The organism is Arcticibacter sp. (assembly GCF_045629565.1).
Lineage (GTDB): Bacteria > Bacteroidota > Bacteroidia > Sphingobacteriales > Sphingobacteriaceae > Arcticibacter.
Genome location: NZ_JAZQRL010000081.1, coordinates 1 through 57,671 on the forward strand (window position 1 = coordinate 1; position 57,671 = coordinate 57,671).

At 44.9% G+C, this 57,671-nt stretch carries 45 protein-coding genes (1 of these 45 running past the window's edge); 32 read left to right on the forward strand and 13 right to left on the reverse strand.

Going from position 1 to position 57,671, the window contains the following annotated elements:
• The 3 genes from ACKI5J_RS10110 to ACKI5J_RS10120 all read left to right on the forward strand — a co-directional run.
• Positions 1-278 (forward strand): hypothetical protein (locus ACKI5J_RS10110; RefSeq protein ID WP_407429088.1); only part of this gene is annotated, 278 nt, incomplete at its 5' end.
• Positions 279-487: 209 nt separating this feature from the next.
• Positions 488-1,630 (forward strand): radical SAM family heme chaperone HemW, encoded by a 1,143-nt coding sequence (gene hemW / locus ACKI5J_RS10115; RefSeq protein ID WP_407429090.1) that lies wholly within the window; start codon positions 488-490, stop codon positions 1,628-1,630.
• 58 nt (positions 1,631-1,688) lie between these two features.
• A complete protein-coding gene (locus ACKI5J_RS10120) occupies positions 1,689-2,120 on the forward strand; it encodes a nuclear transport factor 2 family protein (RefSeq protein WP_407429092.1) in 432 nt (143 codons plus the stop codon).
• A gap of 15 nt (positions 2,121-2,135) precedes the next feature.
• Here ACKI5J_RS10120 and treY read toward each other — a convergent pair whose 3' ends face one another.
• Genes treY through glgX form a run of 3 tightly spaced genes read right to left on the reverse strand, consistent with a single transcriptional unit; the run spans position 2,136 to position 10,193 of the window.
• Positions 2,136-6,212, reverse strand: a complete 4,077-nt coding sequence (gene treY / locus ACKI5J_RS10125) for a malto-oligosyltrehalose synthase (protein ID WP_407429094.1) — start codon at positions 6,210-6,212, stop codon at positions 2,136-2,138.
• Positions 6,213-6,228: 16 nt separating this feature from the next.
• The gene (gene treZ, locus ACKI5J_RS10130; protein WP_407429096.1) at positions 6,229-8,055 is read right to left on the reverse strand and encodes a malto-oligosyltrehalose trehalohydrolase; all 1,827 of its coding nucleotides are present in this window, start codon (positions 8,053-8,055) and stop codon (positions 6,229-6,231) included.
• A gap of 8 nt (positions 8,056-8,063) precedes the next feature.
• The gene (gene glgX / locus ACKI5J_RS10135; protein WP_407429098.1) at positions 8,064-10,193 is read right to left on the reverse strand and encodes a glycogen debranching protein GlgX; all 2,130 of its coding nucleotides are present in this window, start codon (positions 10,191-10,193) and stop codon (positions 8,064-8,066) included.
• 158 nt (positions 10,194-10,351) lie between these two features.
• Here glgX and ACKI5J_RS10140 point away from each other — a divergent pair, with 158 nt between their 5' ends.
• Complete coding sequence (locus ACKI5J_RS10140) at positions 10,352-12,151, forward strand: hypothetical protein (protein WP_407429100.1); 1,800 nt, start codon at positions 10,352-10,354, stop codon at positions 12,149-12,151.
• A gap of 2 nt (positions 12,152-12,153) precedes the next feature.
• Here the strand turns inward: ACKI5J_RS10140 and ACKI5J_RS10145 are convergent, their stop codons facing one another.
• Entirely contained in the window at positions 12,154-12,285 is a 132-nt protein-coding gene (locus ACKI5J_RS10145) for a hypothetical protein (RefSeq protein WP_407429102.1), read from the reverse strand.
• 161 nt (positions 12,286-12,446) lie between these two features.
• Positions 12,447-12,923 carry an RNA polymerase sigma factor gene (locus ACKI5J_RS10150; protein WP_407429104.1) on the reverse strand — a complete coding sequence of 159 codons (477 nt, stop codon included), beginning with the start codon at positions 12,921-12,923 and terminating at the stop codon, positions 12,447-12,449.
• A 72-nt stretch (positions 12,924-12,995) separates the two neighbouring features.
• Here ACKI5J_RS10150 and ACKI5J_RS10155 point away from each other — a divergent pair, with 72 nt between their 5' ends.
• Together ACKI5J_RS10155 and ccoS are read left to right on the forward strand one after the other, a co-directional pair.
• Complete coding sequence (locus ACKI5J_RS10155; RefSeq protein WP_407429106.1) at positions 12,996-15,473, forward strand: heavy metal translocating P-type ATPase; 2,478 nt, start codon at positions 12,996-12,998, stop codon at positions 15,471-15,473.
• Positions 15,470-15,628, forward strand: a complete 159-nt coding sequence (ccoS, locus tag ACKI5J_RS10160; RefSeq protein WP_407429108.1) for a cbb3-type cytochrome oxidase assembly protein CcoS — start codon at positions 15,470-15,472, stop codon at positions 15,626-15,628. Before ACKI5J_RS10155 ends, ccoS begins: the two co-directional genes overlap by 4 nt.
• 15 nt (positions 15,629-15,643) lie before the next feature.
• Here the strand turns inward: ccoS and ACKI5J_RS10165 are convergent, their stop codons facing one another.
• Positions 15,644-16,045: a DoxX family protein gene (locus tag ACKI5J_RS10165; protein WP_407429110.1), complete on the reverse strand. Its 402-nt coding sequence runs from the start codon at positions 16,043-16,045 to the stop codon at positions 15,644-15,646.
• Positions 16,046-16,200: 155 nt separating this feature from the next.
• Between ACKI5J_RS10165 and ccoN the strand changes: the two genes are divergently transcribed.
• The 6 genes from ccoN to ACKI5J_RS10195 are packed head-to-tail and all read left to right on the forward strand — an operon-like array spanning position 16,201 to position 21,971.
• Entirely contained in the window at positions 16,201-18,330 is a 2,130-nt protein-coding gene (gene ccoN / locus ACKI5J_RS10170; RefSeq protein ID WP_407429112.1) for a cytochrome-c oxidase, cbb3-type subunit I, read from the forward strand.
• A 24-nt stretch (positions 18,331-18,354) separates the two neighbouring features.
• Positions 18,355-18,519 carry a hypothetical protein gene (locus ACKI5J_RS10175; RefSeq protein ID WP_407429114.1) on the forward strand — a complete coding sequence of 55 codons (165 nt, stop codon included), beginning with the start codon at positions 18,355-18,357 and terminating at the stop codon, positions 18,517-18,519.
• Positions 18,520-18,542: 23 nt separating this feature from the next.
• Positions 18,543-19,436, forward strand: coding sequence for a cbb3-type cytochrome c oxidase N-terminal domain-containing protein (locus tag ACKI5J_RS10180; protein WP_407429116.1), 894 nt, complete (start codon positions 18,543-18,545; stop codon positions 19,434-19,436).
• A gap of 37 nt (positions 19,437-19,473) precedes the next feature.
• Complete coding sequence (gene ccoG / locus ACKI5J_RS10185; RefSeq protein WP_407429118.1) at positions 19,474-20,859, forward strand: cytochrome c oxidase accessory protein CcoG; 1,386 nt, start codon at positions 19,474-19,476, stop codon at positions 20,857-20,859.
• A 6-nt stretch (positions 20,860-20,865) separates the two neighbouring features.
• Positions 20,866-21,294, forward strand: coding sequence for a FixH family protein (locus ACKI5J_RS10190; RefSeq protein WP_407429120.1), 429 nt, complete (start codon positions 20,866-20,868; stop codon positions 21,292-21,294).
• The gene (locus ACKI5J_RS10195) at positions 21,291-21,971 is read left to right on the forward strand and encodes a sulfite exporter TauE/SafE family protein (RefSeq protein ID WP_407429122.1); all 681 of its coding nucleotides are present in this window, start codon (positions 21,291-21,293) and stop codon (positions 21,969-21,971) included. The genes ACKI5J_RS10190 and ACKI5J_RS10195 overlap by 4 nt, the downstream gene beginning before the upstream one ends.
• A 4-nt stretch (positions 21,972-21,975) precedes the next feature.
• On the opposite strand, the gene hemN is transcribed toward ACKI5J_RS10195, so the two are convergent.
• From hemN to ACKI5J_RS10215, 4 genes are all read right to left on the reverse strand, one after another.
• A complete protein-coding gene (gene hemN / locus ACKI5J_RS10200; protein ID WP_407429124.1) occupies positions 21,976-23,340 on the reverse strand; it encodes an oxygen-independent coproporphyrinogen III oxidase in 1,365 nt (454 codons plus the stop codon).
• 3 nt (positions 23,341-23,343) lie between these two features.
• Entirely contained in the window at positions 23,344-23,820 is a 477-nt protein-coding gene (locus ACKI5J_RS10205) for a lactate dehydrogenase (RefSeq protein WP_407429126.1), read from the reverse strand.
• A gap of 84 nt (positions 23,821-23,904) precedes the next feature.
• Entirely contained in the window at positions 23,905-24,957 is a 1,053-nt protein-coding gene (locus ACKI5J_RS10210) for a response regulator (RefSeq protein ID WP_407429128.1), read from the reverse strand.
• Positions 24,929-26,143 carry a PAS domain S-box protein gene (locus ACKI5J_RS10215; RefSeq protein ID WP_407429130.1) on the reverse strand — a complete coding sequence of 405 codons (1,215 nt, stop codon included), beginning with the start codon at positions 26,141-26,143 and terminating at the stop codon, positions 24,929-24,931. Before ACKI5J_RS10215 ends, ACKI5J_RS10210 begins: the two co-directional genes overlap by 29 nt.
• Positions 26,144-26,320: 177 nt before the next feature.
• Between ACKI5J_RS10215 and ACKI5J_RS10220 the strand changes: the two genes are divergently transcribed.
• The 18 genes from ACKI5J_RS10220 to ACKI5J_RS10305 all read left to right on the forward strand — a co-directional run bounded on the left by ACKI5J_RS10220 (position 26,321) and on the right by ACKI5J_RS10305 (position 51,717).
• Complete coding sequence (locus ACKI5J_RS10220) at positions 26,321-26,719, forward strand: HYC_CC_PP family protein (RefSeq protein WP_407429132.1); 399 nt, start codon at positions 26,321-26,323, stop codon at positions 26,717-26,719.
• 94 nt (positions 26,720-26,813) lie between these two features.
• Positions 26,814-28,118 carry an efflux RND transporter permease subunit gene (locus ACKI5J_RS10225; protein WP_407429134.1) on the forward strand — a complete coding sequence of 435 codons (1,305 nt, stop codon included), beginning with the start codon at positions 26,814-26,816 and terminating at the stop codon, positions 28,116-28,118.
• Positions 28,108-30,057, forward strand: a complete 1,950-nt coding sequence (locus ACKI5J_RS10230; RefSeq protein WP_407429136.1) for an efflux RND transporter permease subunit — start codon at positions 28,108-28,110, stop codon at positions 30,055-30,057. Before ACKI5J_RS10225 ends, ACKI5J_RS10230 begins: the two co-directional genes overlap by 11 nt.
• Positions 30,008-31,291, forward strand: a complete 1,284-nt coding sequence (locus ACKI5J_RS10235) for a TolC family protein (RefSeq protein WP_407429138.1) — start codon at positions 30,008-30,010, stop codon at positions 31,289-31,291. The genes ACKI5J_RS10230 and ACKI5J_RS10235 overlap by 50 nt, the downstream gene beginning before the upstream one ends.
• Complete coding sequence (locus tag ACKI5J_RS10240; protein ID WP_407429140.1) at positions 31,269-32,501, forward strand: efflux RND transporter periplasmic adaptor subunit; 1,233 nt, start codon at positions 31,269-31,271, stop codon at positions 32,499-32,501. Before ACKI5J_RS10235 ends, ACKI5J_RS10240 begins: the two co-directional genes overlap by 23 nt.
• Before the next feature lie 12 nt (positions 32,502-32,513).
• A complete protein-coding gene (locus ACKI5J_RS10245) occupies positions 32,514-33,701 on the forward strand; it encodes an efflux RND transporter periplasmic adaptor subunit (protein ID WP_407429142.1) in 1,188 nt (395 codons plus the stop codon).
• 36 nt (positions 33,702-33,737) lie between these two features.
• Positions 33,738-34,286 carry a DUF3347 domain-containing protein gene (locus ACKI5J_RS10250; RefSeq protein ID WP_407429144.1) on the forward strand — a complete coding sequence of 183 codons (549 nt, stop codon included), beginning with the start codon at positions 33,738-33,740 and terminating at the stop codon, positions 34,284-34,286.
• Positions 34,287-34,377: 91 nt separating this feature from the next.
• Complete coding sequence (gene rhaT, locus ACKI5J_RS10255) at positions 34,378-35,454, forward strand: L-rhamnose/proton symporter RhaT (protein ID WP_407429146.1); 1,077 nt, start codon at positions 34,378-34,380, stop codon at positions 35,452-35,454.
• A gap of 16 nt (positions 35,455-35,470) precedes the next feature.
• On the forward strand, positions 35,471-37,588 hold the full coding sequence (locus tag ACKI5J_RS10260) for a bifunctional aldolase/short-chain dehydrogenase (RefSeq protein WP_407429148.1): 2,118 nt from the start codon (positions 35,471-35,473) through the stop codon (positions 37,586-37,588).
• A gap of 72 nt (positions 37,589-37,660) precedes the next feature.
• Positions 37,661-38,935, forward strand: coding sequence for a sugar isomerase (locus ACKI5J_RS10265; protein ID WP_407429150.1), 1,275 nt, complete (start codon positions 37,661-37,663; stop codon positions 38,933-38,935).
• Between the two features lie 79 nt (positions 38,936-39,014).
• A complete protein-coding gene (locus tag ACKI5J_RS10270) occupies positions 39,015-40,400 on the forward strand; it encodes an FGGY-family carbohydrate kinase (protein ID WP_407429152.1) in 1,386 nt (461 codons plus the stop codon).
• Positions 40,397-41,131 (forward strand): (Fe-S)-binding protein, encoded by a 735-nt coding sequence (locus tag ACKI5J_RS10275; RefSeq protein ID WP_407429154.1) that lies wholly within the window; start codon positions 40,397-40,399, stop codon positions 41,129-41,131. Before ACKI5J_RS10270 ends, ACKI5J_RS10275 begins: the two co-directional genes overlap by 4 nt.
• Positions 41,128-42,495 carry a lactate utilization protein B gene (locus tag ACKI5J_RS10280; RefSeq protein ID WP_407429156.1) on the forward strand — a complete coding sequence of 456 codons (1,368 nt, stop codon included), beginning with the start codon at positions 41,128-41,130 and terminating at the stop codon, positions 42,493-42,495. The genes ACKI5J_RS10275 and ACKI5J_RS10280 overlap by 4 nt, the downstream gene beginning before the upstream one ends.
• 19 nt (positions 42,496-42,514) lie before the next feature.
• Positions 42,515-43,108, forward strand: coding sequence for a lactate utilization protein C (locus ACKI5J_RS10285; RefSeq protein WP_407429158.1), 594 nt, complete (start codon positions 42,515-42,517; stop codon positions 43,106-43,108).
• Between the two features lie 264 nt (positions 43,109-43,372).
• Entirely contained in the window at positions 43,373-44,443 is a 1,071-nt protein-coding gene (locus ACKI5J_RS10290) for a glycoside hydrolase family protein (RefSeq protein ID WP_407429160.1), read from the forward strand.
• An 18-nt stretch (positions 44,444-44,461) separates the two neighbouring features.
• Complete coding sequence (locus ACKI5J_RS10295) at positions 44,462-45,892, forward strand: glycoside hydrolase family 28 protein (RefSeq protein ID WP_407429162.1); 1,431 nt, start codon at positions 44,462-44,464, stop codon at positions 45,890-45,892.
• A gap of 24 nt (positions 45,893-45,916) precedes the next feature.
• The gene (locus ACKI5J_RS10300; RefSeq protein ID WP_407429164.1) at positions 45,917-49,543 is read left to right on the forward strand and encodes a DUF4450 domain-containing protein; all 3,627 of its coding nucleotides are present in this window, start codon (positions 45,917-45,919) and stop codon (positions 49,541-49,543) included.
• A gap of 32 nt (positions 49,544-49,575) precedes the next feature.
• Positions 49,576-51,717: a hypothetical protein gene (locus tag ACKI5J_RS10305; protein ID WP_407429166.1), complete on the forward strand. Its 2,142-nt coding sequence runs from the start codon at positions 49,576-49,578 to the stop codon at positions 51,715-51,717.
• Between the two features lie 94 nt (positions 51,718-51,811).
• Here the strand turns inward: ACKI5J_RS10305 and pflA are convergent, their stop codons facing one another.
• From pflA to ACKI5J_RS10320, 3 genes are all read right to left on the reverse strand, one after another.
• Complete coding sequence (gene pflA, locus ACKI5J_RS10310; protein WP_407429168.1) at positions 51,812-52,594, reverse strand: pyruvate formate-lyase-activating protein; 783 nt, start codon at positions 52,592-52,594, stop codon at positions 51,812-51,814.
• 83 nt (positions 52,595-52,677) lie between these two features.
• Entirely contained in the window at positions 52,678-54,912 is a 2,235-nt protein-coding gene (gene pflB / locus ACKI5J_RS10315) for a formate C-acetyltransferase (RefSeq protein ID WP_407429170.1), read from the reverse strand.
• Positions 54,913-55,048: 136 nt separating this feature from the next.
• Entirely contained in the window at positions 55,049-56,284 is a 1,236-nt protein-coding gene (locus ACKI5J_RS10320; protein WP_407429172.1) for an OFA family MFS transporter, read from the reverse strand.
• 162 nt (positions 56,285-56,446) lie between these two features.
• On the opposite strand from ACKI5J_RS10320, the gene ACKI5J_RS10325 reads away from it, so the two are divergent.
• Together ACKI5J_RS10325 and ACKI5J_RS10330 are read left to right on the forward strand one after the other, a co-directional pair.
• A complete protein-coding gene (locus ACKI5J_RS10325) occupies positions 56,447-57,478 on the forward strand; it encodes a substrate-binding domain-containing protein (RefSeq protein WP_407429174.1) in 1,032 nt (343 codons plus the stop codon).
• A gap of 41 nt (positions 57,479-57,519) precedes the next feature.
• On the forward strand, positions 57,520-57,671 hold the 5' portion of the coding sequence (locus ACKI5J_RS10330) for a glycoside hydrolase family 15 protein (RefSeq protein WP_407429176.1). Its footprint extends 1,630 nt past the window's final position; the window shows 152 of its 1,782 coding nt (coding positions 1-152); the start codon lies at positions 57,520-57,522; its stop codon lies beyond the right edge, outside the window.

Genomic DNA, 57,671 nt, shown 5'->3' on the forward strand with positions numbered 1-57,671 from the left:
CTTCGGGGCCGGTGAATATGGAACTTAACGAAGAACAGCAAACACGGGCAGCGTCCTTTAGTATAATGTGTTATGAAGGCAACAGGCTGCTACGAGATCAGGGACAACGGAAAGAGAAACTCACCACGAAAATGGCGGCAACAGAAAAACGGGCAGCAACAGAGGCAACAACAAAAACGCAGGTAAAAGCGACGAAGCAACGAACGGCAGATGACAGGGATAGAGCAGATTTCCCGGTAGGGAAGCGCGTATCGTTTTCTTCTAAATACCAGGTTTGATGTCCAATTTTCTGGTAAAAAAAAACACGTGGTTGATTGTGTTCATTTTCTGCTGGGTGTATGTGTTAAATCTTTATTAAACTTGCAGTATGTTCAATTTTATGTTTGAAAGTGAACATATCATGATGGCTTACGATAGATCCCGACTTTTTTTAATTCTATTCGTTTCTATATAGTGGTGATCACCAGATTTTTTCAAAACAAACAATATGGCCGGCATTTATTTTCATATCCCTTTTTGTAAGCAGGCTTGCCATTACTGCGACTTTCATTTCTCTACGTCTGCGAAATACAAAGACGAGATCCTGCTATCCATGCTGAAAGAGCTGGAGATGCAAAGGGATTATCTTGGCACAGAAACGATAGGAACCATATATTTTGGTGGTGGTACACCTTCGGTTATCGCACCTGCAGAAATACAGCGATTTATTGATCAGGTGGTTAAGCAGCATCACGTTTCCGCTGATGCTGAAATAACCATAGAGGCGAACCCCGACGATTTGAGTCCTCAGCGGGTAAAGGAACTACGGCAGACAAATATTAACCGTTTCAGCATCGGCATCCAGTCTTTTTTTGAAGAAGACCTGCGCTGGATGAACAGGGCTCATAACGCAAAGGAAGCAGACGCAGCTATTAAGCGTGTTCAGGATGCCGGATTTGAGAATATTACCGCCGATCTGATCTACGGCTATCCGCTGCTCACGGATGAAAAGTGGAAGACGAACCTGGGGAAGATACATGAACTGAATATCCCGCATGTGTCGGCCTATTCAATGACCGTGGAAGCTAAAACAGCTTTAGCTCATTTTATAGCGAAGGGCAAGCAGCCGGAAATGAACGACTCGCAGAGTGCCGATCAATTTACTTATATGATCAGTCAGCTCAGGGAGTGGGGATTTGAGCATTACGAGACGTCTAACTTTGCGAAACCGGGACATTACTCCCGGCATAATACGAATTACTGGAGAGGGGTTTCTTATCTCGGCATCGGACCTTCAGCCCATTCTTTTAACGGAGAAACGCGGAAATGGAATATCGCAAATAATGCCAAGTATCTGGAAGCGTTGTTAGCGGACAAAATTCCTGCGGAGATTGAGGTCTTAACTCCTGAAGACCGGGTGAATGAATATATCATGACTTCCCTGCGCACGATGTGGGGAATGGATCTGAGGCGGGTGGACGAGCAGTTCGGCTCGGGATATAGCGGAGAGATTGAGAAGAATGCAGAGGAGTTTTTTGATAAGGGCTGGTTGGAGCGGAAAGACAATCATACTGTCGCGTTAACAGATGCTGGTAAGCTCTTTAGCGACCACATCGCTTCTGAGCTGTTCATCGATCAGGAAAGTAAATAATTGTCTGCTTTTTTGCGTTTAATCCTTAGTTTAGCAACGACCTATTTTATTAATCAGAATGAAGCGAATTATTTATTTTCTGGCAGTCCTGATGTTTGCGAACATCACGGTTTATGCACAATCAAAGAGTGAAAAACAAGTAGCTGCTGCTGTCGAATTTTTAAAGAAGGCCATGATCGATGGCTCAAGAGAATCTCTCGAAGCTATCGCCGGCGACAAATTATCATATGGTCATTCGGGAGGTAAGGTTGAAAACAAGGCCGAATTTGTAGAAGCAATAGCGAGTGGTAATTCCGACTTTGTCTCTATTGACCTAAGTGATCAGACCATTCAAATTTCTGGCAAAACAGCCATTGTTCGTCATACGCTTGTAGCAAAGACAAACGACCGCGGTGTGCCGGGGAACGTCAAACTGCATATCCTGACTGTTTGGCAAAAGTCTCATGGTAAGTGGGTAATGATCGCAAGACAGGCCGTTAAAAAGCCATAAAAAATGATGGAAGGGCTAAGCCCTTCCATAAATGATGGTCCAGTTCCGTAACAGACACACATGAGAACTGGTTAACTGTGCCGGGAGCATTCTCCAATCCCAATTTCCCTTTATCGTTGCAGGGCTGTTCATCCTGGCATCTGAATCTAACCCGATGATATCCTGGACGGGCAAGATGACCGTCTGTGCTACGCTTGAGTAGGCAAGACGGGCTAGCTCCAGGTGTATATTTCTGTCGTTGACCGTTCGTCCTAAATAATCTTGCAGGTTCTGTTTGTTCGTCTCATCAGCATCATGGTTGAACCAGCCTACCGTCGTATTATTGTCATGAGTGCCGGTATATACGAAAAAGTTCTCCTGATAGAGGTGCGGAATATTCAATGAAGACGGCATGTCATCTCCGAAGGCAAATTGCAGCACTTTCATTCCGGGAAGTTGGAATGTATCCCGAAGCTCATAAACCGGCTGATCAATATCACCCAGGTCTTCGGCAACGAAGGGGATCTGGCCAAGTGTCCGTTCAACCGTTTCAAAGAAATGCTTCCCGGGACCCGGCTTCCACTGTCCGTTGCGGGCGGTATCCTCTCCTGCGGGGACTTCCCAGTAAGATGAAAACGCTCTGAAATGATCAAAACGGAGTATGTCGAATAGCTCGGCATTTTTGCGTATACGGTCGATCCACCACTTGTACTCCTGTTCTTTCAGTACGTCCCAGCAAAAGACCGGCATTCCCCATAGCTGGCCATCGGCATTGAAGTAGTCAGGAGGAACCCCTGCTACACCTGTCATCTTGCCGGCGTCATCCAGACTAAATATTTCGCGGTGTGCCCAGACGTCTGCTGAATCATAGCTGATATAGAAAGGCATATCGCCAAACAGGCTGATGTTTAATCCGTTGCAATAGTCTTTAAGCGAATGCCACTGCTTGCTGAATATATACTGTATCCATTTTACCTCTTGCAGATCGGTTTCTTTAGCATCGGCGAACTTTTGCAGTGCTTCATCGTTGCGGAGCTTATACTCCTCCGGCCATTTGTACCAGGGGAGGTTACCGAATTCCTTCTTTAAAGTGGTATATAGGGCAAAGTCGTTTAGCCACTCTTCTTCGGCTGCGCAGAATGCTTCAAAATCGGAATTGTTTAATCCCTGCCGGATACACCTGAGGAAGGCTTTATGAAGCAGGTTATTTTTCAATTTCTGGACAGCCGGGAAGTCTACCTTGCTTTTCGCTTTAAGTGCTTTTGGCTTCAGGTCCTCTTCGTCAAGCAATCCCTCTTTCGCCAGGAGGTCAGGACTGATAAGGAGCGGGTTGCCCGCCATGCTGGAGCAGGAGCTGTAAGGCGAGTGCATACTGGCTTCTTCTGTTGGATTTAAAGGCAGGATCTGCCAATACTTCTGTTTAGCATCTGCAAGCAGATCGGCGAACCTGAATGCTTCGGCACCAAAGTCTCCAATACCGTACGCTGATGGGAGGGAGCTAATATGTAACAGCACACCGGCAGATCGTGGGTTCTGTGGCTGGGAAAGCCTGATAACGGCAAATGGCACCGTATGAAACAGGTCGTTGACCAGGACTTCTCCCTCCGCTTTTCCGCTGATGTTACGGAAAGGATCTTTCCATTCTGCAGGTACGGACGGGGGAAGGATAATGCGGGTCTTCCGCCAGTCTATCGCCGTTGGCGGACATTTTTGTTGTTCACAAATGGATGCTATATGCAGCGGGACGACAGTAATCACCCATTCATCCTTGTACCTGCGGGCATAGGCGAGGATGTTGTCTTTATATTTGCCTTTAACGGTCAGCGGCGTATAGGCACCACTTTCGAACAGCTCCTGATTTGCACTTCTTAACTGCAATAGCTGATGTGTTAGCCACAGCTTGATCTCGGCGGAATAACGTGTACTCCATAGCTGTTGGAGCTGATCTGTTCCTCCTTTAAGTACTTCGTCGAGAATTTTGGCTCGTGCACTGAAGTCGACCGGGCGACGGTTATCGGGGTCGACCAGACTCAGGTCCCATAGCTCGCAGCCCTGATAAATATCGGGCACGCCGGGACAAGTGAACTTCAGGATCACTTGCGAAAGCGAGTTGATAATGCCGAGATCGGCTATTTCCGTATGGAATTTTTTAAAGGTTTTCCAAAATTCGCCTTCCTGATGCAGGAGTGCGACAGCAAAGGAGCGGGTGGCCTCCTCATACTGTTCATTCGGTTCAGACCAGCTGGTTTGCACTTTAGCTTCCCGCAGTGCCTTTGTCAGGTATTCCTTCAACCGCTCAGGGAAGTTGTCTTGATCCTGACCTGGCATAGGATACGCGCCCAGAATGGTTTGATAGATCAGGTATTCGTCATTGGTGTCAGGCCTTGAGGAAACTTTTAGTCCCTCGTTTACCTTCATCCATTTACGAACCTTCTTCATCCATCGTTCAGGAATATTGGTCAGGACATTGAGGCGGGCTCTTACGTCTTCGCCTCTCTTGGTGTCATGTGTTGAAGTGCCGTTAATAGAAAGAGGCCATTGGGACTGACGCTCGCGCATAGCAGCATGAAAGTCATCTTTCGAGATTCCGAATGCACCCGGATAGTCGCCTACCTCATTGTGGCCGATGAAGCGATTGTAGGTGTACATCAAGGTATCTTCTACGCCCTTGGCCATGAGCGGGCCGGTAAACTGCATGCAGCGTTGATAGAAGTAAAGTGCGCGATCATTATATGCCTGGTCTCTGCTTTTGGGGTCTCCTGTAAAAATCTCTTCGAGTACATTGGCTTCAGTGATCAATTGCGGTTTCTTCACGCGAATCCGGTTGAAAATGCTCTTCAGCTCATCTGTCTCGGTTTCTTTCAATGGCATGCTGTTGCCATAGTAGCGGTATACTGGGGTATATATCAGCAAATAGGCGATAGCCGATTTGAAATCCTGCTGATTTAATTCGTTAGCAGGAAGCAGTGCTGAGCTGATAAAAAGCTGGTAGAGGTTTTCGAGCTCACCACCCATGTGCTGAAAAAGAATTGCGGCCTTTTTTTCGTGCACCTGATCTTCTACAGGTTCTGAATGAGCGCTGAGCTCCTGATAAAAGGAGCTGAATTTCTTTTCGTTTGCAGATTCACTGAAGACATTATTGACCAGACCCAGAAAGTCATAACCGGAATTGCCCTGCAGGGACCAGTCGGCTGGAATGGCTTCTCCTTCTTCGAGAATCTTCTCTGCAACGATGTAAGTGTCCGGGCTGGTGAGCTTTCGGAGGCGGTCGACGTAAGTACCCGGATCAAAAAGGCCGTCTATATGGTCAATGCGCAGACCCCGGAAGATACCCTCCCTACAAAGGTTGGCGATATACTCATGATACTTATCGAATACTGCCTGATCCTGAATGTTAAGGCAAATAAGCCCGTTAACAGTGAAAAATCTCCGGAAGTTAATGCGGCTGTCGGTTTCTCTCCAGTCGCAGAGCTCGTAAAATTGCTGGTCTACAATATTCTGAAGCAGTTCGGGTTGGCTGTTTATATGATCTACCCTGGCGTGGATGGAATCGTCTGCGGCGTTGTCGGCATTTTCTCCGTTGAATATGAGCGAATAGGACGCCGAATTTACGGGATAGGCAGCATCGTAATAGGTAAGCAGGAACTTTTCGTCGCGATACGCTAATTTTATCTCTCCATCTTCAAGAACTTTGGCGAGAGGAGCGCCGAGAAAGGGAACCATGATTTTGCCCTTATAGAAATGGGAGCTGAAGCTGGAGTCGAAAAAGGCGGCGTATTCGGAGTCGGGACCTTTCTCCAGAAGGTCCATAAGCCAGGGATTGCGATGATCAAACGCCATGTGGTTGGGCACTATATCCTGCAGCCACTGAATGTTGCTTTGGGCAAGTTCACTGCTGATCTTTCGAAGCTCCTCTTCGGTTCCGATCTCCGGATTGATGAGGTGGGGGTTCAGCCCGTCATAGCCATGCGTACTCCCGGGTGTTGACTGGAAAATGGGCGACGCATAGATGGTGTTGACGCCGAGTTTTTTCAGATAGGGGATTATTTGCTCAAATTGCTCAAAGCTAAACTCCTTCTGAAACTGGATGCGGTAGGTAGATATAGGGTTCATGAGATGTTTTCTAGGTTTAGTCGATGATCAGAATGGATTGTGCAGGAACCGGAATCGCTGTTCCCGCCGCAAAGCTTTCGGCAATTTCTGCCTTCCCGTTCCACTTTTTATCGCCGGAGAAGAGGAGGGTCGTCCATGACCTTTCGAGGTCGGGTAAGCTGATCTGCCGGATGCTGTCCGAAAAGTTCAAAAGGCAGACCGCGTGCTCGTTTTCCTGCCAGCGATGCAGCATGAGTGTGTTCTGTTCCTCATGGAACGTTACCTCCAGATTTTTTCTGTCGGCTTTTTTAAATACGGGGTGCTGTTTCCGGAGGTCTATCAGGGCTTTGTAATACATGAACATGGCTTGATGCGCAGGTTCGTTCAGCAGGTTCCATTGCAGCCGGGAATTTTCAAATGTGTCGGTAGACATAGGGTCAGGGGCTTCACCTGATGCATGGAAGTCTGCGAACTCGGCTTTGCGGCCTTTTCGTACGGCTTCAGCGAGCTGCGGATCGGTGTGGCTAACGAAATAAAGGAAGGGGTTGGTTTCACTCCACTCTTCGCCCATGAACAACATGGGGATGTAGGGAGCGACCATGACGGCTCCGGCCAGTAGCTTCTGCATTTCGAATCCGTGTATTTGACTGGTTCGTTCTCCCAGCATCCGGTTTCCTGTCTGGTCATGGTTTTGCGAAAAAACGATGAACTGTTTGCCGGGATTCTCTTCCGCTTTCAAGCCGAAGAATTTCTTTCTATGAGGCGAATACTGCCCATCATAAACGTAAGCGTCCTGATAGGACTTGGCGAGGTGCGAGATCCCTTTGAAATCTGAGTAGTATCCTGTTGCCGGTTCGCCTGCTGTTGTGCGAAGTGCGTGATGAAACTCGTCTATCCATTGTGCATCCATTCCGAAACCTTGCTTTTCGATGGGATTGATAAATTTGGGATCATTAAGATCCACTTCGGCGATCAGGTAATGTTGTTTACCCGTCTGCTTTGTCAGCCGATCGGTTGCCATCTTGAGCTCTCTCAGCAGGTGAACCGGGCTGAGATCTTTTATGGCATGAACGGCGTCCAGACGAAGCGCGTCGATGTGGAAGTCATTGAACCACATGAGTGCATTTTGAATGAAATACGTCCTGACGGCATCGCAATGAGCGTCGTCAAAGTTTAGCGCATCGCCCCATGGTGTGTTGTACTTGGAGGTGAAGTAGTGTCCGAAATCGTTCAGATAGTTTCCTTCCGGCCCTATGTGGTTGTATACAACATCCAGTATGACGGCAATACCTTTGTTATGACAAGCATCAACAAGCTGCTGCAAACCGTGTGCCCCTCCATAGGAATTTTGGACGGCATAGGGTCCGACGCCATCATAACCCCAGTTTCGGTTTCCCGGAAACTGGGCTACAGGCATAACTTCAATAGCTGTCACCCCCAGGTCGAGAAGGTGATCCAGCTTTCTTTCGATGCCCTCAAAAGTGCCTTCAGGAGAGAATGTTCCGGTATGGAGCTCGTATATGATGTAGTCTTCCATCGCCGGATTTTTCCAGTCATGATCTGTCCAATTGAAACTGGACAGATCAATGGCCTCTGATACGCCATGCACACCTTCTGGTTGAGAGAGGGAGGCTGGGTCAGGCCGTTCTGTTTTTTTATCCAGAACAACCTGATAGCGGTCTCCTTCTTTTAACTGATTGGTTTGAATGGTCCAGTGTCCGAAGTCATCTTGTGTTAATGGCAACCTTAAGGTCTTATCCGGTATGTTGATTTCTGCAAATTTAGCTTTCGGAGCCCATAATGTAAATTCAGCCACTCCCTCCCCGTTAATTCTCAGTCCTGGTCTCTTTTCAAATAGCTTCATTTTATGTGTTATTTTTTAGTCTGCTTTAATACAACAACACTCCGGCTTTCTACGATGATTGACTCGGCGGCTGCAAAGTGGTCCCCTTTTTCTTCCACAAAGTTTTCGTGTGTGTCCAGCACTTTAACCCATTCCTTTCCATACCGTTCTTGTGGCAAAATAAAGTTTAGCGGTTCGTAATGGGCATTGAAAATAATGTAAAAGCTGTCATCGATGATCTTTTCACCTTTAGGCCCGACGGAGCGGATCGCGTTTCCGTTTAAAAACACTCCGAGCGACTTAGCAAAATCGTGACTCCAGTTTTCGTCGGGCATTTCTTGTCCTTCAGGCAGGAACCAGGCGATATCCTCTAAGCCAATTCCTTTTATAGGCTGACCCGTAAACCAGCGTCTGCGACGGAATACGGGATGTTTTTTTCTTAGGTGGATGACTTTGCGGGTGAAGTTGAGCAGGTCGAGGTCGGCTTCCGTCCAGTTCAGCCATGAGATCTCGTTATCCTGGCAATACGCGTTGTTATTTCCGCCCTGAGTCCGGCTGATTTCATCTCCCGAGACTAGCATAGGTACTCCCTGTGAAAGAAAGAGCGAGGTAAGGAAATTGCGTTTTTGTTTCTCCCTTAGCGCGTTTATAACTTCATCTGATGTAGGGCCTTCTGCTCCACAATTCCAGGAACGGTTATGACTGTCGCCGTCATTGTTGTCTTCGCCATTATCTTCGTTATGCTTCTCGTTGTAAGAAACGAGGTCGTTCAGGGTAAAGCCATCATGTGCTGTAATGAAGTTGATGCTGGCTGTTGGTCTTCTGTAGTCGTCTTTGTACAGGTCTGAACTGCCGGTAAACCGCTCAGCAAATTCTCCCAGCATGCTATCTGCACCTCTCCAGTAGTCGCGCAAACAGTCGCGATACTTGCCGTTCCATTCAGCCCATCCGGGAGGGAATTTCCCTACCTGATAGCCGCCCTCACCGATATCCCAGGGTTCGGCAATTAATTTTACCTGCGAGATAATGGGGTCCTGGTGGATAATATCGAAGAATGAACCCAGGCGGTCGACTTCATGAAGCTCCCTGGCGAGGGTAGAGGCAAGGTCGAAACGGAACCCGTCAATATGCATTTCTGTGATCCAGTAGCGGAGACTATCCATAATAAGTCGAAGAACTCCGGGAAGTCTGGCATTTAAAGTGTTGCCGGTCCCTGTATAGTCTTTGTAGTAACGGTTGCTTTCTTCAGACAGGCGGTAGTAGGATGCGTTGTCGATCCCCTTAAATGAAAGCGTTGGGCCCAGCTGGTTACCTTCGGCCGTGTGGTTGTATACCACATCCAGAATGACCTCGATACCCGCTTTATGAAGGGATTTAACCATTTGCTTAAACTCCGTGACCTGCTCACCGAAAACACCGGTACTGCTGTACCTGACATCAGGAGCAAAGAAACCAATGGAGTTGTATCCCCAGTAGTTACTCAGCCCTTTGTCGATCAGGTGTGAGTCCATGACGAATTGATGTACAGGCATCAGCTCGATCGCAGTAATGCCTAAGTCATGCAAGTACTGGATGGTGAGGGGATGGCCAATAGCAGCATAAGTGCCGCGGATTCCTTCAGGAATATCGGGGTGCAGCTTGGTGAAACCCTTAACGTGGGCTTCATAAATGATGGTTTTGTGGTAAGGTGTGCTTGGCCGCCTGTCGCCTTCCCAATCAAAAGTGGGGTCAATAACTACTGACTTGGGGATATAGGGGGCACTGTCGAGCGTGCTGAAGCTGAGGTCAGCATCAGGGTGCCCTATTTCGTACCCGAAGAGCGCGTCGTGCCACTGAATGGCACCGGCGATGGCTTTGGCATAAGGATCGATCAAGAGCTTGTTGGGGTTGAAGCGATGTCCGTTTTCCGGGTCGTAGGGGCCGTGGACCCGATAGCCGTAAAGCTGGCCAGGTTTCACATCAGGCAGGTAAACATGCCATACATGGTGCGAGCGTTCCCTGACTTCTATCCTTATATCTTCGGCCAGATCATCGCCAGATTTAAACAGGCAAAGCTCAACTTTTTCAGCATTTTCTGCGTAAAGTGCGAAATTAACTCCGTTGCCATCCCAGGTAGCACCCAGGGGATACGGAGATCCGGGGTATACATTTATATTCATGGTCTAAAAAGGAGGATGTGATATAAAATGTTTGAAAAAAATGGCAATACGCAGAAAATGGGAAATACGCGGAAGAATTATCTCATTATGTGATCGACGTCATGTTTTAATATTGGAAATATATCCTCTTTTGTATCCATACATATAATACCAAATTGATGAGTCATACATTTCATATACCTGTATTAGGCCTGGGGTTTACGATAGATACACCGCTAAAAGTGGCGCGTTATGGAATCTCATCTGTTCTTTCTATAGTGGATGATATGCTAATAGAGCGGATGAGAAAGTTTTATGCCAAAAGCCATGACGAAGAATATGTTCCAATAGACATAAAAGAGGAAGATCACCGGGCCAAGCGCGTTTGTGATTATCTGAATATGGTAAACCGTAAGGTGAATGAGCAGTTTGAACAGCTTAAAAGGCAGGCGTTTGTTCCCGGATCTGATATTACAAGGTACTTTAACCTATTGCCTGATGGATCTGCGCTGAAGATAAAGTATGATCAAATGATGAGGACCACTTCGCAGGAAGAGAAAGCCCGTCTTGATTCTGAGCTGCGGGAGGAAATGCAGAAAGGGTCAATTGATGTGAATATCATGGCCAAGGTTGACAAGATGCATTATGCAATTAACGGCGAAGTAACCGGGGATGAAAATTCTGATGCTCTGGCGGGCCTCAGAGGTTTCGCAATGAGTGACCTCCGTTCATCTGTGGTGTTATCAGCTGGAATGAATCCGCGCCTTTACAGCTATCTTGAACATTTTCCGGACTTCTATCCGGATGCTGACGGTGTATTGAAGAAAGGCATCATTTTGAAAGTCAGTGATTTTCGTTCCGCATTTATACAGGCGAAGTTCCTTGCTAAAAAGGGCATATGGATCTCCGAGTTTCGTATCGAGTCGGGATTAAACTGTGGCGGTCACGCTTTTGCAACTGAAGGATACCTGATCGGGCCTATTCTGGAGGAATTCAAAAACAAGAGGCAGGAGATGATTGCAGAGCTGTTTGGTATATATCAACAAGCCTTGCTAACGAAGAACATCGCGATAGCAAGCCCCCCTGCTTTGCGGGTAACGGTTCAGGGCGGAATCGGTACTTCGGAAGAAGATGCTTTTTTGGTAAACCATTACAACCTGGATGGAACCGGATGGGGCAGCCCTTTTTTATTGGTGCCTGAGGCTACTAATGTAGATGAGACTACGCTTAAGAACCTGAGCCAGTCATCGGCTGATGATTTTTATGTAAGTGCTGCATCTCCGCTTGGTGTGCCATTCAATAATTATCGTTTAAGTTCAGCTGAGGTTCAGAGGCAGGAAAGGATTGATAAAGGTCGTCCGGGTAGTCCTTGCAGAAAAAAATATCTGGTGTCTAACACCGAGTTTACGGAGCAGCCCATTTGTACGGCTTCGCGAGAATACCAAAATCTAAAAATCAAGCAGCTGAAAGCCATGCCGCTTTCTGAGGAGGAGTATCAAAGTGAAGTCGAGAAGGTGACGCAGAAGCTTTGCTTATGCGAAGGCTTGGTTACCTCTGTATATATCAAGAATAATATGCTGGAGAGGAAGGAGAATACGGCTGTGGCAATATGCCCGGGGCCAAACCTTGCTTATTTTTCGAAGGTTATGTCTTTAGATGAGATAGTGAAGCATATATATGGCAAGATCAATCTACTTCAGGGAGTGAGTCGCTCATCATTGTTTATCAATGAGCTTAACTTATATGTGGAGTATCTTAAGAAGGACATCCAGGCTCATATCAGTCGTCTTGACGCAAAAAAGATCAAGCAACTCGAAAAGTTCAGGGAACAGTTATTATTAGGTGTGGATTATTATAAAAGCCTGGCTTCTCAGTTCAGCAATCAAACAGAGCAGTACATAAAGCGATTTTCAGAAGAACTTCTAGCTATAGAAGCCCAAATTCACAGTATCCAGGTGAGAGAAATTGCGGAAGTCTGACTTTAAAGTGCAGTAACAATCGAAGCAATCAGAACAATAGCGGTAAGGAAGAGATATATGATAATATCAGCGTTTCTTCTTTCCGCATCACTAAGCTTCGATTTGAAAGTTTTTTCGTTATATGACTTAACCATAATGACTTAATTATTGTTCAGTGACTATTTAGCAATATTTAAGCCAGCGGACCTGACTGGAGCGAGTTTTTTTGATTTAGCTTCAAATGGGATGGGATGAAATACTGTTGTTAAATTCAAGGTGTATTCTAAACAGGACAATGGCGTACTGAATACCGAAATTATATCAGAGTTTCTTTCAGTCTTCTTCTTGCCAGATGGATTCTGTTTTTAACGGTGCCGATAGGGCTGTATAGTTTACGGTTAATCTCCTCATACTTGAAGCCCTCCATATGCATTAGTAAAGGTTTTCGATGCTGGTGGGGGAGATCGTCAATTATCGCGTAGATTTGTGTGATGTTTAGGTGAGAGTCGGCCGTACTATAAGACGGTAACTGAATAGCTTCGTCAGTGTCGAGGGACGTTGTTTTTATTCTGTTCTTCCGGTATTTATTGATGAAGAGGTTTCGCATGATAATGAAGAGCCAGCCGCGTACGTTTGTGTCCTCCCGGAACTTGTCGTAATTTAATAGTGCCCTCAGAAGTGTGTCCTGAATCAAATCCTTCGCATCGTTCTCGTCTCCGGTATACTTCATAGCGTGAGGCTTCAAGTATCTTGATTGCTTGGCTATGAGGGAGCTGAATACATCTTTTTGCATGGTTAAAAGCTTTGGTGAAGCTGAGGATTGATTGGCTGAATACAAATAAAGCCATCTGGATGTCTTTCCTGAATGACCATTGTCACATCTCTGGCTGATTATCATCATGCGGATGCTGTGTCATATATCGGATCTTTGAAATTCATATACATCATGAAAACTTCTGAAATATCTACTAATACATTATGTTATCATTGTGGGGATGATATCGCTTCTGAATTGTTTATAGTTGACGACAAGCAATTTTGTTGTGCCGGTTGTAAGGGAGTGTATCAGGTTCTTTCTCAAAATAATCTTTGTAATTACTACGTATACAATAAGGCGCCGGGTCAGACGAAGCAATATGTGGAGCAACATTTTGACTTTCTTAATGAGCCCTCTATCTTTTCGAAGTTGGTTGATTATACGGATGAGAAGATCACGCTTATCACGTTTTTTATTCCGGCGATCCACTGTAGCTCCTGCCTCTGGCTGCTGGAACATCTGCATAAAATTAATCCTGCAATAGTTCAATCGAGAGTCGACTTCCTGAAAAAACAGGCCGAGATTACTTTTGACCAAAATAAGGTGTCGTTAAAAGAATTGGTCGAGATATTGGTGTCGATCGGTTACGAGCCGCTTATTAGCTTGCAGGATGTTGTTAAGGAGAAGAAAAATTCGGTCAACAGGGACCTTATCAGAAAAATTGCGGTTTCAGGGTTCTGTCTCGGAAACGTAATGCTTTTTAGTTTTCCGGAGTATTTGGGGATATCTTCTTTGGAAGCTCAATTCCAGTCGCTGTTCGGGTGGTTAAACCTGGCCATGGGCGCTGTGGTGACGTTTTATTGCAGTCAGGACTTTTTTACATCGGCCTGGGGCAGTTTAAGAAACAGAGTGATTAATCTCGATACACCACTCGCATTAATAGTTGCGGTTTTGTTTATTCGCTCGGCTTTCGAGATTATCAGTGGTACTGGTCCGGGTTTTTCCGACACACTTACCGGCCTGGTTTTTTTGTTATTGATGGGACGCTGGGTTAAACAACGTACCTATAATCACATTTCGTTTAACAGGGACTACCGCTCTTATTTTCCTGTTGCCGTTACATTGCTGGATGAGAATGGACAGGAGAAGCCTGTTCCGATCAACGATCTTGAAGTTGGCTCGCGAATTCTTGTGCGCAATAATGAGATTGTGCCGGCAGACTCTATACTAATGAAAGGCGATGGCTGCTTTGATTTCAGTTTCGTTACCGGTGAGTCAGATCCGAAAACGAAGGTTCTGGGAGAAGTGATTTATGCTGGAGGCAGGCAGATCGGGAAGGCTGTAGAGATGGAAGTGGTGAAACCCGTGTCGCAAAGTTATCTTACAAGGCTTTGGAACAATGAAGCATTCAAACGAGATGATAGTAAGATAAAAAATTTCAATGATACGATTGCGCAGTATTTTAGCGCTGTAGTGATTGTAATTGCTACAGGATCGTTGAGCTATTGGTACTATCACGGAGACATAAGCCGGGCATGGGATGCATTTTCGGCAGTTTTGATTGTGGCGTGCCCCTGCGTATTGGCATTAAGTACTCCGCTAACTCTTTCCACGGTTTTGGGAATGTTCGACAAGAACGGCTTCTATCTTAAGAATACGGATGTGGTGGAGCAATTAGCCAGGGTAGATTCGGTTGTATTTGATAAGACGGGTACGATCAGCTGCCCCGAGGCCGTCGATTTACGTTTCTCGGGTACGCTAAGCAGGTATGAAGAGTCGCTGGTAGGTAGCCTGGCGAGAAATTCATCACATCCGCTGAGCCGCGAGATCGTGAAATGGTTAGGCGGTGCTGCGGACTTAAGGGTTGAGGGATATTCAGAGGTCGCGGGAAAAGGCGTTTCGGCATTTGTTGACGGTCATGAAATCACGATGGGCAGCCGGGCTTTTGTCTCGCCAGATGCGGATGTAATGAGCACTTCATCGGTCGTCCATGTTCGCATTGATGACGAGTATAAGGGATTTTTTAAGATCAACCAGCGATGGAGAGATAGTTTAAAGCAGTTGATCCATGTTCTGAATACCCGATACCGGATGCATGTCATCTCCGGGGATCATGCGGCTGAGAGGAAATCTTTATCTTCGATATTTCCGGAGTACGTTCCGATGCTATTTAAGCAAAGCCCTCACGATAAGCTTCAGTATATTAAGAAGCTCCAGCAGGATCAAAATATTGTAATGATGCTAGGAGATGGCCTGAATGATGCGGGGGCACTTCGTCAGAGTGATCTGGGTGTTGCTGTGACGGATAACATCAATAACTTCACTCCTGGTAGTGATGCCATCCTGAAGGGCCCGGTCATGGGAAAGCTGCCTCAGTTTATACATCAGGCAAAGATGGCGATAAAGATCATTAAGGTTAGTTTTGTGATTGCATCCGTTTACAACCTGATCGGAGTTTACTTCGCTGTTCAGGGGAGCTTATCGCCATTGACGGCGGCTATTCTTATGCCGATGAGCACAGTGACCATTATTACTACCACCAATCTGGCAAATCAATATTTTGCGAGAAAAAATAAGTTGCGATGAACATACTGTATTTTTTAATCGGCTGTAGCGTCGTTATGGCGCTCTTTTTTCTTGCGGCTTTCTTTTGGGCGTTGAAAGATGGACAGCATGACGACGTGCATACTCCAGCAGTTAGAATTCTTTTTGACGACGATAAGCCAGAGGAAGCCGAGTAAGGCTTCCTTTAATGACTATTTTATTGAATAATCCAATGAGTACTTGCCTGGCCCTGTAAAGAAAAGGCTGGCAAAAATGCCTGTGAATATAAACGAGGATTCTTTTATGGCAAAGGGGTCAGCACTGTGTACGATAAAAAAAGCGACGAGCATTGTTGCAATTAAAGGTATTACCGCTACACGGGTAGCGAAACCAAGCATCACCAATAGCGAGCACAGAAATTCTGCGAGAATGGCGAGGTAGAGCGTCAATTCAGGTCCAACTCCAATGGGATCTGCAAACTGTGTCGATCCTGCAAGAGCCTTTTCGAGTTTCGGCCAGCCATGAGTTAACATAGCACTTCCCGCTACTAACCTGAGCAGCAGTAAACCCAGGTCAAGTGAAATAGCAGTACTTCTAAATAATGAGGATTTCATGTCTTTACGTTTTAAGTCTCCATCGAAATTAACAAATGTTTGCGTGAGAATATTAAAAGTATGATGAAAATCACTTATTTCCGCAATCTCTGTCATCTTAATGTAAGTTGCAACAAGGTAATTTTGGCATTCGGAATACATATCCTATTGTTATTATGCAGCTTGAAAAATTTAATTACGACAACAAAATTGTCCGAAACTTCGGAATCGCCACGATTGTATGGGGGATCGTAGGTATGACGGTGGGTTTGCTGATTGCTTCCCAACTGTTTCAACCATCACTGAATATGTCATCGCCATATACCACCTTCGGTCGTATAAGGCCCTTACACACGAACGCAGTAATTTTTGCATTCGTTGGCAACGGGATATTCATGGGGGTTTACTACTCACTACAACGATTGCTCAAGGCAAGAATGTATAGTGACACTTTAAGTAAGATCCATTTTTGGGGATGGCAGCTTCTTATCGTCTCTGCTGTAATCACGCTGCCATTGGGAATAACGACTTCGCATGAGTATGCTGAACTGGAGTGGCCGATTGATATTTTTCTGACACTGATATGGGTTGTATTCGGTATCAATATGTTTGGTACCATTATAAAGCGCCGAGAGCGGCATATGTACGTAGCCATCTGGTTCTACATAGCGACGTTTGTTACGGTAGCTGTGCTGCATATCGTTAACTCTTTTCAATTACCTGTCTCTTTATTCAAGAGCTATTACCTTTACGCCGGTGTGCAGGATGCGCTTGTTCAGTGGTGGTATGGGCACAATGCCGTGGCTTTTTTCCTTACCACTCCTTATCTGGGGATGATGTATTATTTCCTTCCTAAGATGGCAAACAGACCGGTTTACTCGTATAAACTAAGTATACTGCACTTTTGGTCGCTCATATTCATTTATATATGGGCTGGTCCGCATCACTTACTATATACCTCGCTACCATCCTGGGCACAGTCACTCGGGGTTGCATTCTCCATTATGCTTATTGCCCCAAGCTGGGGTGGAATGATTAACGGTCTTCTTACATTGAGAGGGGCGTGGGACAAGGTACGCGACGATGCTACTCTTAAGTTCATGGTAGTAGGTCTTACAGCTTACGGTATGGCGACTTTCGAGGGGCCGATGCTCTCATTGAAGCAGATAAATGGTATCGCCCATTTTACTGACTGGATCGTATCACACGTACACGTGGGCGCTCTGGGCTGGAACGGATTTTTGACTTTCGCGATTCTTTACTGGCTGATTCCGAGAATATACCAAACCACTCTATATTCTAAAAAGGCTGCGAGCTTCCATTTCTGGATAGGCACTCTGGGGATTCTGTTCTATGCAATTCCGATGTATTGGTCTGGGTTTACTCAAGGCTTGATGTGGAGGGAGTTTACTCCTGAGGGGATGCTGAAGTATCCAAACTTCCTGGAAACGACGCTTGCTATCATTCCGATGCACGTTCTTCGCGCAGTAGGTGGTGCATTGTACCTGGCTGGTGTTATCGTCATGACATGGAACCTGTATAAGACCATGGCACAAGGAAAGCTACTGGCAAATGAACCTGCTGAATCATTACCGCTGGCTCCGGCATTTGTTGCACATGGATCTGAGAAAGGCTGGCACAGACGTCTGGAACGCAGGCCGATGCAGTTTCTGGTGATCTCGCTTATTGTGATACTGATTGGCGGTATGGTTGAAATGATGCCGACATTTATGGTTTCGTCTAATGTACCGACTATCGCATCTGTTAAACCTTACTCTCCTTTAGAGCTCCAGGGCCGGGATATTTATATCAAAGAAGGTTGTGTTAATTGCCATACGCAGACAGTGCGGCCTTTCAGATCAGAGACCGAGCGATATGGAGAATACAGCAAGGCCGGTGAATATGTGTATGAACATCCGTTTTTATGGGGCTCTAAACGTACAGGTCCGGATCTGCACCGTGTGGGAGGAAAGTATTCTGACGCATGGCATTTCAATCATATGTTCGATCCGACTACCATGTCCCCGGGCAGTATAATGCCTCCTTATCCATGGTTGGTTGAGCAGGATCTGGATATTTCGACGACCCCTGCTAAAATTAAGGCTATGAAAACTTTGGGAGTGCCTTATCCCGAGGGCTATGAGGACAAGGCTGTAGACGATTTAAACAAACAAGCGTCTCAAATTTCGGCAAATCTGGCCAAGGATAACATTCAGGTGGCCAGCAATAAGGAAATAGTTGCTTTGATTGCTTATTTACAACGTCTGGGAGTAGATATTAAAGCAAATAAAACTGCAGCAAATTAAAGTAAACCATTAAAGACCAGGATTATGTTCAGACAATTTATCAGTTCAGTAGAAGGAAGTCAGATTTATCTGATCACTTCTCTCGGAATATTTCTAGTTTTTTTCATCGTTGTGGCTGTCATGCTCTTCTTGATGAAAAAGGATCACATACAGCAAATGAGCGAAATGCCATTAAGAGACAATAAATAGTACAATAGTATAGAAACACTTAAATGAGACCTGTTTTAAATTTATTATTACTCCTTGCAGTTAGCTTACCGGCTGCTGCGCAGGAGCAGGCTGCTGAGGTTATTGCGGAAGCCCCCAAGAGTTCCGGGTCGTTTTTAATGAACACCGTCATCGTCGTCTTTATCGTTGCTGCTTTGATTTTGCTCGTTGTTGCCTTTGTATTGTTAAAGACATTCAATATTCTCGCAAAAGAACTGAGTAACCCCCGGCCATTGGTAGCTCCTGAACCTGTTGTGAGCCTGGACTATGAAGATTGGTTAGCTTCAGAAAGAAAGAAGCCTTCTATTATAAATAAGTTGCTTAGTCTGAGACCTCTTGAAGAGGAAAAGGATTTGATAATGGAACACAAGTTCGACGGCATCGCGGAGCTTGACAATCCGACGCCGCCCTGGTTTATGTGGCTGTTTTATGGAACGATCGTCTTTGGGGTTGCTTATTTCTTAAATTATCATGTGTTCGAATGGGGCATGTTGCAGGATGAAGAATATGTCGTGGAAGTGCAGGAGGCGGAGGCAGCAAAGGCTGCATATCTGGCAACCGCCGCTAATCTCATAGATGAGAACTCCGTTACGGTAAGTACAGAGCCTGCGGTTATTTCGGCTGGTATGGCACTCTTTAATGCGAATTGCGTTGCTTGTCATGGCGATAAGGGACAGGGAACAGTAGGCCCGAACTTGACTGACGAATACTGGCTACATGGGGGCAGTGTTAATGATGTTTTCAAAACTATCAAGTATGGCATTCCGGAAAAAGGTATGATCTCCTGGGAGAAGCAGATGACACCTAAACAGATATCCGAAGTCTCTAACTACATATTATCCCTGAAGGGTACGGACCCAGCGGGGGCAAAGGAACCGCAAGGCGAAAAAGAAGGTTAAGATACATTCACTACATCTAAAAAAGGGGGGGAGATTTATGGAAACGTCGTTCAGAGATCAGGCAAGAACTATCACTGAAAATGATAAAAAGCGGAAGTGGTTATATCCGAAGCTTATCAAAGGAGAGCTTTATAAGTTTCGGAACACTTTCGCCTGTCTTTTACTGATCTTCCTCTTCACCGCGCCATTTGTTAAGCTGAACGGTGAGCAACTGGTGTTATTGAACGTTCTTGAGCGTAAATTTGCCTTTTTTGGAATATTGATTACGCCTCAGGACTTCTATTTGTTTGTGTTAGGATCGCTCATCTTTATTGTTTTTATCGTACTATTTACTGCTGTTTTCGGAAGGATCTTTTGCGGCTGGGCATGCCCCCAGACCATCTTCATGGAGATGGTTTTCAGACGGGTTGAGCGTTGGATTGAGGGAGACGCTGTTCAACGAAAGAAGCTGGATGCGGGTCCGCTCACTCTGGAGAAGGGACTGAAAAAGGCTGCAAAGCATAGTATTTTCCTGTGTATATCCTTTCTTATTTCGAATATCTTCCTTGCATACATCATCGGCTCTGATCAGCTTATACAAATCATCAGCGATCCCCTCAGTTCGCATATAGGAGGCTTTGTCGCGATTTGCGTGTTTACGCTGGTATTTTATGTCGTCTTTTCACAAATCAGAGAGCTGGTTTGTACGGTTGTATGTCCATACGGGCGCTTACAAGGTGTTCTGCTTGACAGAAATTCCATGATAGTCGCCTATGATTTTATCAGAGGAGAACCAAGAGGTAAACGCAAGCGGGGAGTTGAAGAATCTAACAAAGGGGATTGTGTGGATTGCGGTCTTTGCGTCGATGTTTGTCCCACGGGTATTGACATTCGGAAAGGTACTCAGATGGAATGTATAAACTGTACCTTATGCATTGACGCCTGCGATATGGTAATGGAAAAAATAGACCGCCCGAAACGGCTGATAGGGTTTATGTCTGATGAACAGATGGAATCCAGGAAGCCTTTTGTTATCAGCAAACGAATTTATTCCTATATGGCTGTGTTAATTGTCATGTGCACAGTACTTGGGTACCTGATAATAAAACGTACCGATATTGAAACCACTGTTTTACGTGCTTCAGGGACACTTTACCAGATGCGGGATGATGGTCAGGTAAGTAACTTGTACAATGCCGAGTTCTTTAACAAAACAAACCGGCCGGTAAGTTTTGAGGTAATTCCAGTGGAGAAAGAAGTGAGCATTCAGTATGTAACCAAACCAGTGGTGCTTGAAAAAAATTCAAGTATGAAAGTTACCTTTTTTGTCTTGAGACCGCGAGAATCTATTAAAACGTATAAATCAGACCTTAAACTTCAAGTGCTTTCCGAAGGTGAAGTGCTTGAAAATATAGAAACGACCTTCATTGCACCGTCTAACTAGAAAAAGATGAATTGGGGAACAAAATTGATTATCGCATTGGGTTTATTTATGTCGTTCATCATGGTCTTGAGTATGAGAATGATTTTTAGCGATAAAGATGACCTGGTGGAAAAGGATTACTATCAAAAGGGATTGAATTACGATGCTGAATATGTGAAGGTGCAGAAGGTGCAGGACGACGGGGCTGAACCTGTTATTTCTATCGGCCTGGATAAACAGTTGGACATACAGTTTAAAAGACCGGTTAAGGGTGTCGCAAAGCTAGTGCATCCGAGTAACCGGGACAAGGACCGGGCTTTCGAGATTAGCAGTGATACAGGAAAGGTCGTTCAACTGAAGTTGAACAATCTGACTAATGGTTACTGGCATCTGGAGCTCGATTGGAAGAGTGATACAGACTCTTATATCTTCAAGAAGAAAGTTTACCTGCGATGAGTATCTGGTATCTGGCATTTTTTACCGGCTTTTTCGGGAGCGTCCATTGTTTGGGAATGTGCGGCCCGCTGGCTTTCGCTGTTACATCAAGGCACTCGGGTTGGTGGATGGTTCTTTTCGACAAGCTTTCTTATCAGTTCGGTCGGATAATCTCCTACAGTCTTTTAGGTGCACTTATTGGTCTTGTAGGGCAGCAACTGTGGATGTCGGGCTTGCAACAGTTCATTAGCGTTGCAAGTGGCGTATTGATTTTAACAGCAGGGGCTTCAAGGATATTCAGGCTTCGGGCTTCCGTTGGTTCAGCCAAGGGAATAGGGATTTTTAGCCGTGCTTTCACCTATGCCCTGAAGCATAAAGCAAATCACCTGATTACCGGGATGTTGAACGGTTTATTGCCTTGTGGATTTGTGTATTTGGCCCTTGCAGGTGCTGTTACGGTAGGAAATACCTTTGGTGCGGTGAAATATATGATTTTATTCGGCCTTGGCACGCTCCCTTTGATGCTGGTTGCTACATTCGGACTAGGTCTTGTTGGGCCTGCCTTTAGAAGAAGGATAAATCAGGCGGTACCTTACCTGATGGTATGCCTGGGAGTCTGGTTTATTTTGAGGGGAGCATCTCTGGATGTTCCGTTTCTGAGTCCTAGAGTTGCCCCCCAAACAGAAGTTTGTAATTAGTTTATCAGCCTGCCATACTAAACATAACAGTTGTTGGCTGGTTAGCCCAAAGCCTTGCGTCTAAAGCCATGCAGATGTTTCGCAAGAACCGTTGCCCTTGTGGAAGTACGGTAAGCTTAAGGGGCTCAAGAACTATCAGGTTATCAGATACGGGCACTTGAAGCCTGTCTATCCCAGATTGAAAAGCTTCATTTTGAAGTGAGGAGTGTTCCCAGGAGGTTTCTCCCTTGCACATAATGTTGAGAATATGAGTTCGGAAAAGCAAATCATCCTGAGTGAGGTGATGACCTTTAAAGACTGGGATTAGTCCTTCCTCAACACGGGTGGTATAATCCTCAACCTTTTTCTCATTTTGTGCGAAGGCATATCCTGTATCACTGATTGAGGACACTCCCAGGCCAATCATTAGTTGCGTATACTGGTGAGTATACCCCATGAAATTACGGTGGAGCTTGCCTTCCATCTGTGCTTTGTAAAGCGAATCTGTTTTAAGAGCAAAATGGTCCATTCCTATCTCTACGTATCCTCCCTGGATTAACATTCCCCGACCGAGTTCATACAATTTGTGTTTGAGCTCAATAGATGGCAGATCCTTTTCAGTATACCGTCTTTGACCTGGCTTGATCCATGGAACGTGTGCATAGCTATAAAAAGCAATCCTATCGGGGTTGAGGCGTAAAATTTGGGATATTGTCTTATTGAGTCCTTCTAAGGTTTGAACAGGCAGGCCATATATGAGGTCAAAGTTGATAGAAGTATATCCAATTTCCCTTGCTTTGTCTGTTACGAACCTGACATCTTCATAAGATTGCATCCGGTTGATTACCAATTGAACCAGGGGGTCGAAATCCTGGATCCCAAGACTTAGCCTTTTAAATCCTAACTTGTATAGTGATAGCAGATGCTCCTCCGTTGTATTCGCCGGGTGTGCTTCAAACGAAAACTCCGCTTCAGGATGAACTGTAGCATTAGACAGAAGACCTTCTATCAAGGTTTCTAAATTGTAGGGACTGAAGAAGGTAGGAGTACCACCACCCAGGTGAATCTCTTTTATTACCGGCTTTTCTTTAAATATGGATCGGTACAACTCCCATTCTTTCAGAACCGTTTGGATATAGGGTGCTTCGACTTTGTGATTTCTGGTGATTCTTGTATTACATCCACAATAGGTGCAGAGGCTTTCACAGAAGGGCAAGTGGACATACAGACTGATCCCGTCTTTGGTATTGCTTTCATTAAATGAGAATCGCACGGAATCTTTCCATGCATCAAGCCCTTTAAATGAGCTATCCCAATAAGGCACGGTGGGATAGCTGGTGTATCGAGGTGCCGGTACATGGTACTTGGCAACAAGTTCTTCGGGATTCATAAATCAGGGGTTAAGACGGGTGCGCAGTTCATTACCTATAATATGGCTTCCGCACTCTTTGGCGGCCGAGCAACTGTCACCTTCGCATCTTTCGTTCTGCCAGGAATCTAAATTTTGAATGGTTTCGTTAGCGCATTGCGTATGGTAGGCGTTCAAACCTACCGTTGAATCTTCATTTTTAACGTATGGGGATACAACGGCAAGTTTTATGTTATGTCTGCTGGCAGCTTGTTTGTCAACCTGCTTAAGTTCGGATGTGCGACTGGCGATAAACTTCACCCCAAGTTGAGCCAGGCGACCTATGACCTCAGGAGTAATTTGATCTCTATCTGATATAATAACTGCCTGTTTTCCAGTAGCATATTCTGCTGTTTCGAGGCAAAGAGCGTTTGATATCAGTGTTATTTCATGCTTTTTTCGATTGGCTATTGCCAATGGTTCCTTTTCATAGGACCGGATACTGTAGGCTACTGCTCTCATTTTTAAATAGATAATGTATTTTCAAAGATAGCAAGCGCAGCCGGACTCCTGGATGAGTGGAGTCAGACGAAAAAGTGATAGTGATCAGTTTTTCATGTTTACTAGTTTTTTTGCGTTTAAAATGATTATCTGACTGCCTTTCTTTTCAATGAGTCCTTCCGTCTTGAAGTCACTTAAAGTTCTGCTAACTGTTTCAGTAGCCATACCTGCCATGGATGCAAGGTCGTCTCTTGAGATTCTCAATACCGCATTTTCAGGATCGTTTCCGGCAAGGCGGAGCAGTACCTGAGACATCCTTTTCCTTACGGAGTGATAGGCGAGCTGTAAGAGTTGGTCTTCTTTTTCCTTTAAGTTGTTTGCGATTATTTTGATGAACGCTTTTCCTACTTCAGGGTAATGATTAACAAGCTGGTCTACCATTTCTTTTGGAAGCATGCAAATGGAGGAATCTTCTACGGCTTCTGCGGTTTCATGGTAAATGTCATTTGAAAGCAGGGCGTTTACACCTATGTATTCATCCGGCCCGTATAAAGAGGTAAGTAATTCTCTGTCGTCGTTGCTGATCTTGTAGGTCTTCACCTTACCACTTAGTAACAGGTATAGACCGTTCGGGCTATCGCCTTCGTAGAATATGATCTGTTTCTTTTTGATCGTTCTAATCTTTCTGTCAGCTACCAACTTTTGCAATTCAGCAAGCCCGTCGCCGCGGTTAACCAGGTTATCAATTTTTTCAAGCGATTTGTTGTAGAACGCCTCCTGTTTTTCCTTTTTTTGAAGACGGCTTTCGATAGCGTTTAATAACTCGACGTCATCAAACGGCTTCGTGAGGTAATCATCGGCTCCCATCTCCATGCCTTTACGCATGTCTACCCGTTCGGCTTTAGCTGTGAGGAAAATAAAGGGTATAGCAGAAGTTTCGGGGGTCTTACCCAGCATGAATAAAACGCCGTACCCATCCAGTTCAGGCATCATAATATCACAAAGAATAATGTCCGGAAGATGCTTTATAGCGAGTTCAACGCCTGTTTTGCCATTGTCAGCATGGAATACCTGGTAGTTTGCGAGTTCGAGTATTTCGGTAGTGCTCTCGCGGATATCATCGTTATCCTCAATAATTAGAATGGACGTTTTTTTCATCGTTTGAAGAAAAAGATATAGTGAATTTTGTTCCTTTGTTAATAACGCTTTCAAATTGAACGTAACCGTTCATCAATCCTGCATATCGCCTGACGATATTTAATCCGAGACCTGTCCCGGGGATATTGCCTGTATTATGTGCACGGAAAAAGGGTTGAAACAAGTGTTTCTGATCTGCTTCCGGGATACCTATTCCATTGTCACTGATCGTGATGATGTATTGACTCTCTGTGACCTCCGTGTTGAACTCAATGAACGTATTCTCACCGGAATATTTGATTGCATTGGCAATTAAGTTGATTATGCAATTTTTCAGCAAGTTCTGGTCCAGGACAACGATACTACTGAGACCGGTATGTTCGTAAATGATATTCTGATTCTGCTTGGTAATTAGCTGCATCTCTTCAGTTATTTCTTCAGAGAGTTTCACGAGGTCAAACCGGGTAAATGTAGGCTCAACTCTTCCTGCTTCCAGCCGCTCCAAAGATAAGAAGTCGTTTAATATCGTTGTAAGGTTTCCAACCGCATTCTTGATCTTGTTCACATGCTTTGAAATATTCGTTGAATCTTTCTGTGCAGAGTATTTTTCAATTAAGGAAGCAGAAAGCTGGACGGAGCTCAGGGGAGTGCGGAATTCGTGGGATGCCATGGAAACGAACCTGCTCTTCAACTGGTTGAGTTCTTTTTCTTTTTCCAGAGACAGACTTACCTCTTCCTTTGCTTCCTGAAGAGCCTGCACGGTTTTTCGCAGAGAGGCTGTTCTTTCTTCAACCAGCTCTTCAAGCTGAGCGGCATGGTTTTTAATCCGTTCTTCAGCTTCCTTTTCGCGAGTCAGGTCATTGATAAACCCTGCGTAGATGGTTCTATCACTGAGAATAACTTCACTGACAGCAAGCCTGAAGGGAAATTGACTGCCGTCCTTCTTGAGACCGCGGACTTCTCTGCCTATCCCTATTATATGGCGTTCCCCGGTTGTTTGATAACGATGGAGGTACTGATCATGGCGGGAGTGGTCTGGCTCGGGCATTAACACGGAGATGTTCCGGCCAATTACTTCTTCGGGGGAATAGCCAAATAGCTTGCATGCCGACGGATTAATAGATTCGATTAATCCTCTTCTGTCAATGGTTATGATTCCATCGATTGCGTTGTCGATAATGGCATGTAAAAGGGTTGCATCATTCATTCGCAAAACGTACGTTGATTCCCCAAAAGTAATAAATTTAAGTATTAACTCGGTTTTGTGTGTGAACATGGTGTGAGATAGCACCCTTAAATTCTGCGGTTCCGTTTAAAATGTAAATCGAACTGATAATTATATAATCTACAGCGCATAAAAATTCTATATCTTTGTGGAGCAATAATGAAGAAGTTCTTAGTCACCATATTAGCTGTCTTTTATCTGGGTGTGTCATCCGGGGCTACCGTGCACTTTCATTATTGCATGGGGCAATTAGTTGAGTGGGGCTTATCTTCGACGGAATCTAAGGACTCTTCAGGCTGTAGTAAATGCGGAATGGACGCCGGTTCTGAAAATGATTGCTGCAAGCATCAGAGTAAAGAGGCCAAAGTCGATAAAGTTCAAAAGGCCGCAGAGAATCATTTCTATTTCGCAGTGCCGGCAACTGAACTAAGATCAGGATCTGCTTTTTATAACATACCATCTTATTCTTTGGTAATGGAAGCGTATCCGCTTTCGAACTCTCCTCCCGCTATTTCAAGTACCGCTACGTACCTGCGCGTTTGTAGCTTCCGGATATAGCATTTTTCTTTCCTTCGTTTACAGGTGGACCTCACCTGATGTATGATGTCTGTGATATCGCAGATTAACGATCATTAAGCACAATATTTATTTCATGGTAGAAAAGCTAATCGCATTCTCGATGCGAAATAGGTTTCTGGTATTGCTATTCGCTGCTGGGATATTTGCATACGGCATATATTCCGTGAAAACCAGTAAGATAGATGCTATACCGGACTTATCCGAAAATCAGGTAATTGTACTTACCGAGTGGATGGGCAGGAGCCCTCAGATAATTGAAGATCAGATAACCTATCCATTGGTTACTAACCTTCAGGGTTTGCCCAGGGTGAAGTATGTTCGTGCGAACTCCATGTTCGGAATGAGCTTCGTTTATGTCATTTTCGATGATGATGTTGACGTTTACTGGGCTCGTGCCCGCGTGCTCGAACGGCTTAGTTCAATTGGGAATTCACTCCCTGAGGGGGTAACACCTGCGATGGGGCCGGATGGGACGGGCGTGGGTCACATCTTGTGGTATACGCTTGACGCCCCTGGTATGGATCTTGGAGAACAGCGTGCTGTTCAGGACTGGTATATAAAGTTCGCTTTACAGAATGTTCCGGGCGTAAGTGAAATTGCCTCGTTTGGTGGTTTTCAGAAACAGTATCAAATCACGGTAGACCCAAACAAACTCAGTTATTATAAACTGTCCCCTCAGGATGTGATGCGGGCGGTAAACGCTAACAACAATGAGGCAGGGGGACGGAAATTTGAGATGAGTGATATTGGGTACATCATCAAAACGACGGGCTATCTAAAGTCAATGGAGGAAATCGGTGCTCTGACAGTGAAAACCCAGAATTCTATTTCTGTAAGGGTTAGGGATGTTGCTACTGTTCAGATGTCTGGAGAAAGCAGACTCGGAATATTTGATTATAACGGTGAAGGAGAAGTAGTTGGAGGGATCGTGGTGCTGCGATACGGGGAGAATGCCGATGAGGTGATTAAGAATGTCAAGGCTAAAATGATTGACGTGTCAAAAGGACTGCCCGAAGGTGTGAAGTTTAATATTGTATATGACCGGGGAGAGCTGATTGAAGAGTCCATTTCTTCGATCACAACCACGCTTATAGAGGAAATGATAGTCGTAACCATTATTGTTATTGTTTTCCTTTTCCACTGGCGTAGCGCGGTGAGCATTGTTATTCAAATCCCGATAACCATTGCTGCGAGTTTTATTATTCTGAATGCCTTAGATATATCTTCTAACATCATGTCTCTGACCGGCATTGCGCTGGCTATCGGAGTTATCGTGGACAATGGGATAATCATGTCAGAAAATGCCTACAAGCATCTTGCCTTGCGGCAGGCGGAGCTGGGAGATTTAAGAAAGGAAGGAGATACACATGTGGAATAAGATCAGCAAGTTTTTTAATAAGAAGAAAGCAAAAGAGGACTATGTTCGTCTGTCTGACGAAGAAAGGTTAACCATTATAGAAAAGGCTTGCAAGCAGGTTTCGAGGGGTGTATTTTATTCCACCGTCATCATCATTACATCTTTTCTGCCCGTGTTTCTGCTTACGGGCCAGGAAGGTAAGTTGTTTCATCCTCTAGCGTACACGAAGACATTTATTCTTGTGATTGACGCGCTGCTGGTTGTTACCCTTGCTCCTGTACTTATATCATTTTTTTTGAAGGGAAGGTTTCGTTCGGAGAATGAGAACCCGATCAACCGAAGGTTGGAAAAGATTTACGAGCCATTAATAAGGGCGTGCATGCGTCATAGAAAAACAACGATAGGAGTGAATATACTGGCTTTGCTTGTCAGTATCCCCCTGTTGATGAGTCTGGGACGGGAGTTTATGCCGCCACTGGATGAACAATCTATCTTGTTTATGCCGGTCACCTTGCCGGATGTATCAAACGCGGAGGCAAAGCGTATTCTGCAAGTCCAGGATAAAATCATTAAATCCGTTCCGGAGGTTGACAAGGTACTGGGGAAAGCAGGAAGGGCGAATACGGCCACTGACAACTCACCGATGTCCATGATTGAGACGATAATATCCCTAAAGCCGAAAAACGAGTGGCGGGAGGGGATAACCAAGCAAGATATCATTAACGAACTCGACTCCAAACTTCAGATACCTGGTGTTGTAAATGGCTGGACACAGCCTATTATCAACCGTATAAACATGCTTTCGACAGGTATACGTACTGATGTCGGGGTCAAAGTACATGGTCAGGATCTGAACAAGATCGCATCCGTTTCCAGGGAAGTTCAATCCTTGCTTCAGCATGTGGAAGGGGTAAAGGACTTATATGTAGAACCCGTCACTGGCGGAAAGTACCTTGAAATTGATGTGAGACGCGACCAGCTCGAACGGTATGGATTGACTGTTGACGATATTAATTCGCTGGTTGAAACTGCCATCGGAGGGGCTCCCTTTGCGACCACTATTGAAGGCAGGCGTAGATTTGGTATACATTTGAGGCTGGGTCAGGAATACCGTAATAGTATAGACAGGTTGAAGAGAATACCGTTGAATTCTCCCGATGCCGGGACGATACCGCTCTCTGCAGTAGCAAATATCCGTTTTGTTGACGGCCCACCCATGATTACTTCTGATAATGCGATTCTGAGAGGTGCCGTTATGTTTAATGTGCGCGACAGGGACCTCGGCACAACGGTACAGGAGGCGGTTGATAAGCTCAATGCGGAGCTGAAACTACCTGATGGCTACTTTATCGAGTGGAGCGGGCAGTACGAAAATTTGATACGAGGGCAGCAATCGCTGATCTATATTGTGCCGGTAGTATTGTTGATTATCCTGATTTCACTTTACCTGGCTTTCAAGTCCATTCGTGAGGCATTTTTAAGTTTGGTAACTATACCATTTGCATTGATTGGAGGTGCATATCTTGTTTTCTTCTGGGGTGTTAACTTGTCAGTGGCTGTTGCGGTTGGTTTTATTGCTCTTTTCGGCATAGCTGTGGAAACAGGAGTTGTAATGGTGATATACCTCAACGATGCGATGCGTCAATTGGTCGCCTTAAAGGGTAATTCCAGTGAGACAATTACTAAGGATGATTTGAGAGAGTATGTAATTCACGGGGCTGCCAAGCGGTTAAGGCCGAAGATTATGACGGTTTGCGTGGCGTTGTTCGGCCTGATTCCAGTTTTATGGTCTACCGGAGTGGGCAGCGACATGATGCAGCCCATCGTGCTACCGATGATTGGTGGAGTGCTGACGTCTTCCACACACATTCTATTGGTAACGCCGCTTATATTTTTGATGACTAAAGAATATGAACTCAAGAAGTTTGGAAAGTTGGAGGTATACGATGTGGAGCACTAAAATCTCGTTTTTTACTTTTTTATGTATCGCTCCCGCTTTATTGTTCGGGCAACAGGTTCTGACAATTGATCAGGTGCTGGAAGAAGTTAGTAGGAACAATCCTTCGATCAGGGCTCTTGACAGCCGGATCAAAAGCGCTGACGCCAAAGTTGAGGGGGCGGGAGCCTGGATGGCGCCGATGGTGGGGGCTGGGACGTTTATGACCCCTTATCCCGGTGCAGAGCTTATGAACGACTCCGAAAAGGGTGCATGGATGTTATCAGCTGAACAAGCGATTCCCAATCCTGCGAAAATAAGGGCAAAGAAAAAGTATTTAGCATCTCAGTCTGCGATTAATGTTGCGGAGCAGAAGATGAGGGTCGATCTGCTACGGGCGAAAGCCAGGGAGCTGTACTACGGCGTCGTTGTATTGTATAAAAAGCTGGGATATCAGTCGGAAAATAAAATGATTATGCAAACGATGAAAAAGTTGGCCGAGATACGTTATCCGTATAATCAGGGTGCGCTAGGGCAGATTTTTAAGGCTGAAGGACGTTTGCATGAAACCGAGAATATGTTATTGATGACAGAGGGAGAAATTCAGTCAAATAAAATGGCTCTCAATGCACTTATGAACAGGTCACCTCATGCCGATTTTGCAATAGATACGACGTTAGAGGTGAAATTCAAGCCATTAACGCTTTTAGACACGGCTTACTTGTCTGCCAAGAGAAGCGATGTAATGCAGATGGATCGCTCCATTTTGGCTATGGAATATAATATTAACCAAATGAGGCAAGAGGCTAAACCTGATTTTAGCATTCGCTTTGAGCACATGTCACCAAGATCGCAAATGATGCCCAATCAGTTTTCTATGATGGGTATGGTATCTATTCCAATTGCTCCATGGTCTTCGGGCATGTATAAATCTGAAGTTAAAGCGATGAGTTTTGAGCAGGAAGCGATGAAAAAAGAGCGGGAAGCGATGCTTACCGAGATGCTGGGAATGACTAAGGGTATGGAGAATAGCCTGGTGAACATGCAAAAGCAGCTACAAAATTATGAGGAAAAAATATTGCCAGCGCTTAGAAAGAACCTGAAAGTTTCGATGCTGTCCTATCAGGAGAATAAAGGCGATTTGAATATGGTCATTGACGGGTGGGAAGCTGTAAATATGGCGCAGATGACATATGTCGAGCAATTGCAGCTGTTCTACAAAATGATTGTTGATTATGAGAAAAATATTGAAATATAATAGGATAGCTGTTGTTTGCCTGGCACTTATTGGTCTTTTAGGTTGTGGGCAGGGTGAGGGAGATAAGAAACGTGAGCATGCGACGATGAACCATCATGCGATCCATGACAGCCTTTCTCATCTCGTGAAACCGACAGATGAAGTGGTGATTGCTAATATAAAAACTATTAAGCCACAGAAAGGAAGCAGATTTGCAAGCGTTACTGCCCAAGGGGTGATCGGTTACAATGAAAATAACCTGAGCAGTCAGTCTGCGCGGGTGAGTGGAAGAATTGAACGTTTATACGTCAAGTTCAACTATCAAGCGATTTCGAAAGGGCAGAAGCTTATGGATATATATAGTCCAGATCTTGTAAACGCGCAGCAAGAGTTACTTTTCCTTCATGAAAATAATGAACGAGAGTTAGCAGAAATGGCAAAGAGGAAGTTGCTCTTGCTCGGGGCTACACCGCATCAAATAAGTAACCTGCTTAAGACAGGTAAGGTCAACTACACTTTTACGGTGTTTAGTTCAACCTCTGGATATATTGTCGAGAACCCTTCATCTGCAACAAAAATGGACAGTCAGGCTGGAAGTGTTGTTATTTCTTCTTCTTCAACTTCGGGATCTTCTGATGCGATGGCTGGTATGGGCTCATCCGCACCTCCAACTCCGGAACTATCAGCCATTCCAGAATCATCTTCCCTGCAGTTGAGAGAAGGGCAGTATATTTCGAAAGGCCAGACTTTATTTAAAGTTATTAATGCCGATGAGGTGTGGGCGGAGTTCTATATTCAACCGGAACAGCTGGAGATTTTTAAAAAAGGGACAAACGTATCTATAGCGTCTGCAAATAGGAGTGAGAAATCAGTTGAGGCCGCCGTGAGCATGGTTCAGCCATATTATTCATCTGGTAGGAGCTATCCATTGGTAAGAGCTGTTTTACCAAATTCAAGCAAAAGCTGGAGGATTGGAGAACTGGTTCAGGTGAGCAAGGAGGCAGTAAAGAAAGATGGTGTATGGATTCCCCGTACGGCTGTTTTGGAACTGGGTGGACGTTCTGTTGCTTTTGTTAAAGAAGATGGGATATTCATACCAGTGGATGTAAAGGTTCAAGGATTTGCTGGCGGCTGGGTAGATGTTGGCGAAAGTATAGAAAACAAGTCAGTGGCCTTGAATGCCTGGTTTCTTATGGATAGCGAGAGTTTTGTTCAGGTAAATAAGAGATAAAGTATTAAAATTATGAAGAAACTGATGCGATATACGGTAGGGGTTGTTCTTTTACTTTTAGCCGCTTGCAACTCAGACCAAAATAAGGTGCAATCCGCGGCATCAGCCAAGTATACTTGTCCCATGCATCCCCAGGTTATCAGTGCAGCGCCAGGGACGTGCCCGGTATGTGCGATGGATCTTGTACCGGTATCCGCTTCGGGAGAAGGCGACGGAATTATGTTAAGTGCCAGCCAAATACAGCTTGCGAATATCCAGACTATGCCTGTCAGGAATGAGACGTTTCGCACGGCTAAAGTCTTGAATGGTCGTATTCTTTCAAATGCGGATATGGCAGAATCAATATCGTCCAGATATGCCGGACGTGTGGAAAGGTTGTTTGTCAAGGAAACCGGTCAAACCGTAAAAAAAGGTCAGCCGCTTTTTCAAATATACAGCGAGGAGGTTGAGACATTACAACAAGATTATCTATTACAGGCCAGACAGGTGGCTGCATTTCCTGATGAGAAGATTTATCAAACTCTTCTTGAAGCTGCTGCCAACAAGCTGAAGCTATTGGGTTATTCACAAGCGCAGATACGAAATCTCCTCCATCAAAAGAAGGCGTCAGCTTTAGTAACCGTAAATTCATCACAGTCTGGAATCGTTAACGAGATCAATATAGTGGAAGGGCAGTACGTAAGCGAGGGTACCCCCGTTTTGAAGCTTGAGAATTTTGCAAACCTATGGATTGAAGCTGACGTATATCCTGACGAAGTTAAATCCTTAAAAACGGGAATGACCATGAAAGTATCGGTCAATGGGCTTCCTGCGAGAAACGAGTCAGTAAAAATGGATTTTATAGCGCCGCAAGCCGATCCGTCTAGTCAGATTGTGAAGGTTAGGGGCACCATCAGGAACAACGGTGATCTGCAGCCCGGTATGCAGGCGACTGTTTTCTTAACGGAATCGGAAGAGATGGAAGGAATCTCGGTACCTCTGGACGCCGTCGTTCGCGAAGAAGGAGGAGCTCATGTTTGGGTTAAGACAGGAAAGGGTACCTTTGAGCCTAGAGAAGTAACTACAGGTAATGAGGATGCGACTCAAATTATCATACTTTCCGGACTTGAAAACGTGAGAGAAGTAGTAATATCCGGGGCGTACTTATTAACGAGCGAATTTGTTCTTAAAAAGGGCAAAAACGTCTTAAATCACCACTAAATACACACAATTTATTAATTATATAAAATAGTTACAATGAAATCGAACTATCTGAAAAATGCAGTTTTATCATTAGGGTTAATTTCTTTTATGGGTATTGCAGCCTGTTCGTCAGGCGATAAGAAGCATGCTACCTCTGAAGCAGACGGCGTTGAGCAGGAAAACGCTGCGGAGAGCGCTATGCCTTCCTTTGCTGAAGAGAAGGTGGGTCTGGTTTATTCAGATTATATCACACTTAAAGATGCGCTCATCGAATCGGACGAGAAGAACGTAGGTATTACAGCTGGGGCATTGCAAGCTTCCTTAAGTGAAACTTCCCATAAGGCAGCAGCGGATTTAGCGGCTAAGATAGCGAGTGCTTCATCGCTGAAAGCTCAAAGAGAGCCTTTTAACGATTTGAGTATTGAGATGGAAAAGATTTTAAAAGCAGCGGAACTCTCAGGCGGGACTATTTATAAGCAATACTGCCCTATGGCAAATAACGACGAAGGCGGCTATTGGTTTGCGAATGAGAAGTCGATCCGAAATCCATATTATGGAGATGAGATGATGACATGCGGTAGCGTAAAAGAAGAAATCAAGTAATACTTCTGGCTTTTCCCGGCATGACAGTGCATGACGGATATTAATGCTCTCTTAGTTATTTTTAGCCAAACTAATTTATAAGCATAAATAAATGTCAGCATTATTTGGAGTCATTTTTCATTTTATTGGGGGGTTCGCTTCGGGCAGCTTCTACATTCCTTACAAGAAGGTCAAGGGGTGGGCCTGGGAAAGTTATTGGATAGTCGGTGGGATTTTCTCCTGGCTCATTGTGCCACCTTTGGCCGCTTATTTAACTATTCCGAACTATACAGATATCATCAGTGCGACTGATGGTCGAATTTTGTGGCTGACATATTTATTTGGTACACTCTGGGGAATTGGAGGATTAACATATGGTTTGGGCGTAAGATACCTGGGAGTATCGTTAGGCAGCTCCATCATATTAGGAATAAGTATGGTCTTTGGATCGTTGCTCCCTTCTATCTACTTCGACTTTTTCCCTGCCGAAGGAAAGGATACGTTTACCATGTTGGTTACCAGTTCATGGGGACAGATGGTGTTATTGGGTATTCTGATCTGTATAGCCGGAATCATCCTTTGTGGAAAAGCAGGGGTAATGAAAGAAAAAGAACAGGATCAGGAAAGCAGGAGCTCCAGCAGCAACGAGTTCAAAATAGGACTCGGCCTTATAGTATCTATTATTTCAGGTGTACTTAGTGCCTGTTTTAACTTCGGTCTGGAAGCCGGAAAGCCGATGGCGGAGCAGGCAAACGAAATTTGGAAGGCCGCCAATCCGGGTGGAGGAGAGTTTTTGTTTCAGAATAATGTTACCTACGTGGTTGTGTTATGGGGCGGATTGACCACTAACTTTATCTGGTGTATGATACTGAACTTCAAGAACAAAACCTTCAAGAATTACACGGATTCAAAGACACCTATTCTTAAAAACGTTGCCTTTTCTGCACTTGCGGGTATAACATGGTTCCTTCAGTTTTTCTTCTACGGAATGGGAGAAAGCAGGCTGGGGAACGGACCAAGTTCCTGGATCCTGCATATGGCTTTCATCATCTTAATCGCAAACGTTTGGGGAATAATATTAAACGAATGGAAAGGTGTAAGCCGTAAAACATATACTACAATAATTATGGGGATTATAACTATTGTGGTATCCGTATTGGTGGTTGGATACGGGAACTCATTAAAATAAAATAAATTTAGAATATATGTCTATCGTAACAGATTTCAAACACGTTAACTATCTATGGGATGATACTGCTGCCGCCAAGCTGGAAGGTGATGAAGTAGCTTTATTAATTTACCGGTCCAACCTTCTTGGAGCGGACTTGCGCCTTACCAATTATGGGGGTGGAAATACATCTTGCAAAACAATTGAAAAAGATCCTTTAACCGGTGCAGAGACTGAAGTGATGTGGATTAAAGGTTCAGGAGGTGATATCGGCACGTTAACCCGCAGCGGATTAGCTGGCCTGTATGTAGATCGTCTGAGAAATCTAGAAAATGTATATAAAGGCATTGAGCAGGAAGACGAAATGGTCGAACTATTCAATCACTGTATATATGACTTGAAGTCAAAAGCCCCATCTATTGATACACCACTACATGGTTTTCTTCCATTTAAGCATATTGATCACTTACACCCGGATGCCGCGATTGCTATTGCAGCTGCAAAGGATGGAAAGAAGATAACAGAGGAGCTTTTCAAGGGGACTATCGGCTGGGTTGATTGGCAAAGACCTGGCTTTGATCTGGGTCTCCAACTGAAGCGTTGTCTTGCTGAAAATCCGGGTATCAGAGGTATTATGCTGGGTTCTCATGGTTTGTTTACGTGGGGGGATACTGCGTATGAGTGCTACGTCAACAGCCTGGAAGTAATTGAAGCTTCTGCAGAATATTTAGAGCAGAATTATGGTAAAAAAGGTCCAGTGTTCGGCGGTCAGCGAATCGCGAGCATTGAGCCGGAAGCACGTAAAAAACAAGCATCAGCGATTGCTCCGATATTGAGGGGCTTTTGCTCAAGCGAACGTCATATGGTAGGTCACTTTACTGACGACGCCCGCGTTTTAGAGTTTATTAACTCGAATGATTTAGACAGGTTGGCGCCCTTGGGGACAAGCTGCCCTGATCACTTCCTTCGCACAAAGATCAGTCCATTAGTATTAGAATTGGATGCCAACGCAGACCTTTCTAATGTTGGGGAGCTGAAAGAGAAGTTAACTCCTGCATTTGAGGCATACCGTCAGATGTATAAGGAATATTATGAAACTTGTAAACACCCTAATAGCCCTGCTATACGTGATTCAAATCCGGTTGTTATTCTATATCCGGGAGTTGGTATGTTTACGTTTTCAAAAGATAAGCAGACTGCCCGTGTAGCTGCGGAATTTTATACCAATGCTATCAATGTAATGAAAGGAGCGGAGGCTGTATCTGAATATACGTCTCTACCTCGTCAGGAGGCCTTCGATATTGAATATTGGTTGTTAGAGGAAGCCAAGCTTTCTCGTATGCCTAAGCCAAAACCTTTATCAGGACGCATTGCTTTGATCACAGGGAGCGCTGGTGGTATCGGAAAGGCAATTGCAAAACGCTTTATTGAAGAAGGTGGTGTTGTCGTTATAAACGACAATGATTCGGGTCGTCTGGAATCTGCAAGATCTGAATTTAATTCTCAGTATGGCAAAGATGCGTTTGCTGCTGTTTTACTTGATGTAACCGATTCAGCTAAAATATCTAACGCATATGATGAAGCGGCTTTAGCATTTGGCGGTGTTGACATTATTGTGAACTGCGCAGGATTGTCAATATCTAAGCCAATTCAGGACCACACCGAGAAAGATTGGGATATATTATACGACGTATTGGTTAAGGGCCAGTTCCTTGTTACTCAAAAGGGTATAGAGGTGATGCGTAAGCAAGCTCTTGGTGGAGACGTGCTTAATATAGTAAGTAAAAATGCGCTTGTTTCAGGGCCGAATAATGCAGGTTACGGATCAGCAAAAGCTGCGCAATTGCATTTAAGCAGATTAAATGCTGCTGAACTGGGTGGTGACGGCATCCGTGTTAACGTTGTTAATCCAGATGCTGTAATTTCAGACAGTAAGATCTGGGAAAGCGGCTGGGCTGAAGGTCGTGCAAAAGCATACGGAATAACGGTGCCTGAACTGCCAGCGTATTATGCTAAGCGCACTTTACTCAACAAGATCATCCTTCCTGAAGACATCGCTAACGCGTGTTTTGTTCTGGTAGGTGGTTTGATGGATAAGTCTACCGGTAACGTATTGAACGTTGATGGTGGTGTGGCGATGGCATTTGTGAGATAGAAACCAAATCAGGAGCTTCAGTTGGTTCATTCATGTGAATGTTTGCTGAAGCTCTATTTAAAACCATAGTATATGAAAATTGAGAGGTATCAGATTGAGGAACACAACAGTAAATTAGCTCAATCGCATCAAAGGAAGTTTGAATTTTTAACTCAGGATATTCAGGGTACAGAGGATATCGTGCAGAAACTGATGAAGTTTCAGATTGCTATCCCAAGCTGGGCTCTGGGTACCGGAGGAACACGTTTCGGTCGGTTCTCCGGAGGCGGCGAACCACGCAGTCTGGAAGAGAAAATGGGCGACATTGGCTTGCTTCATCAACTAAATCAATCCAGTGGTGCTATCTCTCTTCATATTCCCTGGGACATCCCCGAGAACATTCAAGATATCAAAGTCCTGGCTGCACAGTACGGCCTGCGGTTTGATGCTATGAATTCAAATACCTTCCAGGATCAGCCAGGTCAAGCGCAAAGCTATAAGTTTGGATCTATGCAGCATGTTGACAAAGCTGTGCGTAAGCAGGCAGTTGATCATAATATTGAGGTAATCAAACATGGTGTAGCTTTAGGCTCCGACTCACTGACGGTGTGGTTAGCCGATGGTTCTTGCTTTCCAGGTCAGCTCAATTTCCGAAGGGCATTTGAAAACACACTTGAAAGCCTTCAGGAAGTTTATGCAGCATTGCCTGAAGACTGGAAAGTCTTTGTAGAATATAAAGCGTTTGAACCAAATTTCTACTCAACTACGGTGGGAGATTGGGGTCAGTCTTTGCTTTACGCGAACAAACTCGGTCCTAAAGCTTACACTCTTGTGGATCTTGGACACCATTTGCCAAACGCAAACATCGAGCAGATTGTATCATTGCTATTAATGGAAGGCAAACTGGGTGGATTCCACTTCAATGACTCCAAATATGGTGATGATGATCTTACTGCAGGCAGTGTGAAACCCTACCAGTTGTTCCTTATTTTTAATGAGCTCGTAGCCGGAATGGATGCCAAGGGAATGGATCATGCAAGCGGTCTTGGCTGGATGATTGATGCATCTCATAACGTAAAGGATCCTTTGGAAGACCTGTTGCAATCAGTTGAGGCCATTATGATGGCCTATGCTCAGGCATTGTTAGTTGACAAGCAGGGTCTAGAAGAAGCGCGTTTACAAAATGATGTAGTGCGTTGCCAGGAGATCTTACAAAATGCTTTCCGTACGGACGTTCGTCCGCTGGTTGCAGAAGCAAGACTTCGTGCCCATGCTGCGTTAAACCCGGTAGGTTTATTCAGAGAACTTCAGGTAAGAGAGAAACTCATCGGAGAGAGAGGATATAAGACTGTCGCGACCGGCTTATAATGAAATTGTTTCCAGTATAGGGCTAAGGGCGTCGCTCTTGGCTCTATACTTATTTATGAACTTTTTTACTTTATAAACAATGCCGATTCCTGTTATAGCCGTGTTTGACGTTGGCAAGACCAACAAAAAGATCTTCTTTTTTGATGAGCAGTATAAGATCGTCCTTGAACGTACGGCTCAGTTTAATGAAACCGTTGATGAAGACGGTGATCCGTGTGAAGATATTCATGTGCTCACAGCATGGATTAAAAACACTATTGCTGAGATTACCGCTCTAGAACGCTACGAGATTAAGGGAATTAATTTCTCGGCCTATGGTGCTACTTTTGTGCATCTGGACGAAAATGGAAATCCTCTTACACCCATATATAATTATCTTAAACCATATCCTGAGCATCTTCAACAGCAGTTTAATGCTACCTACGGAGATGAACTTCAGTTTTCCAAGGAGACTGCATCTCCAATCCTTGGCAACTTAAACTCCGGAATGCAGCTGTACAGGCTTAAGTACCAACAGCCGGAAATCTTTCAGCGGATTAAAGTCTCTCTGCATTTTCCCCAATATCTGAGCTTCCTGGTATCAGGAAAGGCATATACAGATATGACCAGTATCGGATGTCATACAGGTTTATGGAATTTTCAGGAAAATACCTACCACCGATGGGTTCGTGAAGAGGGAATTGAAGAAAAGCTTGCTCCGGTCTATCCGTCAGATGCGGCTTTCGAAGTCCACCTGAATGGTAAGTCGTGCGCAGCTGGAATTGGCTTGCACGATAGTTCTTCGGCTCTTATACCTTTTCTTTCAAGCTTTCATGAGCCTTTCATGCTGTTATCCACAGGTACATGGTGTGTGAGTCTTAATCCATTTAATGATTCCCCCCTTTCGGAGATGGAGCTTAAGAAAGATTGTTTGTCTTATATCAGCTATAAAGGCAGGCCTGTAAAAGCTTCGCGACTGTTCGCAGGCAGTGAACATGGTCGTCAGGCTCAGCGAATTGCTGAGCACTTCGCTGAGCAACCTGACTTTTACAAGCACCTTAAATATAATGCTGAAGTTGTTGGTCTTATCAGGCAAAAGCATAAAGCCGTCAATACTACAACACAGTCAGGTGATCTTGTCGCCTCTGGCTTCGAATTGAGAAATTTAGCCGAATTTACGTCTGCAGAAGAGGCATATCACCAGTTGATTCTGGATCTTATTATATTGCAGACGCAGGTAAGCATGCTTGTTCTGAAAGGTACAGATGTTAAGCGTATATTTGTGGACGGAGGATTCAGTAAAAATCCTATTTACATGCAACTGCTGGCTTCTGCTTTTCCAGAGATGGAAGTGTTTGCTGCATCAGTTGCTCAAGCGACGTCGATCGGCGCAGCACTTGCCATCCATAAACACTGGAACAGCCAGGCCTTGCCGACGAACATTATTGACTTGAAGTTTTATTCAGCATCAGAATTAGTACTATGACCGTTGGGTTATTTATACCTTGTTATGTAGATCAGTTTTACCCTAATGCTGCCATCGCTACTTTACAGTTGCTGGAGAAGTTAGGAGTTGACGTTGTCTATCCCAAAAAACAAACTTGTTGCGGTCAGCCCATGGCCAATTCAGGTTTTTCTCATCTCACGGGAGGATGTGACGAGCTGTTCACGGAAATATTTGCCGAGTTCGACTATGTTGTCGTTCCCTCAGGGAGCTGTGCGCTTCATATTAAAGATCATTTACACTCAAAGAAGCAGCCTGGAGAGTCGAAGGTTCTGAGGACAAAAGTCTATGAGCTGGTCGAATTTCTTACAGACGTACTTCAGGTAGAAACTCTTGAATCTAGCTTCCCGCACAAGGTAGGCGTTCATCAAAGCTGCCATGGATTACGTGGACTTCACCTTTCACAAATGACAGAACTGGTGGCTCCCCCGTTTTCTAAGCCAGGTAGGCTGCTGAACATGGTGAATGGACTTGAGTTGGTAGATCTCGACAGGCAGGATGAGTGTTGTGGTTTCGGTGGGACATTCTGCGTGGCAGAAGAAGCAGTATCAGCAAAAATGGGTAAAGACCGCGTAGCAGACCATATCAAGCATGGTGCAGAGTATATCACTGGCGCAGACTTGTCCTGTTTGATGCACATGGAGGGTATTCTGCGCAGGCAGAAAAGTAATGTTAAGGTTGTGCACATTGCAGAGATATTAAACGGTATATGAGAAATCACGCAGCGTTATCAGAAGAGTTTAATAAAGATGAGGCCAGAGTCGACTGGCATGACGAAACACTTTGGTTTATCAGGCAGAAGAGAGACAGGGCAGTGCACGCCATTCCTGAGTGGGAATGGCTTCGCGAAACCGGTTCTCAAATCAAAAATAACGTACTTTCCAATCTGAGTACTTATCTTGAACAGTTCGAAACCAATGCTCTGAAAAACGGCGTTCAGGTGCACTGGGCGGCGGATGCGAAAGAACATAACGAGATCGTTCTCTCCATAATGAAGAGGCATCAGGCGGATCGAATGGTCAAGAGTAAGTCTATGCTCACAGAAGAATGTCATCTGAACGACTTCCTTGCCGAAAATGGTGTTGAAGTGATTGACTCGGATCTTGGAGAACGTATTGTTCAGCTTGCTAAGGAACCGCCCAGCCACATTGTATTACCCTGCATTCATAAAAAAAAGGAAGAAATTGGTGACCTCTTTCATGAGCACCTTGGGACAGCTTCTGGTGAAGCAGATCCACAGGTCTTAACGGAAGCAGCCCGCCAGCATCTGCGGGATACGTTCCTTACCAGGAAGGTGGCATTAACAGGTGTCAATTTCGCAATTGCAGAAACAGGTGAATTTGTTGTCTGTACCAACGAAGGTAACGCTGACATGGGAGCACATTTGTCGGATGTTCATATCGCTTGCATGGGTATCGAGAAGATTATTCCTGAACGTAAGCACTTGAGCGTTTTTCTGCGTCTGCTTACCAGAAGTGCCACGGGGCAGCCTATTACGACATATTCCAGCCATTTCATGAAACCACGTCAAGGGCAGGAGATGCATATTGTATTGGTAGACAACGGTAGAAGCCGTCAACTGGGCAGACCGGATTTTCGCAATTCTCTTAAATGTATTCGTTGCGGTTCTTGTATGAATACATGCCCTGTGTATCGCAGAAGCGGGGGACATAGTTACCATACTACCATAGCAGGACCAATAGGCGCTATATTAGCTCCCAATCTGGACATGAAAGATCACGCAGATCTTCCGTTTGCATCGACCCTCTGCGGCTCCTGTTCAAATGTTTGTCCGGTAAAAATTGATATTCATGATCAGCTGTACAAGTGGCGGCAGGTTTTGGTTAAGGAAGGACACGTAGATGCTGTTAAAGCGGCCGGTATGAAGGCAATGGCCTACACCTTTGCAAACCCATCTGTTTTTGAAGTTGCAGGTAAGTCAGGTCGGTGGTTCATGAAGAATTTTCCGTCTCTAGTCAGCAATAGGTTAAATCCGTGGTATAAGGAAAGAGAAATGCCTGAGCCGCCAAAGGAGTCTTTCCGTGAATGGTATTCAAAAAACAGAAAGAAATCATAAGATTACTGAACAAACAAGGATGTCAAGTAAAAATAGTATTCTCACTGCACTGAAAGCAAATCAGCCAGATCTTCTTCCACTACCCTCTTTGGCAATTCCTGCCACAGAGCCCTTTTCAGCGGAGGAAATTGTAGAGAAGTTTAAAACAGTTGTCGTGACGATTGGCAGCAGGGTCTTTGAAGTAAATAATTTTGACCAGATAAGAGAAATAGTGGTTCAACAATTCATCCCGCCTGCCAGAATTGTATCTTCATTCGGCGAGCTTAGTGATATTGCAGAAACTACCATAGCCGATATAAATCCGCATCTTCTTGAAAATATCGAACTTGCGGTATTAAAGGCGCAACTTGGCGTTGCAGAAAATGCAGCGCTTTGGGTTCCTGAGGCGAACATGATGCAGCGAGTGGTGCCTTTTATTTGTCAGCATCTCGCACTTGTCGTCAACAGAAAGGATATTCTTAACAACATGCATCAGGCTTACGAAGTCCTGGGCAACAGTAACACCGGTTTCGGAGCTTTTATTGCCGGACCATCCAAGACTGCTGATATAGAACAATCGCTGGTACTTGGGGCGCATGGGCCCAGGAGTCTGACAGTGTTTATCTGGGACTAACTTCTCTGCCTCACCATCGTGTTATAGGGCAAATGTGGGTAACAAGTCTGTTTCAAAGGCCAGTATCAGAACGAAACAGGACGCTACAGGATACGGGTTGTTAAAAAAGGCAGTAATTTAGATACTTTAGCTGATAATATAACCATTTCCGCTATAACCATTTTTTGCCTAACACATTATGAAGGTACCAAATAGAAACACACTTTTATTTGACCCATCTAAAGGATCATCAGTTCATAAAGCAATACCCAATTTCCGCTTACTATGAAACGAAGTTCTTTTCTGTATCAGATGTCGGTTTTAACCGCCCTTGCCACTTTGCCAAAGGGTGCAAAATCTAATTGGTTTTCAGAAGCTTCGCAAGCGGGCTTCCCTTATAAGTTGGAGCCTGTCGGGCGTTGTCTGGAGTTAGAAGGATATTATGTTTGGTGTAATAGCCCCATCCTCGGTCCGGATAATAAAGTTCACCTTTTCTTCTCTCGCTGGTCGTCAGCCAAAAAAATGGGAGGATGGCTTAATGGCTGTGAAATTGCACATGCAGTAGCTGAGCATCCCGAAGCAGAATTTAAGGTGATTGACACTGTGCTTGAACCCAGAGGGCCAGGTTTTTGGGACGCTACAACTTGTCACAATCCTCATATTCAATTTGTAGACGGACTTTATTGCCTTTTTTACATGGGTAATTCTAATGGAAAGACCGATACCAAACGCATAGGCCTCGCCACATCCAAATCGTTGTATGGCCCCTGGACACGTCCAGATGAGCCTTTGCTGCAGCCAGGAATTGCAGGAGCCTGGGATGACCATTGTACAACTAACCCTGCTTTTGTAAAACATCCAAACGGGGAGTATTGGCTTTATTATAAATCGTGGAACTCAAACGATTACTATAACTCAAAAGACCCTCTGATCAGGGGAAACAGGAAATATGGCCTGGCAGTATCCAATCGGCTCGAAGGGCCTTATCACAGGCACTCATCAAATCCAGTCATCGACTTTTCATCAACCGGGAATAATAATCAGTTTGAAGACGCCTTCGTTTGGATGGACAAAGGCAAGTTTAAGATGCTCGCCAGAGATATGGGTGTATTTAATCACGAAGTCGGCCTGTATCTGGACTCTTCGGATGGCGTCCACTGGAATCGTCCTCAAATAGCTTACAAAGCGCTTAAAGACTATGTGGAATTACCTGCAGCTCCTGCACACCTTAAGCGTTACGGGAGGCTTGAACGTCCTCAGATCTTGTTTATGAAAGGGAAACCAGCTTATCTTTTTACTGCCTGCCAGGGAGGAGAATACGAAACGGCTTCTTCTTTTATACTGCGAATTACATAATTTCTAAACACATACATAATGAACACAAAAAGACTATCAGGCTTAGTGCTGGCAATTGGATTGCTGCTATTTATATCAGCATGCGCAACAAGTGAGAAAACGGTCTGGACTTCTACAGAACAACCCTTGAAAGAAATGGAGCGAATCAGAGCGTTGATAAAAGCTCCGGTTTTCAAAGATAAAGACTACGATATTACTGCCTACGGCGCTGTGGGGGATGGTGTTACACTGAATACAGAAGCGTTCCGCAAAGCGATTGAAGATTGTAATAAAAACGGAGGAGGTCGTGTGGTTGTGCCTTTTGGTAAGTTCCTTACAGGGGCAATTATCTTAAAAAGCAATGTCAACCTCCATCTGGCAGATAGCACTACCATATTGTTCAGCAGAGATCCTGAGCATTATCCGATGGTATTTACCCGCTGGGAAGGCATGGAGTTAATGAACTACTCCTCATTTATATATGCATACGGCGAGGAAAATATCGCAATCACAGGAAACGGTACGTTGGACGGAAATGCCGATAATGAGAATTGGTGGTATTGGAAAGGACAAAAGCAATATGGCTGGGATGAAAGCAAAGGACACCAGGGACCCGCCCGCGATTCGCTTCATGCACTCAATCATCAAAAGACTGATCCCAGAACCCGTATTTTTGGAAAGGGCCATTACCTGAGACCCAACTTCATCCAGCCCTATAAATGTAATAATATCCTGATTTCAGACATCAAAATGATCAACTCACCGATGTGGAACCTCAACCCGGTATTATGTGAGAATGTAACCATTGAACGTGTCAAAATTATTTCTCACGGCCCAAATAACGACGGTGCAGACCCTGAATCATGCAAGAATGTGTTGATTAAGGACTGTTTCTTTGATACTGGCGATGATTGTATTGCCATCAAGTCGGGAAGAGATGAAGATGGACGGTCAATTAATAAGCCGGCAGAAAACCATATTATCGAAGGCTGTGAAATGAAAGAAGGCCATGGGGGAGTTGTTATAGGGAGCGAAATCTCTGGCGGCGCCCGTAATATTTTCGCTGTGAATTGTATCATGGATAGTCCTGATCTGGATAGAGTTTTGCGTATAAAAACAAGCTCAAGCCGTGGTGGTGTAATTGAAAATATCTTCATGAAAGATGTCAAAGTTGGTACCTACCGCGAAGCTGCCGTAAGATGTAACATGTTCTATGAGGCACCTGGTGATTTTATGCCAACTATTCGCAATGTTTGGGTTGAAAACATGCATGTAGAAAAAGGCGGAACTTACGGATTGCTCGTAAATGCCTACAAAGAGTCGCCTGTTGAAAACTTGAGAATGGTTAATTGCACAATCAACGGGGTTCAAATTCCGTTCAAAGTCGATTACGTTGAAAATCTCCAATTTGATAATGTTAAAATCAACGGAGAAGTTACTGTACTTCCAGATAGCTTAAATTCTAAATAGTCAGCTGGTTGCAAATTCATCCCCATGTATAAAAGTGCTCTTTTAGTTCTTGCAGGATTTCTGTTTTGCGGAACTGGTAATATAAATGCTCAGGCGCCGCTTACTTCCGGACAACTGTGGCACCAGAAGGAACGATTAGTCCATTACCGCCCCGATGGGAAGGACTTCGTTTTGGTGAACGGAACAAAGCGATTCAACCGTGCCCTTTATGGCACGAATACAGCTTTCCGTGTTGAAGCGGGCGACCTGCCCGAATTTGCCATGTATATGCCAGGCATGGGCGGTAATCTTCAGCTAGGCATTGTATCAGGTACCAGCAGTAAATGGATTATTCAGGCGAAAGATATCAAAAGTACCTACCGCCCCGGATCGATGCTCTATGAGATAAAAGATCCTATTTTGGGTTCAGGTACGCTGCGAGTCAGCGTACTGGCTCTTGCCGATGCGGAAGGCATGATCGTTAAAGCAGCTTTTTCGGGCGTGTCTGAGAGTGTTAGTTTGGTATGGGCTTTTGGCGGTGCTTCCGGGAAAAAGTTCAGTCGCAACGGTGACATAGGTGCCGATCCTGAATCTTCATTCTACCTAAAGCCTGAAAACTGCCAAAGCAACAATTATAAACTAGCAGGTAAAAGCTTCGTTTTAACTTATGCTTCCTCGCAGCAGCTCACTGGTGTCCTTTCCGACAATGGGGATATCCGACTGGTGGATGCTAGCGCAATGGAATCTCCCTCTTCCCTGATAAAATCAACAGCCGCCGAATTTCCGGTTGTTTCAGGTACCATTAAAATAAAAAGCGATGAGGAAACTTATATTTTAGTTCAAAGACCGTCTGATAAAGGAAAGATAAAATCCTCCGATTTAGCATTAAAATACGGACAGGCTGAACAGGCAAGGACTATACTGGCACAACGTGTCCAAGTGAACACCCCTGATCCGTATATCAATACACTTGGTGGAGCCCTCGCTGTTGCTGCTGACGGAATATGGGAAAGTCCCACCTTCCTTCATGGGGCAGTAGCATGGCGAATGAGGCTCAACGCCTGGCGCGGTGCCTCGGTTGCAGACCCACTTGGATGGCATGACCGGGCTCTGGAACATTTCCGGAGTTACGCAAAGTCTCAGGTTCTTGAACCGGAAAGAGGACCGGTGGTTGCTGATACCGCATTGAACCTGGCACGCCAGGAAGAGAAGATGGGAAATGCTATGTTCAGCAGCGGCTATATTTCACGTAACCCTAACGATAACACAAAACCTCATCATTATGATATGAACCTCGTGTTCTTTGATCAGATGATGACCCACTTCCAATGGACAGGTGACCTATCTGTTGCCAGAGAAATGTGGCCGGTTATCAAACGTCATCTTGATTGGGAGAAACGTAATTTTGATACCGATGGAGACGGTCTGTATGATGCGTACTGCGCTATCTGGGCAAGCGACGCATTGCAGTACAGTGGTGGCGGAGTTACACATACATCCTCTTACAATTACAGGGCAAATAAGATAGCAGCTCAGATCGCCCGTTTAATTGGTGAGGACAGCAGACCCTACGAACTGGAAGCTGAAAAAATCCATAAGGCCATCAACAGTACGTTATGGATGCCCCGCAAGGGATGGTATGCAGAGTATCAGGATCTCCTGGGACTTAAGAAGCTGCATCCCGTACCCGGGTTATGGACCATCTATCACGCTATTGATTCAAAGGTGCCCGACATGTTTAAGGCATACCAGTCACTTCGATATGTAGATACTCAAATTCCCAGAATTCCTATTCTGGCCAAAGGCCTTGATGATAAAGATCTCTACACACTCCCCACAACAAACTGGCAGCCTTATACATGGTCTGTCAATAATGTGGCCCTGGCAGAGGTTCTCCATACATCACTTGCCTACTGGCAGGCCGGGAGATCGGAAGATGCATTTAAGCTTTGGAAAAGCAATATTCTCGAATCAATGTATTTAAGTTCCAGTCCTGGTGGATTTCAGCAGTTATCGTTCTACGATGCAGTGCGTGGTGAACTCTACAGAGATTTTGCAGATCCCATCGGTGTAGCAGGTCGTACGCTGGTAGAAGGCTTGTTCGGTATAGAACCGGATGCACTTGCTGATACCCTGACAATTCGTCCAGGGCTGCCATCCGCATGGGGGTACGCTTCGCTGAAGACACCTGACATATCCTTCGATTTTAAGAGAACTGATGCTACAGACCGGTACATCATCGAAGCTTACCGGAAAAGTCCCATGAACCTCAAACTGGAAATTAAGGCTAAGTCTGATCGTGTCAAAAATGTTCGTGTAAATGGTGTAGCCGTTAACTGGAAAGTGTCAGAAAGATCGTTAGGCACACCATCTCTCGAGATTTTTGCAGGGAAGTCCGCAAAATACACCATTGAAGTAGCCTGGGATGGCGAATCTTTTGAGGAACCGTCTCTTAGTCCGGCTTTGTACAAAGAACTCTTTAAAGCTGAGTTTAAGAATGCGAAGATTACGAATGTTTATGATCCCCAGCAGATCCTCCAGGGTGCGGTGTTCAAAAATAATAAACTGGAAGCCCTTATTGACTCGGAGAACGGTCACAAGACTTTTTTCCTCAAGATGAATCAGGGAAATTTCGCCTGGTGGCTCCCCGTAGACATCGAGGTAATGAAGACGGTTGAGCTCATGGCACCGGCTGAACAAAAAGATGAGAGCCTTACCTTTACAGTAAAGAATAATGGGCCTGCAGTAAGAGGTGAACTTATGCTCAAGGGCGGAAGCAGGATTGTATCCAAAATCGTAGAACTCTCTGCCGGAGGGTCTGAAGAGATTGTAGTACCTAAGGAGTATGTATCAGCGGGAACGAACCTTATGCGGGTGGAGTATAGACCAGGTGTCTATGCCGAAAAGGATATTATCAACTGGAACGCTTTGCCAAACCCAGGAGCTAGCTTTGAATCAGTCGACCTCTCAGGCGTTTTTAATGATAAGGTAACCAACATCTTCAAAAATAAGTACCTGAGTCCACGCCCCGTATCCCCAACACTCCAGCTACCAACTCAAGGAATAGGAAACTGGTGTTATCCCCTGACAACGGCTAATATAGACGACAGTGGAATAAGAGGAAAGGCAGGAGATAGTGGTCAGATTGTCCTTCCAAACGGAATACCGATGGCAACTTCAGGATTGCCTGATGCCAGCAACATTGCTTTCACTTCGCAATGGGATAACTATCCTGATTCCATCGTAGTTCCCTTATCGGGGTCAGCTTCGCATGCTTATTTGCTTATGGCCGGATCTACCAATCCAATGCAAAGCAGAATTGAAAACGGGGAGGTTCTGGTCGCTTATACCGATGGAACTGTCGATCGTCTGCCTTTGGTTAACCCCTCAAACTGGTGGCCAATAGAGCAAGACTATATTCATGACGGGTACGCTTTCACAACAGACAGTCCCAAGCCATTTAGGGTATACTTGAAAAGCGGCCAAATTAGTCGCGACTTCAAAGATTTTATCTCCATAAAAGGATTCACCGATCGGGGGATAGACGGAGGGGCGGCAACAGTTCTCGATCTTCCACTCGATCCTAAGAAGCAGTTAAAAGAGCTCACTATAAGAACGCTGGCCAATGATGTCGTGATTGGATTAATGAGCATAACATTACAGAAGATCTAAAAGCCCAATTATTAACTAACAAAACCAATTATATGAAAGTAAAGAAGATTTTATACGGCGTCGGAATAGCACTATCTCAAGTGCTATTCGCAAGCGCACAGCCGATAAATCGCCAGGCGGTGGTAACACGCCACAATGTTGTCAACACCAAAATCGATTCACTAACTTCGCTGTCCCTCGGAAATGGAAAGTTCGCTTTTACAGCGGATGTAACCGGCCTGCAGACTTTTCCCGACGCCTACAAGAAAGGCGTAAGTCTCGGAACCCAGTCTGAATGGGGATGGAACAATTTCAAAGATACGGTAGGTTATAACATCTCCGAAGTCCTCAAGAACTACAATTTGAACGGTAGAATGATCTCCTATGCCGTTCAGTGGTCTGAACCCTTAAGGAAAAGACAAGCAGCCGACTGGCTAAGGAAAAACCCACACCGCATCCATTTAGGACATTTAGGGTTTGAGATCCAGAAACAAAATGGTTCCATGATCAGTATGGCTGACGTTAAAAACATCAGGCAGGAACTTGACCTCTGGACAGGTGTTCTCAAAAGTACCTTTACCGTAGACAACATCCCTGTGGAAGTAACTACAACGGTTCATCAGGATCAGGATGTCGTCTCAGTTCGGGTGAAGTCTAAGCTCGTTACGAGCGGCAGATTGAAGGTTGGCCTCCGGTTCCCTTACCCAACAGCAGAGTTTCTTGATGAAGGTGCTAACTGGGCTAATCCGCAAAATCACAAATCTTCCATCCTCTCATCAAATGCAGACGGAGCGGTAATCGAGCATCAGCTTGAAGGTATCACTTACTTCTCTAACCTGAAATGGAATAGAGGCACCGTTAATGCAACTTCCACGCCACATTCCTTCCAGGTTATTCCTGCCAAAGGATCGGACATACTTGAGCTGAGCTGCTTGTTCAGTCCCGGGCAAAAGACATCCGCTGCCGTACCTGCATACCAGGATAGCGAAGCCAGCAGCAAAACTCAATGGGCTGCCTTTTGGAACAGCGGTGCGGCAATTGATTTCGCTGGAAGTACCGACCCCAGAGCCAAAGAGTTGGAAAGAAGAACGGTGCTGTCTCAATACCTCACGAAACTACAATGTGCCGGATCGTTTCCTCCTCAGGAAACTGGCTTAACTTTCAACAGCTGGTTTGGTAAGCCACATCTGGAGATGCATTGGTGGCATGCGGTGCATTTTGCGCTGTGGAACAGGGTGGACCTTATGGAAAACAGTCTTAGTTACTATGCAAAAGTCCAGGGTAAAGCAAAAGCGCTTGCCGAGAGACAAGGCTTCAAGGGCGTTCGCTGGCAAAAAATGACTGATCACAACGGAGATGAGGCTCCATCTTCTGTCGGAGCATTTCTTATCTGGCAGCAGCCTCACCTGATCTATATGGCAGAACTCGCCTATCGCGATAAACGAGACAAAGCGATTCTCGAAAAATACAAAGACCTCGTTTTTGCCACAGCCGAATTCATGGCTTCTTTCCCTACCTATGACAAAGCAAAAGATCAATACAACCTGGGTAAAGGCCTCATTCCTGCTCAGGAAGTATTTAAAGCTGAGTTGACTTTCAACCCGACGTACGAACTTGCTTACTGGGATTGGGCACTTAAAGTTGCCCAAACCTGGAGAGAGCGTCTGGGTATGAGCAGAGATGCTGAATGGGATAACGTAATCAACAAGCTCGCACCCCTTCCGGTATCTGAAGGCGTATATCTGGCTACCGAAAGCACTCCCGATTCGTATACAACCGATCGCTGGAAGACTGATCATCCTGCAGTTCTGGGAGCATTAGGTATGGTGCCTGAGTCTAAGAAGCTGGATATGGCAACCATGCAGCGTACTTTCGACCTGGTATGGAAGGTATGGTCATGGGAGGATACATGGGGATGGGACTTCCCCATGACTGCAATGAATGCGGCCCGTTTGGGTAAGCCTGAGCGGGCAGTGGACGCGCTCTTTATGAAAATCCAGACAAACACCTACCTTAAAAACGGCCATAACTACCAGGATGGAAGGTTGCGTATATACCTGCCCGGAAATGGAGGAGTCCTCACTACCGTAGCCATGATGGCCGGTGGATGGGACGGAAGTCAGGGCGTCAATCCCGGTTTTCCTAAAGACGGAAAGTGGAAAGTACGCTCCGAAGGCTTCAAGAAGATGCCATAGTATTGCAAAAAGGGCTGCCTTCGTCAGGCAGCCCTTTTATATCGTTAACACCAGTAACGGTTGAATCCAGTTTCTTCAGCCTCCCGTCCACACACTATTTAAGCACCACATTGGAGAAATACTTGTTAAATATTGACAAAGCTTTTTCTTTGCTCTCCTCTGTAGGGCTTTCCGTGTCCTTCAATGGGTAATTCATCTTCATCAATTCCCATTTGTGCAGACCCAGCTGATGAAATGGAATAATCTCAACGCGATCAACGGTCTTGAAATCTGTAAAACGTTGTCCCCATTCTTCCAGATACTCCTCCTGGTCCGTCCATCCAGGTACAAGCACATATCTCAACCACATTCGTTTCCCTGTTGACTCCCGATAGTCTGCCAGAGCAAGCGTGGCCTTATTGGTTAGGCCGGTAAGCTGATGATGAATCTCGTCGTTAATATGCTTAACATCCAGCAACAGCAAATCCGTATGTTCCAGAAGTTCATGAACCTGATCATTGTTTAATCTGCCGTTTGTGTCAAGGCAAGTATTTATTCCCTCTGCATGAAGGCGTTTAAAAAACGTGCTTAGCTTGCTTCTTTGCAAAAGAGGCTCGCCGCCCGAAACCGTCACGCCCCCAAATTTGCCGAAGTAAGACTTCTGTCGAACGGCCCTTTCTACCAGTTCATCAATGGCCACCAACGTGCCGCCCCGGACGTCAAGAGTATCCGGATTCTGACAATATAAGCACCGGAACTGGCATCCCTGAACAAAGATCACCATTCTAATTCCTGGTCCGTCATGCGTTCCAAAAGTTTCCAGTGAATGAATCCGTAAGTGTTCCGGATCATCAAAATTCAACTTAGCCGCCTCAATATCCTGTAATGGAAAGTACATGTCGTAAGATGTGAAAAATAATTCAAAAAAAAGAGGTCAGGTTTATAACCTGACCTCCAACTATTAATATATATATAAATCGGTTACATGTTTTCGTGGAACGTTCTCGCAATTACCTCCAATTGATGCGCACGTGACAGACGAACAAAGTTCACTGCATACCCCGAAACGCGGATGGTTAATTGTGGATAATTCTCAGGATGGTTGTATGCATCCATCAATGTTTCTCTGTTCAGTACGTTCACGTTCAGGTGGTGAGCCATGTGTTTAAAGTAACCTTCCATGGTGTTCACCAGGTTGGTAATCTGTTCTTCACGGGTATCACCCAAAGACTTAGGGATCATTGAGAAGGTGTTCGATATACCGTCCTGCGCGTCATTATAATTCAGCTTCGCTACAGAATTTAAAGAAGCGATAGCTCCGCTGCTGTCACGTCCATGCATCGGGTTCGCGCCCGGAGCAAAAGACTCTCCTGCCTTACGTCCGTCCGGCGTTGCACCTGTGTTCGTGCCATACATCACGTTAGATGTAATAGTCAGCAAAGACAAAGTAGGAGTTGAATTTTTATATGTCGCGTGTTTTCTCAGTTCATTGATGAAATAGTGCGTAATCTCCTGAGCGATAGAATCCGGACGGTCATCGTCGTTACCAAACTGAGGATATTCCCCTTCGATCTTGAAATCAACAGTCAGACCTTTTTCGTTTCTGACAGGAGTCACCTTGGCGTATTTGATCGCAGACAGCGAGTCGGCAATAATCGAAATACCCGCCGCACCATATGCGATATCAATATGAGGATCTGAATCAATCAAAGCCATTTGGGCTCTTTCATAATAATACTTATCGTGCATGTAGTGAATAATGAACATCGCCTTAGCATATACTCTTGCAAGATCACTCAGCGTACGTTTAAATACGTCCAATACCAGATCATAGTCAAGCGGACCTTCAGGTAATTCAGGGATACCCTTGATGATCTCAGTACCTTCATGTTCTTCCCGTCCTCCGTTCAGCGCGATCAAGAGCGCCTTAGGCAAGTTCGCACGGGCACCGAAGTGTTGGATTGATTTGCCGATCTCCTGGTAAGAAACACAGCATGCAATGCCATAATCATCCGACCCCCGGTTAGGGCGCATCAGGTCATCGTTCTCATATTGAATGGAAGAAGTATCAATCGACACCTGAGCGCAGAAGTTCTTGAATCCCTCAGGAAGGTTCTCAGACCACAATACAGTCAGGTTTGGCTCAGGTGAAGCCCCCAGGTTATATAAAGTCTGAAGGAAACGGAATGACGTTTTAGTAACCTTCGTACGTCCGTCATTCAGCTGGCCACCAATAGATTCAGTTACCCATGTTGGGTCACCACCAAAAATTTCATCATAAGAACCAGGGCGCAAGTGACGGACCAGTCTGAGTTTCATAACAAACTGATCAACTAGCTCCTGAGCTTCCTCTTCTGTAAGAATGCCCGCCTCCAGGTCTCTCTCAATATAAATGTCAAGGAAAGAAGATACATTACCGAGTGACATCGCCGCACCGTCCTGCTCCTTTACGGCCGCCAGGTAGGCAAAGTATACCCATTGAACAGCCTGATGTGCATTTGCCGCAGGTTTTGAAACATCAAAACCATACTCTGCCGCCATGGTGATCATATCTTTCAACGCAGAGATCTGAGAGTTGATTTCTTCACGGAGACGAACTTTATGCTCAGTCATCTCTCCGTCAACTCTGGCCAGGTCAGCCTTTTTGAAGTTGATCAGCGCGTCAGCTCCGTATAAAGCAAGGCGACGGAAGTCACCAATTATACGGCCACGTGCGTAGTTATCAGGAAGTCCTGTCAGAACATGTTTGGAACGGTATTTCCTGATCTCAGGATCGTAAGCGGCAAAAACACCTTCATTATGGTTCCTGGCATATTTAAACACGTCTTTTACACGATCTGAAACTTCAAGACCACGTTCCTTTACTGCAGACTCTACCAGTTTGATGCCACCGAAAGGTTTCATCGCTCTTTTCAGGAGCTGGTCTGTCTGAAGGCCAACGATCACCTCGTCGTCCTGTTTAATATATCCTGGCCTGAAGGCCGTCATGTTAGATATGGTCTCAGTGTCTATCGCAAGGCACCCATTGTTAGCTCTTTCCTGTAAAAGCGCTTCCTTAGTTGCATTCCACAGATTTGTGGTCTTAGCAGAAGGTCCAGATAGGAATGATGAATCTCCGGTATATGGTCTGATGTTTTTTACAACGAAATCATATACGTTTAATGTTGTGTTCCATTCTCCTTGTTCAAATGGAATTGCTGTGACATCTGTTTTCATAATCTAAAAAATTACTCTTCGTTCATATTAGAATACATCAAATCTACGCAGATAAACGGTCATTAAATGTGACTGGCGTCATGTATTCCAATGATTTAAGGATCATTAATAAATGTCCTGAAAAATTAATGTATTGTTAAGAAATTACCTCTTTCGTTAATATTTTCGTTTTTAAAGCTATAGCGTCCCGATCTATTTTCAGTTTACCTTTCAAAATCCAGGCCATTATAGCGGTAGCCAGCAAAATGCCCGAAAAGCCCGTAAAGATAGGCGAGTAATCATCGGTAAGTGTGATCAGCCAGGGTCCTGCAAAAGCGGCTGCAGACCAGGCAATGAGCACATACCCCAGTACGGATCCCATTTTATCCGCACCGTAGATATCCTTGATAAAAGCAGGCATGGTAGCAAATGCTCCTCCATAACAACTAATAATCACCAGCACTGCCAGGTAAAACAGCCACGCGGCGGGAGTCAGGCTTAAACTGAAAAAGCAGGCGCTGCCTATCACGAAGAAGCACATAAACGTATTCCATCTGCCTATTTTATCTGAGACACTGGACCATATCAATCTCCCCAAGCCGTTAAACAACCCAATAATTCCTACGAATACGATTGCCGCAGCATCGCTGATATGGATGATATCTTTCGCCATAGGAGCGGCTACAGCGATCAAAGCAATACCACACGTTGTATTGAAAAAAAGCATCAGCCAGAGACCATAGAAACGCACATCAGAAAGTAAAGCCGAAGCTGGAACCGAAGATCCTCCGCTGTGATCATCTGCAACGATTACCGAAGGAGATAATGCCGGAACCGCCAGGTACATTGAGGCAGCCACCATCAAAGCAAAATAGCAGGCAGCCAGCAAATAGAACGTGTTTGACACTCCGGCCACTGCCGCAATTGGCGAAATGATTTGCGACGCAAGTACCGACCCAGCCGCGAATGACATGATCACTAGTCCGGAAGCGAAACCTGGCTTATCCGGAAACCATTTTACTACTACGGAGACCGGGGTAATATACCCGAATCCTAATCCGATCCCGCTTATAACGCCATATGTAAGATAAAATAAAGGCAGAGACCCGGTACTACTCGCCAATCCGGCTCCAGCGAGTCCTGCTCCAAAAAAAGCCGCTCCGAACAGCCCCGCTTTTTTAGGGCCGATCTTGTTTACAAAGTTTCCCATAAAAGCCGCGGTAAGCCCCAGGAAACATATAGCCAGACTAAATGCCAGCTTAAGTTGATGTGCATCCCAGCCGTTCATCGACTCCAGAGGTTTAATCCATACGCTATACGCGTAGATTGATCCGATTGACAGCTGTAAGGTCATTCCGGATAAGGCCATCAGCCATTTGTTCTTCGAATTCATCTTGCAGAAATTGTTGGCCCAAATCTAACGGCTCCGTACGTCTGAAAAACTGACCCAGGTCATTTATGCAAAAGATCACTATTTAAAGCGCTAAAAAAGAACCGTTTTCTCCGTTATAATCGTCAAATTGGTATCTTAGCCGAGTATCCACACCCATTCACGATGAAACCCATCCGATTTTTTGAACATATCCGGATTGATGAATATTCGGCCACTCCAAAGTATCTCCAGCTCACCAATTCCATCCTGATAGCCATCGAAGCAGGGAAGATCAGCAAAAATGATATGCTCCCTTCCATAAACGAATTGAGCTATGAGCTCGAAATCTCACGTGACACGGCAGAGAAAGGATATAAATACCTCAAGAAAATCGGGGTTCTGGCTTCCATACCTGGAAAAGGATACTATATTGCCAGTACCGAGTTTCGCCAGACACTCCGGATCTGCTTGTTTTTTAACAAGCTCAGCAGCCATAAGAAGATCATTTACGACGCGTTTATCGCTACGCTCGGCGAGCAGATCGCGGTCGACTTTTATATCTATAACAGCGATTATATGCTGTTTAAGAAACTGCTCAGCAATAAAATGGAAGGGTATTCACATTATGTCGTCATTCCCCATTTTATAGAGGGGGAGGAGAGTGCCTACCAGATGATCAATTCCATCCCCAAAGAGAAACTGGTCATACTGGATAAGAAAATCCCCGGTATAACGGGCGAGTATGCGGCAGTTTACGAAAACTTTGAGAGGGATATTTATAACTCCCTTGAAAAAGCCCGTAAAGCCCTCAGTAAATACCATACCATTAAACTGATATTTCCCGACAAAAGCTATTACCCGCGTGAAATTAAAAAAGGATATCTCCGCTTCTGCCAGCAGTATGCCTTCAATCATAAGATCGTGAACAACATATCTGCTGAGCCCATTCAGGAAGGGGAAGTTTACATCAATCTCATGGAAAGTGATCTTGTAACATTAGTAGAGAGACTGCTAAACCTCGATTTGAAAATCGGGAAGCAAATTGGTGTAATATCTTACAATGAAACTCCACTTAAACGCGTGATTCTAAATGGAATAACCACCATTTCAACAGATTTTCATCAGATGGGCACTGTCGCAGCGAAAATGATCCTTGAAAATTCAAACAAGCATATAGAAGTACCGTTTTCGTTAACTTTACGTTCTTCACTATAAAAAATAAAAACTTCTTTAGCACGCATTTGTATTTTTAATCAATGGTTAAACACACATATCAAACAGGTTTAATAGGCAACTGTGCATTTTTGGCACACGTACATAAAAATACCGATATCTCCTGGCTCTGCTGGCCCCGTTTCGACAGTACTTTCGTTTTTGGATCCTTGCTCGACGAACAGAAGGGCGGAGA

Coding starts and splice junctions, on each gene's coding strand:
- ACKI5J_RS10180 (WP_407429116.1), top strand. CDS start 18,543: ATGAGACCTGTTTTAAATTTATTATTACTCCTTGCAGTTAGCTTACCG.
- ACKI5J_RS10210 (WP_407429128.1), bottom strand. CDS start 24,957: ATGAAAAAAACGTCCATTCTAATTATTGAGGATAACGATGATATCCGC.
- ACKI5J_RS10260 (WP_407429148.1), top strand. CDS start 35,471: ATGTCTATCGTAACAGATTTCAAACACGTTAACTATCTATGGGATGAT.
- ACKI5J_RS10175 (WP_407429114.1), top strand. CDS start 18,355: ATGTTCAGACAATTTATCAGTTCAGTAGAAGGAAGTCAGATTTATCTG.
- ACKI5J_RS10280 (WP_407429156.1), top strand. CDS start 41,128: ATGAGAAATCACGCAGCGTTATCAGAAGAGTTTAATAAAGATGAGGCC.
- ACKI5J_RS10305 (WP_407429166.1), top strand. CDS start 49,576: ATGAAAGTAAAGAAGATTTTATACGGCGTCGGAATAGCACTATCTCAA.
- ACKI5J_RS10165 (WP_407429110.1), bottom strand. CDS start 16,045: ATGAAATCCTCATTATTTAGAAGTACTGCTATTTCACTTGACCTGGGT.
- ccoS (WP_407429108.1), top strand. CDS start 15,470: ATGAACATACTGTATTTTTTAATCGGCTGTAGCGTCGTTATGGCGCTC.
- ACKI5J_RS10285 (WP_407429158.1), top strand. CDS start 42,515: ATGTCAAGTAAAAATAGTATTCTCACTGCACTGAAAGCAAATCAGCCA.
- ACKI5J_RS10155 (WP_407429106.1), top strand. CDS start 12,996: ATGACCATTGTCACATCTCTGGCTGATTATCATCATGCGGATGCTGTG.
- ACKI5J_RS10265 (WP_407429150.1), top strand. CDS start 37,661: ATGAAAATTGAGAGGTATCAGATTGAGGAACACAACAGTAAATTAGCT.
- ACKI5J_RS10325 (WP_407429174.1), top strand. CDS start 56,447: ATGAAACCCATCCGATTTTTTGAACATATCCGGATTGATGAATATTCG.
- ACKI5J_RS10120 (WP_407429092.1), top strand. CDS start 1,689: ATGAAGCGAATTATTTATTTTCTGGCAGTCCTGATGTTTGCGAACATC.
- ACKI5J_RS10240 (WP_407429140.1), top strand. CDS start 31,269: ATGAGAAAAATATTGAAATATAATAGGATAGCTGTTGTTTGCCTGGCA.
- ccoN (WP_407429112.1), top strand. CDS start 16,201: ATGCAGCTTGAAAAATTTAATTACGACAACAAAATTGTCCGAAACTTC.
- ACKI5J_RS10140 (WP_407429100.1), top strand. CDS start 10,352: ATGAGTCATACATTTCATATACCTGTATTAGGCCTGGGGTTTACGATA.
- hemW (WP_407429090.1), top strand. CDS start 488: ATGGCCGGCATTTATTTTCATATCCCTTTTTGTAAGCAGGCTTGCCAT.
- ACKI5J_RS10220 (WP_407429132.1), top strand. CDS start 26,321: ATGAAGAAGTTCTTAGTCACCATATTAGCTGTCTTTTATCTGGGTGTG.
- ACKI5J_RS10215 (WP_407429130.1), bottom strand. CDS start 26,143: ATGAATGATGCAACCCTTTTACATGCCATTATCGACAACGCAATCGAT.
- ACKI5J_RS10290 (WP_407429160.1), top strand. CDS start 43,373: ATGAAACGAAGTTCTTTTCTGTATCAGATGTCGGTTTTAACCGCCCTT.
- ACKI5J_RS10225 (WP_407429134.1), top strand. CDS start 26,814: ATGGTAGAAAAGCTAATCGCATTCTCGATGCGAAATAGGTTTCTGGTA.
- glgX (WP_407429098.1), bottom strand. CDS start 10,193: ATGAATATAAATGTATACCCCGGATCTCCGTATCCCCTGGGTGCTACC.
- ACKI5J_RS10205 (WP_407429126.1), bottom strand. CDS start 23,820: ATGAGAGCAGTAGCCTACAGTATCCGGTCCTATGAAAAGGAACCATTG.
- pflA (WP_407429168.1), bottom strand. CDS start 52,594: ATGTACTTTCCATTACAGGATATTGAGGCGGCTAAGTTGAATTTTGAT.
- ccoG (WP_407429118.1), top strand. CDS start 19,474: ATGGAAACGTCGTTCAGAGATCAGGCAAGAACTATCACTGAAAATGAT.
- ACKI5J_RS10275 (WP_407429154.1), top strand. CDS start 40,397: ATGACCGTTGGGTTATTTATACCTTGTTATGTAGATCAGTTTTACCCT.
- ACKI5J_RS10190 (WP_407429120.1), top strand. CDS start 20,866: ATGAATTGGGGAACAAAATTGATTATCGCATTGGGTTTATTTATGTCG.
- ACKI5J_RS10230 (WP_407429136.1), top strand. CDS start 28,108: ATGTGGAATAAGATCAGCAAGTTTTTTAATAAGAAGAAAGCAAAAGAG.
- ACKI5J_RS10145 (WP_407429102.1), bottom strand. CDS start 12,285: ATGGTTAAGTCATATAACGAAAAAACTTTCAAATCGAAGCTTAGTGAT.
- ACKI5J_RS10300 (WP_407429164.1), top strand. CDS start 45,917: ATGTATAAAAGTGCTCTTTTAGTTCTTGCAGGATTTCTGTTTTGCGGA.
- rhaT (WP_407429146.1), top strand. CDS start 34,378: ATGTCAGCATTATTTGGAGTCATTTTTCATTTTATTGGGGGGTTCGCT.
- ACKI5J_RS10195 (WP_407429122.1), top strand. CDS start 21,291: ATGAGTATCTGGTATCTGGCATTTTTTACCGGCTTTTTCGGGAGCGTC.
- treZ (WP_407429096.1), bottom strand. CDS start 8,055: ATGAAGCTATTTGAAAAGAGACCAGGACTGAGAATTAACGGGGAGGGA.
- ACKI5J_RS10270 (WP_407429152.1), top strand. CDS start 39,015: ATGCCGATTCCTGTTATAGCCGTGTTTGACGTTGGCAAGACCAACAAA.
- ACKI5J_RS10245 (WP_407429142.1), top strand. CDS start 32,514: ATGAAGAAACTGATGCGATATACGGTAGGGGTTGTTCTTTTACTTTTA.
- ACKI5J_RS10250 (WP_407429144.1), top strand. CDS start 33,738: ATGAAATCGAACTATCTGAAAAATGCAGTTTTATCATTAGGGTTAATT.
- ACKI5J_RS10150 (WP_407429104.1), bottom strand. CDS start 12,923: ATGCAAAAAGATGTATTCAGCTCCCTCATAGCCAAGCAATCAAGATAC.
- ACKI5J_RS10295 (WP_407429162.1), top strand. CDS start 44,462: ATGAACACAAAAAGACTATCAGGCTTAGTGCTGGCAATTGGATTGCTG.
- pflB (WP_407429170.1), bottom strand. CDS start 54,912: ATGAAAACAGATGTCACAGCAATTCCATTTGAACAAGGAGAATGGAAC.
- ACKI5J_RS10235 (WP_407429138.1), top strand. CDS start 30,008: ATGAACTCAAGAAGTTTGGAAAGTTGGAGGTATACGATGTGGAGCACT.
- ACKI5J_RS10320 (WP_407429172.1), bottom strand. CDS start 56,284: ATGAATTCGAAGAACAAATGGCTGATGGCCTTATCCGGAATGACCTTA.
- treY (WP_407429094.1), bottom strand. CDS start 6,212: ATGAACCCTATATCTACCTACCGCATCCAGTTTCAGAAGGAGTTTAGC.
- hemN (WP_407429124.1), bottom strand. CDS start 23,340: ATGAATCCCGAAGAACTTGTTGCCAAGTACCATGTACCGGCACCTCGA.